The sequence below is a fragment of the Bryocella sp. genome (assembly GCF_058498515.1).
On the sequence record NZ_JBMHYI010000063.1, the window covers coordinates 110,037 to 163,307 of the forward strand.

38 protein-coding genes and 1 tRNA gene (1 of these 39 cut by a window edge) are annotated in these 53,271 nt (G+C 63.4%); 15 read left to right on the forward strand and 24 right to left on the reverse strand.

All coding sequences use genetic code 11. From position 1 onward, the window contains the following. Both AC5E6W_RS18520 and AC5E6W_RS18525 read right to left on the reverse strand, forming a co-directional pair. Positions 1 to 1,466: the 5' portion of a L,D-transpeptidase family protein gene (locus AC5E6W_RS18520; protein ID WP_491753813.1), read on the reverse strand. The gene continues 376 nt to the left of window position 1, outside the view; the window shows 1,466 of its 1,842 coding nt (coding positions 1–1,466); it begins with the start codon at positions 1,464 to 1,466; its stop codon lies beyond the left edge, outside the window. A 101-nt stretch (positions 1,467 to 1,567) separates the two neighbouring features. Next, complete coding sequence (locus tag AC5E6W_RS18525; RefSeq protein ID WP_491753814.1) at positions 1,568 to 2,767, reverse strand: glycosyltransferase family protein; 1,200 nt, start codon at positions 2,765 to 2,767, stop codon at positions 1,568 to 1,570. Between the two features lie 107 nt (positions 2,768 to 2,874). Here AC5E6W_RS18525 and AC5E6W_RS18530 point away from each other — a divergent pair, with 107 nt between their 5' ends. Further along, on the forward strand, positions 2,875 to 3,324 hold the full coding sequence (locus AC5E6W_RS18530; protein WP_491753815.1) for a DUF2251 domain-containing protein: 450 nt from the start codon (positions 2,875 to 2,877) through the stop codon (positions 3,322 to 3,324). Between the two features lie 516 nt (positions 3,325 to 3,840). Here AC5E6W_RS18530 and AC5E6W_RS18535 read toward each other — a convergent pair. Beyond that, positions 3,841 to 4,242: a response regulator gene (locus AC5E6W_RS18535; protein WP_491753816.1), complete on the reverse strand. Its 402-nt coding sequence runs from the start codon at positions 4,240 to 4,242 to the stop codon at positions 3,841 to 3,843. A 127-nt stretch (positions 4,243 to 4,369) separates the two neighbouring features. Here AC5E6W_RS18535 and AC5E6W_RS18540 point away from each other — a divergent pair, with 127 nt between their 5' ends. After that, positions 4,370 to 5,182, forward strand: coding sequence for a LexA family transcriptional regulator (locus AC5E6W_RS18540; protein WP_491753817.1), 813 nt, complete (start codon positions 4,370 to 4,372; stop codon positions 5,180 to 5,182). 112 nt (positions 5,183 to 5,294) lie between these two features. Here AC5E6W_RS18540 and AC5E6W_RS18545 read toward each other — a convergent pair. Beyond that, positions 5,295 to 5,381 (reverse strand) — tRNA-Leu (locus tag AC5E6W_RS18545). Positions 5,382 to 5,580: 199 nt separating this feature from the next. Here AC5E6W_RS18545 and AC5E6W_RS18550 point away from each other — a divergent pair. Continuing rightward, complete coding sequence (locus AC5E6W_RS18550) at positions 5,581 to 5,832, forward strand: hypothetical protein (RefSeq protein WP_491753818.1); 252 nt, start codon at positions 5,581 to 5,583, stop codon at positions 5,830 to 5,832. An 81-nt stretch (positions 5,833 to 5,913) separates the two neighbouring features. On the opposite strand, the gene dacB is transcribed toward AC5E6W_RS18550, so the two are convergent. Continuing rightward, positions 5,914 to 7,686 (reverse strand): D-alanyl-D-alanine carboxypeptidase/D-alanyl-D-alanine endopeptidase, encoded by a 1,773-nt coding sequence (gene dacB, locus AC5E6W_RS18555; RefSeq protein WP_491753819.1) that lies wholly within the window; start codon positions 7,684 to 7,686, stop codon positions 5,914 to 5,916. Between the two features lie 182 nt (positions 7,687 to 7,868). Between dacB and folP the strand changes: the two genes are divergently transcribed. Then, positions 7,869 to 8,807 (forward strand): dihydropteroate synthase, encoded by a 939-nt coding sequence (folP, locus tag AC5E6W_RS18560; protein WP_491753820.1) that lies wholly within the window; start codon positions 7,869 to 7,871, stop codon positions 8,805 to 8,807. 124 nt (positions 8,808 to 8,931) lie between these two features. Here the strand turns inward: folP and frr are convergent, their stop codons facing one another. Continuing rightward, positions 8,932 to 9,516, reverse strand: a complete 585-nt coding sequence (gene frr / locus AC5E6W_RS18565) for a ribosome recycling factor (protein ID WP_491753821.1) — start codon at positions 9,514 to 9,516, stop codon at positions 8,932 to 8,934. Between the two features lie 775 nt (positions 9,517 to 10,291). Between frr and bamA the strand changes: the two genes are divergently transcribed. After that, positions 10,292 to 13,186, forward strand: a complete 2,895-nt coding sequence (gene bamA, locus AC5E6W_RS18570) for an outer membrane protein assembly factor BamA (protein ID WP_491753822.1) — start codon at positions 10,292 to 10,294, stop codon at positions 13,184 to 13,186. Between the two features lie 151 nt (positions 13,187 to 13,337). Here the strand turns inward: bamA and AC5E6W_RS18575 are convergent, their stop codons facing one another. Next, entirely contained in the window at positions 13,338 to 14,336 is a 999-nt protein-coding gene (locus tag AC5E6W_RS18575) for a hypothetical protein (protein ID WP_491753823.1), read from the reverse strand. A 153-nt stretch (positions 14,337 to 14,489) separates the two neighbouring features. Continuing rightward, complete coding sequence (locus AC5E6W_RS18580; protein WP_491753824.1) at positions 14,490 to 15,293, reverse strand: hypothetical protein; 804 nt, start codon at positions 15,291 to 15,293, stop codon at positions 14,490 to 14,492. A 277-nt stretch (positions 15,294 to 15,570) separates the two neighbouring features. Between AC5E6W_RS18580 and AC5E6W_RS18585 the strand changes: the two genes are divergently transcribed. Both AC5E6W_RS18585 and AC5E6W_RS18590 read left to right on the forward strand, forming a co-directional pair. Continuing rightward, positions 15,571 to 15,807 carry a hypothetical protein gene (locus tag AC5E6W_RS18585; RefSeq protein WP_491753825.1) on the forward strand — a complete coding sequence of 79 codons (237 nt, stop codon included), beginning with the start codon at positions 15,571 to 15,573 and terminating at the stop codon, positions 15,805 to 15,807. A gap of 100 nt (positions 15,808 to 15,907) precedes the next feature. After that, positions 15,908 to 16,681 carry a septal ring lytic transglycosylase RlpA family protein gene (locus AC5E6W_RS18590; RefSeq protein WP_491753826.1) on the forward strand — a complete coding sequence of 258 codons (774 nt, stop codon included), beginning with the start codon at positions 15,908 to 15,910 and terminating at the stop codon, positions 16,679 to 16,681. Between the two features lie 194 nt (positions 16,682 to 16,875). Here AC5E6W_RS18590 and AC5E6W_RS18595 read toward each other — a convergent pair whose 3' ends face one another. Both AC5E6W_RS18595 and AC5E6W_RS18600 read right to left on the reverse strand, forming a co-directional pair. Further along, complete coding sequence (locus AC5E6W_RS18595; protein ID WP_491753827.1) at positions 16,876 to 18,591, reverse strand: metallopeptidase TldD-related protein; 1,716 nt, start codon at positions 18,589 to 18,591, stop codon at positions 16,876 to 16,878. Continuing rightward, positions 18,592 to 20,571, reverse strand: coding sequence for a TldD/PmbA family protein (locus AC5E6W_RS18600; protein WP_491753828.1), 1,980 nt, complete (start codon positions 20,569 to 20,571; stop codon positions 18,592 to 18,594). A 226-nt stretch (positions 20,572 to 20,797) separates the two neighbouring features. On the opposite strand from AC5E6W_RS18600, the gene AC5E6W_RS18605 reads away from it, so the two are divergent. Next, positions 20,798 to 22,135 (forward strand): M48 family metalloprotease, encoded by a 1,338-nt coding sequence (locus AC5E6W_RS18605; protein ID WP_491753829.1) that lies wholly within the window; start codon positions 20,798 to 20,800, stop codon positions 22,133 to 22,135. A 28-nt stretch (positions 22,136 to 22,163) separates the two neighbouring features. Here AC5E6W_RS18605 and AC5E6W_RS18610 read toward each other — a convergent pair whose 3' ends face one another. Continuing rightward, on the reverse strand, positions 22,164 to 23,597 hold the full coding sequence (locus AC5E6W_RS18610; RefSeq protein ID WP_491753830.1) for a methyl-accepting chemotaxis protein: 1,434 nt from the start codon (positions 23,595 to 23,597) through the stop codon (positions 22,164 to 22,166). A 205-nt stretch (positions 23,598 to 23,802) separates the two neighbouring features. Here AC5E6W_RS18610 and AC5E6W_RS18615 point away from each other — a divergent pair, with 205 nt between their 5' ends. The 3 genes from AC5E6W_RS18615 (at position 23,803) to AC5E6W_RS18625 (ending at position 27,895) form a co-directional block, all read left to right on the forward strand. Then, positions 23,803 to 24,141, forward strand: a complete 339-nt coding sequence (locus AC5E6W_RS18615) for a histidine triad nucleotide-binding protein (RefSeq protein WP_491753831.1) — start codon at positions 23,803 to 23,805, stop codon at positions 24,139 to 24,141. Positions 24,142 to 24,529: 388 nt separating this feature from the next. After that, positions 24,530 to 25,156, forward strand: coding sequence for a peptide-methionine (S)-S-oxide reductase MsrA (gene msrA / locus AC5E6W_RS18620; RefSeq protein WP_491753832.1), 627 nt, complete (start codon positions 24,530 to 24,532; stop codon positions 25,154 to 25,156). Between the two features lie 333 nt (positions 25,157 to 25,489). Further along, positions 25,490 to 27,895: a patatin-like phospholipase family protein gene (locus tag AC5E6W_RS18625; RefSeq protein ID WP_491753833.1), complete on the forward strand. Its 2,406-nt coding sequence runs from the start codon at positions 25,490 to 25,492 to the stop codon at positions 27,893 to 27,895. Positions 27,896 to 28,043: 148 nt separating this feature from the next. Here AC5E6W_RS18625 and AC5E6W_RS18630 read toward each other — a convergent pair whose 3' ends face one another. The 3 genes from AC5E6W_RS18630 to AC5E6W_RS18640 all read right to left on the reverse strand — a co-directional run bounded on the left by AC5E6W_RS18630 (position 28,044) and on the right by AC5E6W_RS18640 (position 31,576). Then, on the reverse strand, positions 28,044 to 28,793 hold the full coding sequence (locus AC5E6W_RS18630; protein ID WP_491753834.1) for a metallophosphoesterase family protein: 750 nt from the start codon (positions 28,791 to 28,793) through the stop codon (positions 28,044 to 28,046). A gap of 153 nt (positions 28,794 to 28,946) precedes the next feature. Beyond that, entirely contained in the window at positions 28,947 to 29,951 is a 1,005-nt protein-coding gene (locus tag AC5E6W_RS18635; RefSeq protein ID WP_491753835.1) for an ABC transporter ATP-binding protein, read from the reverse strand. Between the two features lie 26 nt (positions 29,952 to 29,977). Next, a complete protein-coding gene (locus tag AC5E6W_RS18640) occupies positions 29,978 to 31,576 on the reverse strand; it encodes a hypothetical protein (RefSeq protein ID WP_491753836.1) in 1,599 nt (532 codons plus the stop codon). A gap of 218 nt (positions 31,577 to 31,794) precedes the next feature. Here AC5E6W_RS18640 and AC5E6W_RS18645 point away from each other — a divergent pair, with 218 nt between their 5' ends. After that, positions 31,795 to 32,862: an LLM class flavin-dependent oxidoreductase gene (locus tag AC5E6W_RS18645; protein WP_491753837.1), complete on the forward strand. Its 1,068-nt coding sequence runs from the start codon at positions 31,795 to 31,797 to the stop codon at positions 32,860 to 32,862. Positions 32,863 to 32,963: 101 nt separating this feature from the next. Further along, on the forward strand, positions 32,964 to 34,226 hold the full coding sequence (locus tag AC5E6W_RS18650; RefSeq protein WP_491753838.1) for a geranylgeranyl reductase family protein: 1,263 nt from the start codon (positions 32,964 to 32,966) through the stop codon (positions 34,224 to 34,226). Between the two features lie 200 nt (positions 34,227 to 34,426). On the opposite strand, the gene AC5E6W_RS18655 is transcribed toward AC5E6W_RS18650, so the two are convergent. The 3 genes from AC5E6W_RS18655 to AC5E6W_RS18665 all read right to left on the reverse strand — a co-directional run bounded on the left by AC5E6W_RS18655 (position 34,427) and on the right by AC5E6W_RS18665 (position 42,772). Next, positions 34,427 to 35,410, reverse strand: a complete 984-nt coding sequence (locus AC5E6W_RS18655; RefSeq protein WP_491753839.1) for a rhodanese-like domain-containing protein — start codon at positions 35,408 to 35,410, stop codon at positions 34,427 to 34,429. A 161-nt stretch (positions 35,411 to 35,571) separates the two neighbouring features. Then, positions 35,572 to 39,036 carry a TonB-dependent receptor gene (locus AC5E6W_RS18660; RefSeq protein WP_491753853.1) on the reverse strand — a complete coding sequence of 1,155 codons (3,465 nt, stop codon included), beginning with the start codon at positions 39,034 to 39,036 and terminating at the stop codon, positions 35,572 to 35,574. Positions 39,037 to 39,268: 232 nt separating this feature from the next. Next, entirely contained in the window at positions 39,269 to 42,772 is a 3,504-nt protein-coding gene (locus AC5E6W_RS18665) for a TonB-dependent receptor (RefSeq protein WP_491753840.1), read from the reverse strand. A gap of 324 nt (positions 42,773 to 43,096) precedes the next feature. Here AC5E6W_RS18665 and obgE point away from each other — a divergent pair, with 324 nt between their 5' ends. Beyond that, positions 43,097 to 44,218 (forward strand): GTPase ObgE, encoded by a 1,122-nt coding sequence (gene obgE, locus AC5E6W_RS18670; RefSeq protein ID WP_491753841.1) that lies wholly within the window; start codon positions 43,097 to 43,099, stop codon positions 44,216 to 44,218. Between the two features lie 24 nt (positions 44,219 to 44,242). Here obgE and AC5E6W_RS18675 read toward each other — a convergent pair whose 3' ends face one another. Continuing rightward, positions 44,243 to 44,674 (reverse strand): MarR family winged helix-turn-helix transcriptional regulator, encoded by a 432-nt coding sequence (locus AC5E6W_RS18675; RefSeq protein ID WP_491753842.1) that lies wholly within the window; start codon positions 44,672 to 44,674, stop codon positions 44,243 to 44,245. Between the two features lie 55 nt (positions 44,675 to 44,729). On the opposite strand from AC5E6W_RS18675, the gene AC5E6W_RS18680 reads away from it, so the two are divergent. Continuing rightward, on the forward strand, positions 44,730 to 45,119 hold the full coding sequence (locus tag AC5E6W_RS18680; protein ID WP_491753843.1) for a VOC family protein: 390 nt from the start codon (positions 44,730 to 44,732) through the stop codon (positions 45,117 to 45,119). Here the strand turns inward: AC5E6W_RS18680 and AC5E6W_RS18685 are convergent. From AC5E6W_RS18685 to AC5E6W_RS18710, 6 genes are all read right to left on the reverse strand, one after another. Next, complete coding sequence (locus AC5E6W_RS18685) at positions 45,116 to 46,618, reverse strand: two-component system sensor histidine kinase NtrB (protein WP_491753844.1); 1,503 nt, start codon at positions 46,616 to 46,618, stop codon at positions 45,116 to 45,118. The genes AC5E6W_RS18680 and AC5E6W_RS18685 overlap by 4 nt on opposite strands. A 29-nt stretch (positions 46,619 to 46,647) precedes the next feature. Then, positions 46,648 to 47,076, reverse strand: a complete 429-nt coding sequence (locus AC5E6W_RS18690) for a response regulator (RefSeq protein WP_491753845.1) — start codon at positions 47,074 to 47,076, stop codon at positions 46,648 to 46,650. A gap of 14 nt (positions 47,077 to 47,090) precedes the next feature. Continuing rightward, positions 47,091 to 48,542, reverse strand: a complete 1,452-nt coding sequence (locus tag AC5E6W_RS18695) for a sensor histidine kinase (RefSeq protein WP_491753846.1) — start codon at positions 48,540 to 48,542, stop codon at positions 47,091 to 47,093. Positions 48,543 to 48,664: 122 nt separating this feature from the next. Next, a complete protein-coding gene (locus AC5E6W_RS18700) occupies positions 48,665 to 49,567 on the reverse strand; it encodes a response regulator (protein ID WP_491753847.1) in 903 nt (300 codons plus the stop codon). Between the two features lie 220 nt (positions 49,568 to 49,787). Then, entirely contained in the window at positions 49,788 to 51,212 is a 1,425-nt protein-coding gene (locus tag AC5E6W_RS18705; RefSeq protein ID WP_491753848.1) for a methyl-accepting chemotaxis protein, read from the reverse strand. 224 nt (positions 51,213 to 51,436) lie between these two features. Beyond that, positions 51,437 to 53,092 (reverse strand): ABC-F family ATP-binding cassette domain-containing protein, encoded by a 1,656-nt coding sequence (locus AC5E6W_RS18710; protein WP_491753849.1) that lies wholly within the window; start codon positions 53,090 to 53,092, stop codon positions 51,437 to 51,439. Positions 53,093 to 53,271: the final 179 nt, after the last annotated feature.

The following is a 53,271-nucleotide window of genomic DNA, read 5'->3' on the forward strand; positions in this document are numbered from 1 at the left end:
TGCATGTAGATGTCGTACTCGTTGGGGAAGAGAAACTTCACGAGGCCGAGAGAGTTCTTCGGGCCAGGCTTCTGCCGGACGGCATAGCGGCCATGCTCGATATCGTCCACGCTGGCGCTGGAGACGACCGCGCCGCCTTGAGTGGTCAGCTCGTACTCGTGCGAGGAGAGATAGCCCATGCCGCTCTTGCGTAGATGCCCGGCGATCTCTTTCTTCACGATCGAGTTGGGCAGGTTCCAATAGGGGCGGAAGACCACATAGCGCATGAGGCGGACGAAGACAGGCGTGTTGTGATTGCCCTGGGCTTCGCCATCGACGACCCGCATGGTGAAGGCCAGCGAGTGGTCTTCGCCATAGGCGCGGAGCAGGAACTCGGGAAGGTTTACGAGCACGCGCGGCTGCTGGTAGTTGTCGGGCAGCCAGCGCCAGCGCTCCAGCGAGTCCGAGAGCTGTTGCACGCGCGCCGTCATGGGCACGTTGAGCGCGGCGACGGTCGCATCGTTCAGCTTGCCCTCGGGCGTGATGCCGTGGCGCTGCTGATAGTGCTTCACCGCATCGGAGATCTCCTGGGTGTACGTGTTGCCATTGGCGGCCATGGCTCCGTCGCCCTCACGCTGCAGGCGCACGATGAGGCCAGCGACGCCGGGATAAGTTCCACCAACGCTGATGCCCTTCCCTGCCGCGGGCAGAGGCTCGAGCGGCGTCTGCTGCTCCTGCTTGGCGAGCTCGATGTAACGTGGGAGAGCCTGCTCCGTCGCGGTGTAGATCGGATTCTTCGGCTCGACTCCGGAGACGATACTGCTGACGTCGTCGGCATCGACGAGCTGGTCGATGAGCGTGGGCAGGTCGAACTCGGAACGCCTCTTCGGCACGTCGATATCGAAGTTGAGCGCCTGAGGATTGATGCGGCCCAGATGCAGGTCAGAGACGTAGCGCATCACGGAGATGGTCATCGCGGCGTCGAACTTCGCGACCGTATCCTGCGACGCGTCCGAGGTGTCCTTCTTCTTGAGGATCTGCGCGAGCTGACCGGTTCGCTGAGACCAGCGTGAGGCATCGTAGTCCTCGGGGTTGAGACCCTTCTTCTGCGCATCCCCAAAGAGCTGTATGAACTGCGTGGCCGCCGCAGTGGGCTTGCCGTCGCGTGTCCAGGCGAGCTCGTACTCGCGGTCGTCGTAGAACTGCTGGACCTCCGGCTGGTAGTCGGAGTAGTCCGCCCACTTGAGGCTCTCGAGATGGGGTGAGCTCACGGCCGTCTGCACGTTGTCGGCGTAGTCCGTGGTGTTGGGCTTGGACTTCGCTTTGCGGTGGTGGAAGAGGTTGCGCACGGAGCGCACGGTGCTCTTGCATCCCGTGAAGGGCAGCAGCAGGGCAGCCAGCAGGCAGGCAGCCGCGAGGCGGCGCGCCAGCATTGGCGAACGGAAAATAGTCACAGATTGGGCCTCGGTCAGGTCACGCAGTCGCATGGGTTCCTGCTGCTTGGATGCAAAGGAATGAATTCCAGTCATCCTAGCGCACACTTACGCCTAAAACCGTCAAAGGATCGAGGCCACGGTGAGCTGGCGGGCTACAGGCGTCCGGCCATGGTCGCCCAGCAAAGACCGGCCTGCGCGACGACCAGCATCACCGAAAGCGCGATGAACATCCTGCGGGCGCGGGTCTCGAGGGCGTCCGCAAAGACTCCTCCGATGAAGGTAAAGAGGAATGGCAGTGCCCAGAACCACGGCGCGGTGACGATCTGCGTGGTGTACAGGAAGACCAAGCCCAGCACCATCAGCAGTGGAGCGGTGTTGCCGAAGTAGCGGCTGCGCTTCGTAAAGATGTAAAGCACCAGCGCCACGCCTGTCGCGATGACGATTCCCGCGTTTCCTGGCGTGTGCGTGAACAGCCGCAGCGCCCCGTTGGTGAACCAGAATCGTCCCGCGCCGCCGGAGAAGATGTACTGGAAGGCCGAGAGGCGCAGGCTGAAGCTGAAGAGCAACATGACCAACGCACCGACCGCCGAGAAGAGCACGATCTGCATGACGTAGCCACGATTGCGCTCGCAGAGGAAGATACAGAAGATGGTTCCGGCGATGAGGCCGATACCTGCCGCCAGCAGATGTGCGCAGGCGGTAAGACCCAGCGCCACGGTGAGCAGGATGATGCGGAAACGCCACTTGCGGCGTGGGCCCTGCAGCGCGTGCGCCACGCCGATGAGGGTATACACCAGGCCGTAGAGTCCCCACATGGCCAGGACTTCGTTGTTGGGGTGCACGGCGAAGTGGATGACGGCAGGGCAGAAGACGTAGAGCGCGAGCGCGAGGGCTCCGCCGGGCGGCCCGAAGAGGCGCTTCGAGACCCACCACAAGCCACCGCCGAGCCAGATGGCGAAGAGGACAAACGGCAGACGCACCAGCCACGGAGCAAGATTGAACTCGCTGCGTGCCTCCCACAGGGTGCCGTTGAGGGAGCCGCCGGAGTAGACGCGGTTTTCGGGCTTGCGGAAGTGGTCGGTGGCCAGCAGGACGTCGCGCTGCAGGGTAAGCGGAAGCGCGGCGACCCGGTACGCGAAGGTGCCATCGCCGTTGAGATTGCCGCAGGTGGTGAAGTAGCCCTGGATCGCTCCGGGGCGCTCCCACATCTCGCGTCCGCAACGCACGTAGCGGTAGTCGTCCGCGGTCAGCGGGCTATGGGCGATCGTCCAGCAGCATTCGGCGAACAGCACCAGCAGCAACAGCGCTGCGACCCGTTGCGCGCGCCCAATGTAAAAACCCTTCCATCGCATAGTTCAGGTACGAGGATACCTGCTTGCAGCAGAACAGCGGTTAGCAGAACAGCAGAACAGTCCGATCGGCGATAGCTGTTCTGCTCCTCTGCTGTTAACTTGGTCCTATGGATTCTTTTACCTTCCGCCGGGGCAAGGCGTGGTTTTCTTCCGATTCTCCCAACCCTCCGTGGGCGCTGGTCTTCGAGGACGAAGGGCCGAACGGCTACGCGTATGCCTACGACCGCACGCGCGCCGATGAGAGCGCAATCCTCGACGCCATGCTGATCTACAACAATGGCACGGGTCAGGATCTGGAACGTGAGTACCTGGCCAGCGTGCAGTGGTCGCGCGATGGCCGGGAGTGCGTGCTGTATGTCGAGGGCTCGGCGCAGGCGTACTGCAACTTTGCAACGCGGACGAGCTTCTGCCGGAACAACTTTCCGAACTTCCTGGATGACTCGAGCCGTCCGGGCGGTTGGCGCACCAGCAGCCATGCGTGGGAAGACGGGACGATCGCGCGCTTCGAGTCGGAGCTATACGCGGAGCCGGGCGGCGAGGAATCCAGCGCCGGCTGAGCGGATGATGCCGAGGAAACGTCCTGTGGTGCAAAGCAAAAGGCAGCCGGTTAGGCTGCCCTTCTGCTTTGTGCCTCTGGCCGAGGCTGGCAACGTCGATCTTTGTGGAGCGTTGGGACTGTTTTTTCCCGCTTGCTACTCGTAAATCTTCTCTTCGATGTGGCTCGCGCTCCCGAGGCCGGTCCGAAATGCCACCAGGCACGGCGAAAGGATCATGAGAACGAAGGCACCGGCAACCATGGCGTCATGCATCGGACAAACCTCCTGCTGAACAAACTGTCCTAAGACAGGTTGTGTCGGAGGCAGCATCCGCACCATCCCCGGAGAAGGCGTGGCCTGCGAACGAAGGTTGCAGCCGGGAGGCTCGTACTGCGCCAACCGGAGCGAAGTGTTGCTTCCGCACCCACTTCATCGGCCTGGGAGATGGAGTGTTCAGCGCCTGGCGGGCAAAGTCCGACACCGCAGGCAGCGGCGTTCCTGTTCGGAACGGCTGCTTTCCGAGCCGGCAGCTAATAGCTAATGGACGACTTCGCTTGCCGAGGGCTGAGATCCGTCCGCCCATGCAAGAAGCTCCGCCGGATGGATGGGTTTGGCCACCACGTTGAACTCGTACCCCTGCGCATCGGCAGCGCGGAGAACGTCGGTGGTCGATGCGTGGCCGGAGAAGATCAGTAGACGGCACTCCGGAAACTCGGCCTTGAGGCGAACCGCAAGATCAATCCCGCTGATTCCCGGTAGCACCACGTCGAGGACGGCCAGGTCCGGCGACCAGTCCATCAGGACTTCAAGGGCTTCCTCAGCGGAGTATGCCGCCCGTGCTTCGTATCCTTTGGTCGAGAAGATGAGCACGAGGGTGTCCGTGATGACTCGTTCGTCATCCACGATCAGGACCCGCTGCGGTGAGTGCATTTGCGACATCAAAACCACCTCATGCAGGATGTATCCGGCAACGATAGACGCTGCTACTCTACGTCGTGTTGCTCGCAACTTATTGATTTCATTGTTGCAATTTCATTAGTGAAACACTGTGAACGGGTGGACCTCGATGCGGAAAGGTACAGAAGTCAGCGCGGAGTGGGTCGGACCGATTCGGCGTCTGTTGAGCCAGTTAGGTCTCTCACAAGCCCAGCTGGCTTCCCGGCTGGGGGTGTCGCGGGCTACCGTCACGCGGTGGATCAAAGGCACCCATGAGCCCACCAGCGCTTCGTACATGGCGATGGGGAACCTTCTTCCCCAGCCGGAGGGCGGTTATTTCTGGGAACGGGCGGGAGTCGACCGCTCAAACTTTCCCGACACCAATCTTCAGGCGACGCTCGCATCCTTGCGAGTGAACCTCCGCGACTTTACCCTCCTAGGAGGCAAAAAGATTACGCGAGGGATTGTGGCTAGCAAATCGAATGCGGTCATCCTTCCGCTTCTCAATGTTGTCGCCTATGGGGATCGAGTGCCTCCGGGACCGCACGTCACACTAGCGCAGGCTGAGGTTCTGGATGTGTTGATGGCGCCGCTGAGCTGGTGTGCTCATCCGGAAAACATGCTCTGCCTGAAACTCTCCGGTGATTCGATGTTGCCCGTGATCTCTCCCGAGTCGATCATCGCCGTGGACACGGGCATCACCGACCGAGAAGAACTGGACAAAAAGCTGGCGGTGTTTTCTCACCGCGATCTTGGCTTCAAGGTCGCCCGGCTGCAGAGGCTCCCGGCATCGGACATCCTCGTCTCAGCCAACCACACCTATCTGCCTGTCGATGTCACCGATCAGGCGAAGTGGAAGGTGGTCGGAGCGGTCGCGTGGTGGGTCTCCACCGACTCTCTGCCCCACGCGGCACAGAACAACAAGCCGCCTGCCGGCACATAGCGCGAACAGCAGAGTCTCCAGTGCCCAGGTTTGAGGTTCATTGCAAAGCAAAAAGGCTCACCAGAAAACGGTGAGCCTTTTGTGGACTTGAATCTTCAGGAAGCGAAAACTTTGGTGCCGAAGAAAGGACTCGAACCTTCACACCCTTGCGAGTACATGGACCTGAACCATGCGCGTCTGCCAATTCCGCCACTTCGGCTCACTCATCGCTCGCGCAAAACTGGCGCTACCCATCGAGTGCTCTACCAGTGTCCCAAACGGTACGCGGCCTGTCAATCTTACGAGCTAGAGTACACTTTCCCTCGAGATGCGACGACTCATGTGAGGAGTGCCGGCACCGCACGGCCGGGCCTCGCTCAACCTCAGACCCTCTAACCACTGGAGCCGCTCGCCGCATCATGACGACCCCGACCGGGAACCCGCCCGAACCGCACGCCATTCCCGAAGACCTCGCGCTGGAGATCCGCCGCCTCGCGCACGACCTCTCGAACGCGCTGGAGATTATCGTCCAGACGAGCTATCTGCTGTCGATGGCAGAGCTCAAAGAGCCCGCCGCCGACTGGCTGCGGATGATGGACTCCGGAGTGCAAAAGGCCCTGGAACTCAACCTCCAGTTGCGGCAGTACATCAAGAGCCACACGGCGAAGTGAGCAGAGTGGTTGTACGTGGGACGTTTTAGGTTCTACGTGTCTGTGCCGCTCTTACGTAGAACGGACAACATACAACCGCTCTTAAAACGTCTCCGCGATCGCCTTCACGATCGCGTCCATCGCCTTCGTGTCGGAACCGCCGTCGTTGGGTGCATGCGTGTCGACCATGACGGAGAAGATGATCGTCCTGCCGCTGGCCGCTTCCAGGTAGCCCGACAGTGCGCGGCTCTCGCCCAGCGTCCCGGTCTTGGCGAAGATGCGGCCCTTATAGGGTGCGTCCGGAAAGCGCGCGCGCAGAGTGCCATCGATGCCGGCGACAGGCAGCGCGTCCTTCCAGGTCGCGAACCATGGCTGATGGCTGGCGTAGAGCAGCAACTGCGCCGTGGCACGCGGGGTGACGAGATCCTTGGTGCTGAGGCCGGAGCCATCGAAGAACTCGAAGTCCTTGTCGTCCAGGCCGACCTTATGGGTGAGGAAGGCGCGTTCCCAGGCGAGCGCGGTGCGCAGAAAGAGCCCGCCCATGCAGTCGCGATCGACGCCGAGATTGCGCAGCATGATCTCCGCGTGCAGGTTCTGGGACTCCTTCATGGTGAGCTTCAAGTCCACGGCCAAGGGCACGGACTGCTTCTCTGCAAGGAGGTGTTCTTCAGGCGGCGGCGGTTGACTGGGGTCGGCTGCCACATCGGCGATGCAGCCGACCGCAGGGGGTGGCGAGAACGGATCGTGCCGATGCATCACATCATCAGCCTGCACCTCGGCCGGTAGCGTGTGGGCTACCTGAGAGCTGGAACCGACGAAGCCGGAGTCGTAGTGCCTGGCGCGGATACCACCCTTCATCACGATGCCGTGACGCTGCAGTGCCTGCTTGAGTGCAGCGGCGGCGAACTCCGCCGGCCGGTCGATCGCGAGCTCATCGGTGTAGGGACCGTACTTTGCGGCGACATCGCCCAGGATGTGGAAGTCGAGCTCGCCGGGGTCGCGTTCCTCGAGGATCTGATTGCGGCCGAAGTCATCGTTGTAGACGCGGGGAATGAAGCCGTCCAGCGGGGTGCGGTTCACTGTGTAGAGCGGGACGTCTGGATCGAGGGTGATGGTGTCCTGCAACTGCTTGCCTGCAGGCGCGGGAGTAATCGTGAGGTCGAGCTGGTTGTCATGTACGACCAGCGCGCTGACCGGAGCGCCGTAGCCCCAGAGCACGTCTTCCTGCGCCCAGCCCGCTGGATAAGGTTCGTATTCGAAGCGGGTGTCGTCGCCGACGACGTCGCCGTCGATCTCGCGAATTCCCTTGGCTGCAACCCGCGCGGCGAGGGCGTCAAAGTCCGCCAGGCCGGCGGGCTTTGCGTCCGCTGGACGTTGGGCTTTGGGTGTGTAGGGAAGGACGTAGCCGGAGGCGAAGTTAGCATCACCTCCACCCTTGAGGATGAGGTCGCCCTTGAGCACGCCGTCGCGGATCTCGCCGCGGCCGATGACCGTGGTGGTGAAGGTTCTGTCCAGGCCGAGCATCTGGGTCGCCGCGACCGAGGTGAACAGCTTGGCGTTGGAGGCGGGCCGGAAATACTGTCCCTCGTCGAGACCGTAAAGCGGCGTGCCGTCCATCGCCATGACCGCTACGCCCCAGTGCGCCCGGCTGACTTCGGGCTGCGATACCAGCGAGACGATCTGCATTCCCAGGGCGGTGGAAGATCCTGTGGGAAAGGTAAGCGAATGCGAAAGTTTTGCTGACGCATCCTGCGTCGACGGAGTAGCATGCTGCATCTGACCGAGTACGTGGGCGTTCGCGCCCAACGACATACCCAACAGGCACCACATCGCGGCCGGCCGCCGCACCCAACCTCTCGCTGTCGTCTTCCGCATGGGTGCGAGTCTACAACGGTCCGGCTGCTACCCTGCCTCCCGGCTGGCCTGGCATAACGACTTGTCTCCGGCTCCTTCGCCGGGACAAAGCCCACTCTCTGACGCGACCGCCGAGCCGCTCCTCCATGCCTGCAGGGGCGATCGGCATCTTCCTACTTCTCCAACCCTGACGAGCCCGCATCATGAGCCGCCTCACCCTTCCCGTCGCCCGCCCACTGTTCGAGTGGTGCCTGCGCTCCCGATCGCTGCTGGTGGGAGACCGCACACTGCTGATGGCGATCGTGAACCTTACGCCGGACAGCTTCTCCGGCGATGGTCATCTGAGCAACGGCACGTCGTCCAGGCTGGCCGTAACGGCGGCGCTCGCCGCGCTGGATGCCGGGGCAGACCTGCTGGATCTGGGTGCGGAGTCGACCCGGCCGGGGGCTCATCCGGTGTCTGCGGCAGAGGAGCAGCGGCGCCTGCTGCCCGTGTTGGAAGCTGTGCTCGCGGCACAGCCCGAGGCGATCATCTCCGTGGATACCTACCATGCGTCGACGGCTCGGGCCGCGCTGGCTGCGGGGGCGGAGATCATCAACGATGTGAGTGGCCTGACCTGGGATGAAGAGATGGCCGAGGTAGTGGCGTCCACCGGCGCGGGGCTGGTGCTGATGCACACGCGCGGCCGTCCGGGCGACTGGAGGTCGCAGCCGCCGCTGCCCGCCGCCGAGGTGCTGCCGCTGGTGTTCTCCGGCCTGATGGAGCGCATGGCGCTGGCCGAAGCGATGGGCGTGGAGCCGCGCCGGATGATGGTGGACCCGGGCTTCGGTTTCGGCAAGCGCGGCAGCGAAAACTTCACGCTGTTGGCTGGAGTCGGGCGGCTGCATGAGCTGGGCAGGCCCCTGCTCATCGGCCTCTCGCGAAAAGGCTTTCTCGGCGACGCGGTGCGTGAGGTGCTGCCGCAGAGCGCGGATCTCTCTCCCGCAGAGGCTCGCCGCCACGCCAGCACCGCCGCGCATGTGGCTGCCGTGCTGGCGGGAGCGCACATCCTGCGCGTGCATGAGGTGCAGCCCGCCCGCGAGGCCTGCGCGGTCGCGGATGCCCTGCTCATCGCCGGAGAGACGTTGATGTTTGAGGAGTGAGTGGGGCGTTGGTTGTGCGTTGTACGTTGTGCGTTCTACGCCTTCGATCTCAGGGTGGAGTCAACGACCAAGGCCCGCCAATATTGGCGGGCCTTGTCTGCTGCGTCCGAGACCTGGGCAGGCTTCAGATGGTCATGATGTCCTTTTCCTTGGCTTTGAACAAATCGTCGATGCGCTTGATCTCCACGTCGGTGAGCTGCTGAATCTCCTCGTTGGCGCGCTTTTCGTCGTCGGCGGAGACCAGCTTGTCCTTGGCCGCCTTCTTCACGCCGTCATTGCCGTCGCGGCGGATGTTGCGGATGGAGGTCTTGTGGTCCTCCAGGACGCCGGCGAGCTGCTTGACGGCATCGCGGCGGCGTTCCTCGTTCATCGGGGGGACGGGCACGCGAATCAGCTTGCCATCGTGCATGGGGTTGAAGCCCTTGCCGGAGAGCCGGATCGCCTTTTCGATGACCCCGACGAGCGGCTGCTCCCAGGGCTTGACCTCGATCATCTGGGCTTCCGGAGTGGTGATCTGCGCGACCTGCGAGATGGGCACTTCCGAGCCGTAGTAGTCGACCTTGATCCCGTCCAGCATGTGGACGGAGGCGCGGCCGGTGCGGACACTCATCAGGTGCGCGCGAAAATCCTCAACCGTCTTCTCCATCCGCTTGCGCAGCTGGTCATAGGTGGCTTTCAAAGCCGGGTTGCCTTCCATAAACGATGCCATGAGGGCGAAATCCTCCTCTATTCCATCGCCGATTGTACCTTTCCGGACCCGCTTCGGAGGATGCTCAATCATCGAAGCAGCGCCCTGGGTCTCTGTGGAGCGGCCGACGCTAAGACCTTCCCTGCGAGATCAACCGGTCGGCGCCATGGATTTTGGGTCCCCCTTCACCTCGGGCTCATGACCGCGGGGCCTCTGCGCCCGTGCTCTGGCTGGCGACATCGACGTCCCTCGCCGGTGATCGCACAGGCGATCGCGGAGTGGATGTCAGCGGCCATCAGCGACTTCCTGCGTCGGGCAGGCCTTGCGCAGCTTACAGAGCGCTACAGCTAACGCATTTTTCCCTTCGCGCGGATCCTTCCGGAGATGCCGCTCCATGGCGGGATATCGCCATCATGGGCGGGCTCCGCGAAGCCGCTGCCGCCGAAATGCTGGAGGTGGTTTCAAGAACCCGGCTTTCTTCCGGCTCGGCGGCGCGTCGATCCTCCAGGCATCCCCAGATATTGTTCTTCCACCCGCGATTGATTCGGGCGCAGGCGGTATCGGGAAGGATGCGGTTTCGGGCACCCGGATGACCAACCCGGTTCGGTCGCCCGCGGTTGCGCCCGTCGCCTATAATCAAAGCTCCGCCTTCGTTTCACACAGGGCAGCAGATCCAAGAAGCAGTGAGGGTGTGGTTATCTTTACCGGAACGCGAGTGAGCGCAAGCTCCGTGAACTCTACGACACAGGCTGTGCGCCCGCGCTCCAGCCGAATCGCCCCCCGCAGCAGCGTCCTTTTGGGCACATCCCTGCGTGCTCTTGCGATCTCGGCCGGCGCGCTTACGATGTTGCCCGCACTGCATGCGCAGATTGCGGCGACTCCCCAGTTTTCGGCCGCTTCGGCGACCCCGCAGATTCTTTGCGCAACTCAGGTCATCGGCAACCGCCGCATCCCGAAGGAATCGATCCTTGCGCGGCTGTACTCGCGGCAGGGCGATCCCTTCGATTCGACGATCCTGGAGCGCGACTTCAACTCGCTCTGGAACACGGGCTACTTCGATGACGTGCGCATCGAGCGGCTGGATACCCCCTCCTGCATCCAGCTCGAGATCTACATCCGCGAGAAGCCCACGATCCGCGAGATCAACTACAAGGGCCTGAACGCCGTCTCCGTCTCCGACGTGCTGGACCGGTTCAAGAAGGAAAAGGTCGGCCTCACCGTCGAGAGCCAGTACGACCCCACCAAGCTGAAGCGCGCCGAAGTGGTGCTGCAGCAGATGCTGGGCGAGCACGGACACCAGTTCGCCACCATCCGCGTCGAGGTAAAGACGATTCCTCCCGCCGCCGTTGCGCTGACCTTCAACGTGAAGGAAGGCCCGACCGTGAAGGTGGGCAAGATCAAGTTCGAGGGCAATCAGAACCTCAGCCCGCGCATTCTGATCGAGTCGATGAAGAACCTGAAGCCCATCGGCATCCCTCATTCGCTGATCCTCGAAAACATCTTCCCTCGCACCTTCGACGCCTCCAAGCTGGATGAGGATGCCGAGCGCGTGCGCCAGGCGTACCGCGAGCGTGGCTACTTCAAGGCCACCACCGGCGAGCCGCAGACCAACGTCCGCAACGCGGGCGGCGTCAACCCCTTCACGCTGCGGCCCTCCACCGGCAAGCGCGCCGACATCCTGATCCCGATCGAAGAGGGTGACCGCTACAAGCTCGCCGGCATCACGTTCTCCGGCAACAAAGCCCTGAACAACAACAAGGCTTTGCGTGCCCAGTTCGCGAACAAGGATGGCGAGATCTTCAACGCCAGCATCTTTGCCAAGGGCCTCGAGCAGCTTCGCAAGTCCTATGGCGAGTACGGCTACATCCAGTTCATCGGAACGCCGACCCCGACCTTCGACGAAGCGAAGAAGACGATCTCTCTGAACATCGACATCGACGAAGGCAAGCAGTTCTATGTCTCGCGCATCGAGTTCACGGGCAACACTATTACCCGCGACAAGGTCATCCGCCGCGAGATGCTGATCGAAGAGGGCCAGGTCTACAACTCGCGCCTGCTCGATCTCTCGCTGCTGCGCCTCAACCAGCTCAGCTACTTCGAGGCGCTGAAGAGCGACCAGGACGTGGAGACGCACCAGAACGTGGACGTCGGCACGGTGGATCTGCTGGTGAAGCTGCGCGAGAAGGGCAAGAACTCGATCGGCCTGAACGGCGGCATCTCGGGTCAGCAGGGATCGTTCCTCGGCGTGCAGTACGAGACCAACAACTTCCTCGGCCTGGGCGAGACGCTCTCGGTCAACGGCAACCTCGGCGATCTTTCGCGGCGCGTCAGCATCGGCTTCAACGAGCCCTACCTGAAGAACAAGCCGATCTCGCTGGGTATCCAGCTGTTCGCCACCAAGTTCGACTACAACCCGGCAAAGAGCTACGCGATCGCGAACGGCCAGAGCGCCAACCTGACCAACGCGCAGCAGTCGCTGCTGACGAACTACAACCAGTCCTCGACCGGCATCACGGTCTCGAGCTCGTCGGCGCTGCGCGGCCTCTTCCGCCGCTCGGGCGTAGCTCGCATCGGCATCAGCTACCAGCTATCGCGGTCGGGCATCACGACGTTCAACACGAACACCCGTGACGTCTTCGAGACGCTGGCCTTCCGCTCCGGCATCGCCGGCACGAGCCAGCTCTCGGGCATCATCTCGTCGGTGGTCACGCCAAGCTTCAGCTTCTCCACGCTGGATCGAGGCGTTGGCGCGCACAACGGCAAGGACCTGAACGTCGCCTTCCAGCTGGCCGGTGTGGGTGGCAACACGAAGTACTACGCTCCGACCGTGGCCTGGCGTCAGTTCTTCCCGATGAAGGGCCTCAAGGTCAACCGCGAGGGCCATAACGTTCTTGCATACCGTGTGCTGTTCTCGACCGTCGGTGGCTTCGGCGGCGAGGTGGCGCCGCCCATGGCGCGTATCTATGGCGGTGGCGAGAACGATGTCCGCGGCTTCGACATCCGTTCGTCTTCGCCGTACACATTCATTCCGACCAAGGTGAACTTCAACCTCACCAACGCCGACGGCAACCTGACCCCGCGCGATCCTTCCAACCCACAGCTCGGCAATGTGTCGATCCCGATCCCGGTCTATCGCCTCGCTTCCATCGGCGGCGACACCTCGATCACGTCGAACCTCGAGTACCGCTTCCCGATCGTGAGCCAGGTGACATTCGCCTTCTTCTCGGACTTCGGCCTGGTGGGCAATCTCCAGACCGGACAGCTCCGCCAGTCCGAACTTGGCCTCTCGACGATCAACAGCCCGCTCTATGGCTGCCCGCAGATCATCAACGGCGATTGCTTCGGCGGCCAGAAGGTCAACTTCCCTCTGTACCTGAAGACAGTGCCGGGAACGAACTTCGTTCCGCGCATGTCGACGGGCGGCTATCTGCAGGTCATGCTGCCGATCGTCAACGCCCCGTTCCTCATCTACTACGCCTACAACCCGCTCCGCCTGTACAAGGACCTGCCGCAGAACCTGGCTGTCCCCAACGCCTGCGCCCCCGGACAGACGCTCTGCATGCAGAACTTCTTCCCAAACACCGGCGCCGGCCTGTACAGCTATCAGCAGGTCATCCAGCTGTATGGAGCGGACTACATCCTCCGCGAACCGCGTAAGACCTTCCGGTTCACGGTGGCGACCACGTTCTAAGGGCAGCAGAACAGCTAAATAGCAGAACAGCAGAATAGGAAAAGCGAAACGGACCAGCCTCGGCTGGTCCGTTTTGCGTCGCACCCTGGCGGCGAACGATCGTTCTTTTATTCCGCTACTTACTATTCCGCTATTCAGCTTCCCTGCTGTTCTACTGCATCACCGACGGCGCGCCGTTCGCGACTTGGTTGAGGATCTGCTGCATGAACACCACCCGCACGTGGATGCGCTTGGCGAAGTCGGGCAGGAACTCGGCGATGATACCGCCGATAGGATCTGTTGCCAGTCCAATGGCGACGCGGCGTCCGGTCGACTTTATGTCGGTCTGGACGCCGGGCACGTACAGGTTCGAGAGCTCGGCGCTGGCCGGATAGGTCAGCAGCGTCTCGTAGTTCAGCATGGGCGATCCATTGTCGTGCTGGGTCCAGACGGTGTGGATGAGCGCGTGGCCGATGCGGCGCTTGATGGAGGCCTCCGGCATCCGATGATAGCGGGGGTCCTCGTGAGTGAGCGACGAGATCATGTACGTGCCGATGAACTCGCCCTGCGCCTCTTCGACGAAGCTGTAGCCCGTAAGCTTGCCCCAGCCCTCGAATCCTGGGCCATACGCCGAATGCGGATTCGCTGCGATAGAAAAGCCCGCGCCGGCGGTGATCACGAGGATGTTGAATGGGTCCGCCAGGTCCTTGGCCGCAAGGATGCCCTTCTCGTGCGAGGAGAGTGGGCGCGACTTTTCGGTGACTATGAGCTGCACCGGGTTCTCGCAGCTCTGCACCGTCACCAACTTGTCCGGGCCGGGTGCGGGGACGGAGGCCTGGGCAGGTTGCGAAGCGGCATCCTTCCCAACGGAGAGACATGGCCGGGGTGCCGGCAGCGTGGGCGCCGGGCGCTCCATCCCCTGGAGCTGGGTGGCCCCACTCTGGCCGTTGGAGCGTGCTGCGGCGAGAGGATCGTCATCCTCGTCACTTGAAGAGGAAACGGCGGCGGGCTGAGGCGCATTCTCCGCGTGCACCAGCAGGAAGCTGGGAGCGTTGGGCAGCCCCTGGGCAGGGCAGCGTGGGACCAGGAAGAGAAGGCCGAACGAAGCGCACGTGACGACGCACGCGATTCGTCCAACGGTCTCATTCGCCTCCCAGCGGACCTGCGTCATCTCCCTGTAGACCCGTTCCCGGCCACGCCGATGCGTCCGCAGCCCTGCAAAGATATTCGTGGCGAACCTTCCCGCCACCCTACCCTACAACGACCTTCCCCGTATGGCTTTTCAGACGAGTAAAGGGCAATCGCTTTATCGCCGGCCGGAAAACTACTCCGGGCGGCGCAGATGAACCGCGACCAGAACCTGGTCGGCGTACTCGCTAACCAGAAAACCCAGCGCGGCGCCACCGATGGAGGCGCCAAAGGTTCTCGCCGTATCGGTCGCGTTGCGGTTGCCGGCAGGGTAATACGCATTGGTGAGGACAGCGGCGGCGCCGTAGCCCAGCATGAGCGAGGAGTTGAAGGTATTCCGGCCATCGTCCGTGCGCCTGACGAAGGGGCGGGTCAAGGCATAGAAGCCGCGATGCACGGTGCCGTACTGCGGCCCAAGAACGAAGTAGCGCGGGTCCTGGTGCAGGAGCGGCGCAAAGACCGAGTCGGTAAGGAACCCCTGCGAGGTCTCGCGGAGGGCTGCCGCGCCGAGGCGCTCGCCGTACGCTCCGCGATCCGTGCCGTAGTTGGGCTGGCCGTTGGTGAGATGGGAGAACCCGGAGGCGGCAAACATGGCCTCGAAGTTACCTATGGTGTAGAGGTCGCGAACGCCCAGCACTACCTTGTCCCGTGAAGTCAATGTTTGGGCCTGCCAACCAGCGGGTATCTCCTTCTCGTAGAGCGGAGCGATGTGGGCGGAACTGCGCGTTTCTACCGGGGCAGCTGCGGGTTCGGGAGCGTCCGGCAGCGAGCTGGATTCGGCAGGTGAAAGCGAAGGAGCAAACGGCGAAGTTGCCGTCGCCAGCTGCTGCAATGCTGGCGAGGTCTGGGCAGGGGCCGGGGTGGCGGTCCATGGAAGCAGAGCACAAGCGGCAAACACAGAGGAGTAGTACAAATTGCGGTTCAAGGGCAGCACGTTCATCAGGGGCCTTTCGTTCGAACCCGTGCCAACGGACCGCAGCGATGAAGCGACGGACGCGTACCCGGGTTCTTCAGACGGACGCACAGCGCACGTTGGGGGTTGTACTTTCGAAGGGTTGCCCGCGTGCGAGCAAGTATTTCCAGGGTTTCCCGCTGCATAGGTAACCAGATCGGCACTGCGACTTGCGGTGCATTGACGCGCTGCCCTCGGCGTACGGATCATGAGAGCGTGCACGGCTGCGGGATCTTCTGAGCCGCAGCACCATGAGGTCATTCCTATGCCAGTTGAGCCGAATCAGCCCCCGCGTCGCCCCTGGGAAGAGAAGCTCCACGAGGCCACGTCGAAATTCGAAGACGAAGTGCGCCGTGCCGTGCGCTACTTCGACGACGAGGTGATCCCGGACGTGCGCAGTTCCAGTTCGGTAGCGCTGCGCGCAGCCGCCGAGAGACTTACTCAACTCGCGCAACAGCTGGACGATAAAGCTCGTGCGGACGCTACCAAGGGCCAGAAGTAATATGGCGGCCGCAGGGCCCAGGCATCACCTCACGCACCGGTTCCTTGAACCGGTGCGTGGACGTTTTTCCCCTGAATTCATGTGCAGTCTCGTTCGGGCCTTGCCCGTTAGTTCTTTGCTGCTATGCCTGCTGGCGACCGGCTGTCATCACAAGCAGAAGGCGGCCTATCAGCCTCCGCCGCCACCCCCGTCGCACAATGCCCGGACGACGGCTGCGCCTCATAGGATCGAGCCCCGTAAGACCGAGCCCGTAGAAGATGCGAGCAGCATCGAAGCCGAAATCTCCAGCGCCCCGCCGGGATACTTCGACGACATCTCCGTGGCTCCCATCTCTATTGAGGAAGGGCTCTCCAGCTGGTATGTGACCAACTATCACGGCCGCGCGATGGCGGACGGCACCATGGGCTCGCAGGGAGCCATGACCGCGGCGCACCGCACGCTGCCCATGGGCTCGACTGCGCGCATCACCAACCTCACAACCGGCCAGCAGGTGCTGGTCCGCATCACCGATCGCGGGCCGTTTATCGCGGGCCGCGTGCTCGATCTCTCCGAAGGCGCCGCCAAGGCGATCGGGCTGTATCGCATGGGAGTCGCGAACGTGCGCATCGAGGCCTTCCCACATCGCACCACCTACGCCGAAGGCCATTGGTGCGTGCAGACAGGCGTATTCAAGACCGAGCGGGACGCGCTGGACCTGAAGGAGGCGCTGCAGCGCCGATATCACGGAGCGCAGGTGAGTGAGTTCGCCGGGCCCGATGGCTACTGGGTGCGCATCGATCCCGCTGGCCGCGACAAAACGAGCGCAGTCGCCATCGAGCGCTGGATTGGCTCACCGGACAAGTTCTCGCAGGCATTTCTGGTGAGGACGGACTAAGGAGCTGTGCGACCTCGAGATTTTTGCAGAGCCGTTCTTAGTTCTTAGTTGTAAGTTCTGAGGCGCGTGCGTAGCGCTCAAAGGCGGCCCCGGGGATTTGCGATTCGCGGATAACCACACCTGGAACTGCACGGAGCAGCGGCCCCTCCGACCCGACACCTAACAACTAAGATCTAACAACCAACAACTCTTTCCTACTCCTTCGGCGGATCGTAGTACGGCAGCTTGGCCTGCTCCTGCGTGGCGCGCTTGACGGCGATGTCCGCGAAGAGCAGCTCGGGAACGATGGTCGTCTCGGGCACCGGGGTGATGGTCTGAGCGACGTAGGGCTTGCCGCCGGCCGCGACAACCTCGGAGCGCAGCGCGCGCTGATCGAGCTCGTCGAAGACCGCTCCGCGCACCAGCGTGCGCTTGCCGCTGGGCGAGACGCGATAGAGCATCCGCGGCACCAGATCGCCCACCAGCGTCTCGACCTCGTACACATCACGCTGCTGGTCCTTGGCGAGCGCGAGCAGCTTGGCATGCATCTGCTCCGCGGTGAGTGGCTGTGCACTCTTCACCACGATGACGCCAGCTTTGGAGTGTGCGGACTGCCCCAGCGCCGCGCGGCCGTGGCCGTTGGACGCGGGAAAGTCCTTCACCGGCTCGCGGCCCACGAGGTAGTTCATCAGCTTGCCGCGATCGACGACATCGACAGGAGCGACCGGCTCACCTTCATCGTCGACCTCATAGCTGCCCAGCAATGACTTGCCTTCGTAGCTCTTGATCGTAGGGTCATCGACCACGCTGAGAAAGCTGGGCAGCACAGGGCTGTGCCAGCTGGATTGATACGCTCCCTGCGTGCGCGCGGTGGTGCCCATGTCAGGACGGTCGGCCTCAACATTCGGTATGAAGAGGTGGTTGAAGACATCCGCCGCGGCATCGCCAAGGAAGAGCACAGGACCGTGATAGTCCTCGGAGTCGACGACCGGCGCCAGACGAAGATCGTTGAAGCTCTTGAGATTGTCGAGCGTGCGCTTGTGCAGTGAGGCCGCGCTCTCGAGGCCGCCCGCGGTAGCAGCCGTCGAGCCATTGGCGCGGCCCAGTTCCATGCCATCGGGAGCCTGACCCCCGACCGCGATCTGGTCGGAGTAGCTCGAGTAGCCGGTGCGCATCGCTGCACCGTCGGTATCCACCGTGTAGCGGTTCACGACGATCGCATGCACGTTGGCGTTGGAGTACTGCACTTGATCCGAGAATGACCTCACCTCCGGTGAGGTCGCAAAGAGCCCACTGGCCTCGACGATGCGCTTCTTCCACTCGGCGCGATCCAGCGAGAGCGTGTGCAGCGGCTCGATGTGCGTGACGGGCTTGGCGGGCGTGAAGTCGTTGGCCGTGGGCGGCGTCTGGAAGTTCTTCAGCGCGGCCTGCTTGGCGGCATAGGCGCGCAGCGCAGCCTTGTAGGCATCGTCGGTCGCAGTCCACAGAGCGAAGCGCAACGCGGCGGCGTCATCGTCGCCGGGAGCGAGCTCCAGCGTGCCATCGCCGCGCGCCGAGCTGGAGTCGGTGACGTAATCGCCGATGCGGACTTCCACGCGCACGATGCGCTGCCGGCGCTCGTTCTCGCCGGTCAGCGCACCATAGCTGGCGTTGGCGTCGTAGCTCTGGATGTCTTCCAACCGATACGAAATGAAGTAAGGCCGCTGCATGCCGGGAAGCACGAGCTCGGCCTTCTCGCGCTCCAGCTCATCCTGCATCGCCGCGAGGAGCGGATCGCTGTCAGGCTTCGCCAAATGCTTGGTTGGGATATCCGCTCCAGGCTTTGAAGACGCGACCATGACCGGCGCGGTAGGGCCTGCGTTCGGGACCTGCGCCGATGCGGCGAATATGCCGGCGAGGAGTGCGGAGGGAGCGACAAGCCAACGATTCATCTACTGACCACCCTTCGTCGCGCTGTCGGTCGTCGCTGGAAGCTCCGCCTTCTGCAGTGGCGGCGGGCCAACGATGGGCGGCCGCGAGGTTCCCTGCGACTGGCGCTGGGTTTCGATCTCGCTCACGAGCATCGCAGGAGCGACGGCGCTGACAGGCACCGTGCCGCTTTCGGCGCCGCACTCGCCGTTGAAGATGTCCTGATGGTCGCCCGTCGCGACGATGCGGTTGAGCGCGGCTTGCGGTGTGCCCACGATGCTGACACCGCGCACCAGCTCATCGGGACGGCCATCGACATACACGCGATAGACCACCAGCGGCATGACCTGGAAGGCCTGCGGCGAACGACGCGTGGTCACCGCAAAGCCCGAGCTGATGTCCTCGAAGAACAGCCCGTACGCCTTGCCCTGCTTCTTGGCTTCGGCCTTCAGCATCTCGCGCAGCTCCGCATCGCTGACGGTCTTGGTCGAGGTGACGATGAGGTTGCCCTGGCGACCCGTCGGCATCTTGCCGGTCTCGGCGCGGCCGTGGCCGTTGGACTCGGAGAAACTCGCGACCGGAAGGCGCGACATCAGGAAGGTCTTCAGCACGCCATCCTTGATGAGGTCGACCTTCTGTGCGGGCTGGCCTTCATCGTCGAAGATGTAGTGGCCGCTGAGCGGATGGCCATCGAAGGCGCTGATGGTGGGGTCATCTGTGACGGAGAGGAACGTGGGCAGGATGGGCTTGTTGAGCAGCTTGGTGAAGGTCTGGCCTTCTTCGTCGCCGCGTTGGCGCTGGCCCTCAAGCCGGTGGCCAAGGACCTCGTGGAAGAAGACCGCGGCGGCACGACCAGAGAGGATCGCCGGGCCGTTGTAGGGCTCGGTGATAGGAGCGATGCGTAGCTCGTCGAGGTTCTTCGCCAGCGCTTCGGTCTTGGCGAGCACTTCGGTCTGCGTGGGCAGGTGGCCGTCGGTGTCGGCCTCGAAGGTCTCGACGCGGAAGAGGTCCATGCCATCGGCAGCGCGGGTGCGAGCGACGACGACGAGCCGCGCGACCGTGCTGGGCGCGGCCACGCGCGTGCCTTCGCTGGAGACGAAGTAGTCGGTCTCATGCGCCGCGCTGAGGATGGCGGTGTCGTAGTAGATGTTCGGATAGCGGCGGAAGACAGCAGTGATCTCGCGCAGACGGCCTTCCCACGCGGCCTGGTCGATGCTGAGCTTGGACGCGGGTTGGAGCAACTCGGCCTCGGGCTGCTGCTTGGAGAAGTCAGCCGAAGCGTCTTCTTCCTTGGCGCGGACCTGCTGCTCGGTCTTCACCTTCTCGAAGGCGTCGAGCGCCTTGCCGTAGCCGCGATTGGTGGCGAACCACAGCGTGCGCTCGATGGCTGACTGGTCGTCGGTCAGCGGGAGCTGCATGGTGGTCAGCGCGCTGGTGCGGTGGTCGCCGTGGGTGTTGTCCATGGCGGGAGCGCCGAGGCGGACCTGCACATCCGCGACGCGCGCGTGGCTATCGTTGGAGCCGGTGATCGCGCCATAGGCCGAGGTGATGTTGACACGCTCGAAGTCCGCGACGGAATAGCTGAGGAAGTAGGGCTTGGGCTGCTCGACGGGAGGCTTGCCGGCTGCCGTGGGAGTGAGCTTCGGCGTGGGCTGCGCGGTGACGCCAAGCTCGGTCTGGGCGCGGTGCAGCTCGGCTTCCATGGCCTGCATCAGCATGGGATCGCCCGCGACGGGGCCGGCGAAGGGCGTGGAGGGCAGCGCCGCGGCGGCTTCGGGCGAGACGCTGGTGAGCGGGGTCTTGGCGATGGAGGCCGAGGAGACAGCGGCGACGGAGGCGTTCTGGGCGCTGGCCGCGCTCGGCAGTCCCACAGCAAGGGCGGCGGCCAGGAACATCGCGGCTCCGGCTCCCTTGCGGGCCGCGCGGGCGCGCTGACGCTGGCGCAGGCGGCGGAGACGGCGATTCTCGGCGATCGGGTTTTCAGCGATCGGGGGATGACTCAAGGCAGGCCCGCTTTCAGGGGAAGATTGGTTCCCAGTGTACTCGGAGACGAGAGCCGCGCCAGGATGGGTGCAGCTCGCGCAGGACTCCAATGGAATAGACCCCGGAGCGGGCCATTTCGTTTCGCTGCTTCGCCTGGCGGCCGGGCGGATTACCGAACTATTGCCATTCTGGGGACACTGCGGCACACTCATCCAACCCCCGTTTCTGTTCCGACCAGGAGATGCCATGGTCCGCCGCCTAGTTCTAGCCCTCTGCCTCAGCGTTGTTGCCCTAGCCGCGCAACCTGCCCACGCCGGCGAGACCGCCGCCGAGAAGGCGGCAGATACCTACGCAAGGCAGGAGATCGCCGCCGCTCCTGCGCTGGGCAATCTGCCGGATTATTCCCTGCCGCCGGACAAGCTGGCGATCTCGCAGGAGAAGTACAGGAAGCTCTCGCGGGTCGAGCTCCTCAGCGAAGCCTGGAGCGTGGTGAGCCTGCTGCTGCTGCTGGGGCTGGGCGTGGTGGGCTGGATGAACCGCACCGCTCTGCGCTTCCGCAACCGGTGGGCGCAGGGCTACACGTTTCTGTTCCTGTGGCTGCTGGTGGGGAGTCTGCTCAGCCTTCCAATCGATGTCTACTCGCAGAGTCTGCAGCTTCATTACGGGCTTTCGGTCCAAAGCTGGGGCAGCTGGCTGGCCGATCAGGGCAAGGGGTTCGCGCTGGGATGGGTCTTCGGCGGGCTCGTCCTGATGCTTCTGTTCTGGGTGATCCGCAAGCTACCGCGGATGTGGTGGTTCGCGTTCTGGGTCTGCACCTGGCCGATCGTGTTTGCCGTGATCTTCGCTGGACCCTACGTGAACTACCTGTTCAATCACTATGAGCCGCTGCAGAAGTCCAACCCCGCGCTGGTTGCGAGGCTGGAAGAGGTTTGCTCCAAGGGGCACATGGATATTCCGCCCGACCGCATGTACCTGCAGAAGGCCAGCGAGAAGGTGACCACGCTGAACGCGGACGTGGAAGGCTACGGAGCCAGCAAGCGCGTGGTGGTGTGGGACAACACGATCTCCAAGGCCACGCCGGACGAGATCCTGATGATCTTCGGCCACGAGAGCGGGCACTATGTGCTGAAGCACATCGAGACCACGATTCCGTTCGTCGAGGCCCTGCTGCTGGTGAACCTTCTGATCGGCTACTGGTTTGTGAACTTCGCGATCCGCAAGTGGGGACCGAAGTGGGGCATCGCCGACCAACAGAGCTGGGGAGCCTTTGCGGTGCTGATGCTGACCTTCACGGTGCTCAGCTTCGTCTCGCAGCCGAGCACCAACTCCTTTTCGCGGGCGCATGAGCACGCGGCCGACATCTACGGGCAGGAGGTCATCCATGGCCTCGTGCCGGACCCGCAGGCGACGACGAAGAACGCCTTCGACCTGCTGGGGACGCTGGGCTACTCCGAGCCGAATCCCTCGCCGTTCTACATCTGGTGGACCTACGACCACCCTGCCACCGGCTACCGGGCAGCATTTGGGAAGGCCTACGATCCGTGGGCTCCGGGGATGGAGCCAAAGTACTTCAGGAAGCCGTGACCCGCGAGACTGCCGGCAGCGGACAGGTTCAGGCTGCCAGGGCGGCTCCATCCACCATGATCCTCAGGTCCTGTACGACGACTCTCATCGTCTCGGCCTGGGCGCTGAGTTGTTCTGCAGTAGCGGCGCTCTCTTCGGCGTGGGCTGCGGCGCTCTGCGTGGTCTGCTCCATCTGGGTGATCGAGTGGGTGATCTGGTCAATCCCGCGAACCTGTTCCTTACTTCCCTGATTGACCTCGTCCACCAGATCCTTGATCTTCGAGGTCTCGGCGGTAATGGACCGAATCGCCGTCGCGACGCGATCCACACTCACTTTGCCTTCATTCGATTTATGCACGGAATCCTCGATGAGGCCGGCGGTATCCTTGGCGGCCGTAGCGCAGCGTTGCGCCAGGTTCCGAACTTCCTCGGCGACGACGGCGAAGCCCAGGCCGGCTTCTCCGGCGCGGGCAGCTTCCACCGCGGCGTTGAGCGCGAGGATATTGGTCTGGAAAGAGATCTCGTCGATGACCTTGATGATCTTGGAGATCTTATGGCTGGAGATATTGATCTCTTCCATCGCTCCCACCATGCTGGTGAGCGACTGATCGGTCTCTATGAAACTCTTCTGAGAGTTGGTCACGATCTCGGCTGTTGTCGTGGAGCTGTCCATAGCGCGGCGCGCCATGGCGCTGATCTCGGCACTGGCAGCGGAGGTTTCCTCAATGGTGGCAGCCTGTTGGGAGGATCCCTGGGCCATCGACTGGCTCGTTTCCGCTACGTGATTGGCAGCGGTGGCAATCTGTTGTGAAGCTTCCGACAGCTCGGACACACTGCGGCGCAGGACCGCGTTGATCTGGCGGACGACAAAGATCAAGGCAATGCTGAAAAGGATGGCAAGCGCGCACATCCCGGCCGTGATCCAGCTATTGGTTGCGATCGCGACGTTGGTCCCGTCCTCGTCTTTCGCGAGTCGCTCGCCTTGCCGTTTGTCCAAGGCGACCGCAAGATCCTTTGTATGGATTCGCGAGGGCTTGATGACATGCTCGAGAATGTCCGCCACGGAGGCGATATCACCCGCAACCGCCGCAGCACGGAGCTTCGTCGCGCCCTCCCGCGAGATGCTGATCTCCTTCTGTATCGCCTGGCCCGACTCTTTGCCCTCCGGAGTCAGAAGCATGGGTACAAGAGCGTCCATCGCGGTCTGCTCCTCTTTGATGTTGGCGTCGACCTGCCCGGCGTAATTCCCGATATTCGCCTTGTCCTTCGCCTCTGTATAGATGTAGAGGCCACGTGCGTTGGACATCACCTGTCCCGACTGCACATTGACGATGGTGGTGAATCCTCGCTCGCGCACAGTACGGTCGATGGACGGGACATGGTCTCCAATGCTGGCCATGCCGAGATACGCGGTGAGGCCAAGCGCAAATGTAAGGGTCGCGAGTGCGCCAACCCCCAGAAATAACTTCTTACCAATCGTCACAGCAACCCCCGGGTCGGCGGAGCGGCACCTGCCCGCGCCCTGCATGCGATATCGGCAGATACCACCCGACGTTCAGGAGGTGTCCCGATCTGGACCGGAGCGGAAACCGTTTCGGAGCCGATACCGCAGGCGGACGCTGACCGGCTCCTGTCCTTTCGCCTCCGAGATCTCGCGTCTTGGGTCCTACACCCCGTATCCTGAGTCCATGGACTGTCTCTTCTGCAAGATTGCCGCGGGCGAGATTCCCGTGACGCGGCTGTATGAGAACGAGCACATACTCGCGTTCCCGGACATTAACCCACAGGCGCCGACGCACATTCTTGTCATCCCCAAGAGGCACATCGCCTCGCTCGCGCACGCGACGCCCGGGGACACTCCCCTGATCGGCGAGCTGCTGGCGGCGGCGGGCGAGGTGGCGAAGCTGAAGGAGCTCGACAACGGCTACCGGCTGGTGATCAACACCGGCCCAGACGGCGGGCAGACGGTCGGGCACCTGCATGTGCACCTGCTGGGTGGGCGTGCGATGCACTGGCCTCCCGGCTAGGATTCCTTCTCGAGGCCCGGCGATTCCTTCCCGAGGCACGGCGGTTTACCAGTTCGTAACACTTCAAGTAGCACTCGAGCCGGGGTTAACCCAGTTGGTTCAGCGTAAGAGGCTGGCCCGCGTCGAGTTAGCGCGATTCGCGCGGTCGCGGCTGCGCCGTTGGCCGCGGCGCGGTTCGTGGTGGCCTGCACCGGCAATGGTGCAGAGCTGGTGGGACGCGCTGACGCCGTCGAAACGCAGGGCCCCTGCGGGGATGACAAAGGAGAAGGGCAAACGAATTCGCTACCGTGCAAAACACGCCAACGGCGAAGCCGCCGCCGTCCGTAGGACGCTACCCCCAGCGCTGCCTCTCGCATCCTCCCTGCCCCCTCCGGCGTCCAATAGACCTATGGCAATCGCAACCCGTAAGGAACCCATTCCCGCTCCGCTGCGGGACATCGTCGCCCCTGAGTCCGGCTGGGACGCCGGGCAGACCGAGACCGCGGTCTTCGCGGGAGGCTGCTTCTGGGGCGTGCAGTCGGTCTTTCAGCGCGTCAAGGGCGTGCAGCACACCACGGTCGGCTACACCGGCGGGACGGCCGAGACCGCCAACTACCGCGCCGTGTGCACCCACGACACCGGCCACGCCGAGGCCATCGAGGTGATCTACGACCCCGCGCTGGTGAGCTACGGCACGCTGCTGCGGATCTTCTTCAGCGTGGTGCACGATCCCACGCAGCTGAACCGGCAGGGCGCGGACATTGGTCCCAGCTACCGCTCGGCGATCTTCTTCACCAACGAGGAGCAGCGGCAGGTGGCGTTGGATTACATCCGCCAGCTCGACGCGGCGCACCTCTTTGGCAAGCCGATCGTGACCCAGGTCGCGCCGCTGGAGGTCTTCTACGCCGGCGAGGATTACCACCAGAACTATGCGCTGAAGAACCCGCACAACCCATACATCCAGGTGTGCGACATCCCAAAGATCGCCGAGCTGGAGCGCCAGTTCCCCGAGCTGTTCCAGGACTTCCGGCTGTAAGCAGGGAGTAGCTCCTAGCTCTTAGCTCTTAGCTCTTAGCTCTTAGCTCTTAGCTGATTGACGCTTCTGCCCAAGTCGGTACCCCGGATCCGAATGCGGATTCGGGGTTTCGTTTTGGGAGCGAGCGCCCTTGGATTGCGCGGTACAAAAGCAGGTCCTTCGCTACGCTCAGGGTGACAAAGGGGGCTCAGGAGGACAACCGGCAGGCGCAAGCCTGACGCGAAGCGCTGCTTCGGGAATGCAAAGCAGTGGTCCAACCATCCACCCCCAGCCACATGGCGTCTAACAAGCAAAGCGCTCATTGACCGGAACTTGCCGCGCCCCTGGACGACCATGAACGATCTTCGACGTACGGCCCCTCTCGCTTGCCTTTTTGCTGCTGCCTTTCTAGCGTCCCCAAACCTCACAGCTCAGACCTCGTCCAGCGCCGCCCAGCAGGCCGGCCAGGCTTCGGGAGTCGGTCAGGCCACCGGCTCCATGGGCGAAAAAGGCGCTCCGGCGGGCAGCAAGCCCGGCCAGGACACCAACTCCGCGTCCAAGCCGGCGACGGCCACGGAGGAAGCGGCGTCGACGACGAAGCTCTCCCAGGGGCCGCTCGACCCGAACAGCGCACCCACGGATCTGCCCGTCGGGCGACCAGTGATCGGCCTGGCGCTGGGCGGCGGAGGCGCGGAGGCGATGACCGAGATCGGCGTGCTGCAGTGGTTCGACGAGCACCACATCCCGGTGGACGTGATCGCGGGCACCAGCATGGGGTCGATCGTCGCGGCACTCTACTCCACCGGCAAGTCTCCCAAGGAGATGCGGGCCGTGATGACGGACGAATCCGTGGAGCGGATCTTCCGGATCGAGCCGGCCTACTCCAAGCGCAACTTCCGCCGCCGCGAGGACACGCGCGAGACTCCCAATGCGCTGGCTGTCGGGCTGCGCCATGGGGTGAGCTTTCGCAACTCGCTGCTGACGGATACCGGCCTGAACGAGCTGCTGGACAAAGAGTTCCTGAACTACAACGACCAGCTCAACTTCAACAACCTGCCGATTCCCTTCCGCTGCCAGGCGACCGACCTGACCGCGGCGAAGACGGTCACCTTCTCGCGCGGCTCGCTGCAGGATGCCGTGCGTGCGTCAGCGTCGATCCCCGGCGTCTTCCGGCCGTTCCAGATGGGCGATCACCAGTTCGTGGATGGCGCGATCCTCGCGAATCTTCCTACCGAGGACGTGAGGGCGATGAAGGCCGACGTGGTCCTTGCCGTCAGCCTGCCACTGCAGCCCATCGGCAAGACCGACCTGGACTCCATCGTCGGCGTGCTGCAGCGTGCGTTTGCGGTGGGCATCGAGGCCAACGAAGACCGCGAGCGCAAGCTGGCCAACGTGGTCATCACGCCGGACGTGACCGGATACACCGGGGCCGACTACCTGAAGATCAACGACCTGGCCGACCGCGGCTACCAGGCTGCGGAAGCGCACAGGGCCGACCTGCTGAAGTACGCGCTGAGCGATGACGAGTGGAGCCAGTACATGGCTAAGCGGCGCTCCAAGCAGCGCGATCCCGCGGGCAATATCCTGCGCGTGAAGATCAACGCTCCCGACGCCGGTGTGGCCGAGGCCGTGCAGCGCAAGTTCGCGCCGGTGGTGGGCAAGCCGGTGAACACCGACCAGATCGAATCGCTGCTGGCCGAGATACGTTCCGATGGCGCCTATGATGCGGACTACACGGTGGGCTACGACTCCAGCAACTCCACGCAGCCGATCATCCTGGTGAGCGTGAACCGCAAGAAGAATGGGCCGCCGTTCCTGGCGGTGGGTCTGAACCTTGCGGCGCAGACGGCAGGCGTGACGCGCGCGACCGTGGATACGCGCTTCCTCTGGCAGGATGTGGGAGGCTATGGCAGCGAGTTCCGTGCGCGCGTGGACTTCGGCTTCCTGACCCATGCGGACGCGGAGTACTACCGGCTGGTCGGGATCAACGGCCTCTTCGTCGCGCCGCGCATCGAGTTCGACCGCACGCCGTACTACATCTACCAGAACGACTACCGTCTCTCGGAGCGGCAGTCGCAGTGGACCGGTCTGGGCGCCGATGTGGGCTGGACCGATCATGCCCAGCAGGAGCTGCGGGTGGGCTGGCAGTTCCACAACGTGCAGTGGTCGGAGACGACCGGCACGGACTCGCTGCCGGACTACAGCGGCAACTCGCAGAAGGCGCGGCTGCATTATGTCTTCGACAACCAGGATCGCGGGCTGATCCCACGCCGCGGCATACGCTTCACCTCGGATATGGGCTACCTGTACGCCACGGACGGCAGCGCGAACGCCCCGCAGTTGTTGAACCAGATCGAGGCGTCGCACATGTTCGGCAAGAAAAACCTGTTCCTGGTGAATGCCGAGGGAGGCACGATGCTGAACCGCAACGTGCCGCAGCCGTTCCGATACACGCTGGGCGGCCCGCTGCGGCTCTCCGGCAGCGCGATCGATCAGTACCGCGGCACGGACTACTTCCTGGTCACGCCTGGATACCTGCGCCGCATCGCCAACCTGCCAGCCCCACTTGGCCAATCGATCTACGTAGGAGCCACGTATGAGGCGGGCCAGATGCGTGCACCCGACCAGCCAAACATCTTCCGGCAGGATGTGTACTTCGGCATTGTGGCGGAGACACCATTGGGCGTGGTGACCATCGCCCCGGCGATCGGGGACCACGGCGAACGTAAGTTCACGTTCACGCTGGGAAGGTTCTTCTAGAAAAGCTAGCTGCTAGCCACTAGCTTCTAGCTTCTAGCTTGTGATTGCCCTCTTGGAACGTCGCATCCATGATTCAGCGGCGGGAAGACAAGGTGATTCCGTTCTGGAGGGCTAGAGGCGAGGAGCTAGCAGCTAGAAGCTGCCGTTCCTACTTGCCGCCGCTGAGGCGCGCTGCGAGCCGCTCCGGCAGGCCGGCCTTGCGGATTTCAGCCTGAGCGGCGGCGATGTCGTACGGCACGCGCCAGAAGGTGACCGTGGCCGCAACATCGTCGTAGATGGCGAAGGACGCGCGGGGGTCGCTATCGCGCGGCTGGCCGACGGAGCCGGGGTTGATGAGGTGCCGCGTGCCTGCTGGGACCTCCATCGCGAAGCTCTCCAGACCGCCGGTGTACTGGTAGACCGGGCGATCCTCTTCCCACTCCTGCTGCTGCTGGGAGAAGCCGCCCTGCACGTGGGTGTGGCCGAAGAAGGTGATGTCGGATTCCATGCGCTGCAGCGGCGCCCAGGCATCGCGCATGGAGAGGATGTAGTGGTCCTCATGCAGCGGGGAGCCGTGGGCAAGCAGCACCGTCTCGCTGGCGCGCACCGGGCCCTGCGGCATCTCGCGCAGCCAGGTGAGGTTTTCTTCGGTGAGGGTACGGTGCGTCCACATTGCGGCCTCGGCGGCTACGGGATTGAACCCGGCAGCGCTCGAGAGCCCGCAGCAGACGCGATCGTGATTGCCGCGCACGTTCAGCGTGGCGCGCTCTCGCAACAGGGCGACGACCTCGTTCGGCGTTCCGCCATAGCCCACCACATCGCCCAGATTCCAGAGCTGGTCAACACCCGCGGCCGCACGAAGGACAGCTTCGAGTGCGTGAACGTTGCCATGGATGTCAGAGACGATGAGAGCGCGCATGGGCCAAAGAATCAGTCTATCGTGAGCGGGCCGGGGGCGTTCTCGGTTGTCCGTTCTCAGTTCTCAGTTCAGCGCAGATGCACGACCCACGGGACTCGCAGGTCAGAACCCACAACTCGCCACGGACAACGGAAAACGGAGGACGAGGAACGCCTACGCCCGTACCTTGCCCAGCGGGCTGTCGCGATCGGTCGTCATCGTGGGTACGGCGGCGAGCAGCGACTTCGTGTAGGCGTGCTGCGGGCTGGTCAGCACGTCGTGCGAGCTGCCCATCTCCACGATCTCGCCGCGGCGCATCACGGCGATGCGGTCGGCGATCTGGCCGACGACGGCGAGGTCGTGCGAGATGAAGAGCATCGAGAGCCCATGCTCGTCCCGCAGGCGGCGCAGTAGCGCGAGGATCTGCGCCTGCACGGTGACGTCGAGCGCGGTGGTGGGCTCGTCGGCGATCAGCAGCTTCGGCTTATTCACCAGGGCCATCGCGATGACCACGCGCTGGCGTTGCCCGCCGGAGAACTGGTGCGGGTAGTCGTCGATACGGCGCTCAGGCTCGGGCAGCGCGACCTCGCGCATGGCGGCGAGAACACGCTCACGCACCTCGCGACGCGGGGTCTTCGGCGCATGCGCCAGCACGCATTCGGCAATCTGCCGCCCGACGGTCATCACGGGGTTGAGCGCGGTCATGGGCTCCTGGAAGATCATCGCGAGGGCGCGCCCACGCATCTGCTGCATCCCGCCGTCCTTCATCAGCAGAAGGTCCTGGAAAATCGAGGAGATATGGACGCAACCCGGGCGATCCACAGCCGGCGTGGCATCCTCCCACTCCAGTGCGCCAACATTGACCAGCCCTGCCTCAGTGCGCACGAGATGGGGCGTCGCACCGGTGCGGCGGCGGCCCAGCGACGCGTAAACGCTGTCGCGGTCGATCTGCGAGTAGAGCTTCACGCTCCCACTCACCCGCGCCGAGTCCGGCAGCAGCCGCATCAAGGCCAGCGAAGTCGCGCTCTTTCCGGAGCCCGATTCTCCCACCAGACCCAGCGTCTCGCCGGAGTTGAGCGAGAACGAGATGCCGCGCACCGCTTCGCTGGAGCCGAAGGCCACGCGGAGGTCGGTGACCTCGAGCAGCGGGTTCGGCGGCGGGGCAGCGGTGGAACTCACACAGATGAGGATAGCGGAGATGCCTGTCAGTGCTCGACAACCACGAATGTGCGCCACTCCGAAAGACCCACCCTACCGCCGTCCCCGAGACTCCAGACGCGCCAACGGTACTTCCCGGGGACGCTGGCGAAGGCTGCAACCGCCCGGGTCCGGGCTCGCGGGTCCCGGTCCAGAACGAAGTACAGGTGCGGGTGCTTCCAGACCTTCGAGGATTCACGCTGCCACTCGACCGCCTGCATGCCTGCGCCACCGAGGTTGTCCCACCACAGCTCCGGTTGCGGTGCACGCGAATCGCCGTCCGGAGGCGAAGCGAGCCGCACGCCGAGTGGACCGGAAGTCCGCTCTTCAGAACTGCGCGGCATGCCATTCAGAACCGAAGTCTCCTCGAAGGCAGCATGATCCCAGCGGAGGTTCAGCGCGAGATGCAGTACGCGCCACTCGGCATCGACTGCGGCTCGACGCAGGACCACATAAGGATGCGTGATCGCGAAGGCATCGGGCGAGCCGACCACGAAGCGCAGGCTGACCACCGCCAGCAGCCCCACCTCCGCAACGTGGACGACCTCGATGTGGCCGCCGCCAGGCTGACGAGCTTCCAACTCGCCCTCCATCGGCAGCCTGCCAGAAGGGAGCACCAGACCCGTGGCGAGGGGGTCGTCGTACAGCGCGGCGTCAGGATCGGCGATGGCGCCCAACGAGCTGCCGTTCTCGGCAAGCGCGACGGCATGAATGGCGGTATCTGTCAGCTGCTTCCAGGAAGGCAACGGCGGTCTGTGGTCCTGCTCACGTTCGACGCAGCCGAAACAGGGCTCCGTGAACGCCACGGCCAGCGCACGCGCGCTGCGGGGATGGGGAGCGCCGCGCAACAGGTAGTACTCGACAGTTGGGTCCGGCTGGGTTGGTGGCGGCAAGCCGTCGGGCAGGGCTTCGGGGGGTGGTTCGCGAAAGAGAAAGTAGTAGGCGTTCAGGCCAGCGTTCCAGTCACGAGGCAGCGGGCCAAGCAGAAGGTCTGGGAATTCGGGTTTTCCAGCCACGGCAGCCAAAGCTTCCGCGAGGTGGTTGCACGGAACCGCCTGAATGAACGGGTGAAACGACACATGACTCGGCTGCGCAAGGTCCATCCGTTCCAGCGTCGTCTCAACCCTCACCTGGACGTCCCGCAATCTGGCTGCGGCCAGATCATTCGCTGGAGTCGCCGTGCCTCCACGTGGAGTCTGGCCTCTGAAGCTGCCTGCCGCCTGGCCGTAGTCGCCCGCATTCTTGCCGACGGTGCTCGCCGCCTGTCCAAAGTTACCGGCGCTGCGCTCCGTGTAGCCCGTACCGGAAGGAGGAGCGGCGATGTCCGGACTGGTGGTGGATTTTCCAACGTTTGACGCAGCTGTACCGAAGTCACTGGCGCTCCGCCCAAAGCTGCTGGCAGTGCGTTCGGTATAGGTGTCGGGTACACCACGCGAGGACGGTTCGTCAGGGTAGGGGTCGGAGCCGTCGGCGTTGCAGACCGGCATCCATGCGGCGACCCCGCCATCGCTGGCGAGGCTCCACTCGCTCCGTTCGACGTCCGGGAAGGGCCGAGCGTGGCGTCGTGCCGCCTGCTGCTGAGCCGTCAGCCAAGTGCACGACAGCATGGCGGCGAATGAAGCGATCCATACTGCTCTGCGACTCGCGACCATCCAAAGGCCTCCATCCGACGTGCTGCGACGAAGTGTATCCGCTTGGACGCACCAGCTTTCGCCAGGTTTTGCGTAACGCCACCTTAATCCTGCTTGTCTTTCGGCTACCGCTCCCAGCCAGAGTCCAACGGCCCTCCGCTGAATCCAATCCCCCTGTGAGCGCTTCCTCCAATTTGGCCCCTCTGTTTCGTCTCTCTGTCCTGGACCAGTCGCCCGTGCCTGAGGGCTTTACGCCTTCGGACGCGCTGAACAACTCGCTGGAGCTGGCGAAGCATGTGGACAAGCTGGGCTACACGCGGGTCTGGTACTCCGAGCACCACGCGATGGGCCTGCTGGCCTGCACGGCGCCGGAGATCCTCGTTGGGCGCGCCGCCGCGGCCACGGAGCGCATCCGCGTGGGGTCGGGCGGCATCATGTTGCCGCACTACGCTCCGCTGAAGGTAGCGGAGGTCTTTCGCACGCTGCATGCGATGTTCCCGGGGCGCATCGACCTGGGCATCGGTCGCGCTCCGGGCGGAGGCCAGCTCGAGGCCCACGCGCTACGCCGCGTCCGCCAGGGGCCGCCGCCGGATGACTTTCCACAGCAGCTCACTGAGTTGCTGGCGTTCCTGCATCCCGAGCGTTTCCCCAAGGACCATCCCTTCGCCGGCATTCAAGTGATGCCCGAAGCCGAAGGCGCACCTGAGCTATGGCTGCTGGGTTCGTCGATGTGGTCGTCGATCACGGCGGCGTCCGAGGGTCTGCCATACGCTTACGCCCACTTCTTCTCCAGCTCGCAGACGCGCCATGCGATCGAGCACTACCGCAGCCGGTTCACGCCCAATCCCATGCGTTCCGGCCCGGACGGCGACACACCACGAGCCAGCATTGCCATCGGCGTGGTGTGCGCGCCCACGCAGGAAGAAGCCGAGTGGCACGCGTCGTCCGTGCGCCTGCTGCAGCGGCGCATCCGGATGAACGATCGCCGGCCCGTAGCCAGGCCCGAGGAAGCGATGCGCGAGCTGGCGCAGATTGCCATGACGCCGCCCGACCCTCGGCTGCCGTTCCTCAACGGCTCGCTGGACGAGCCCGAGAGCGAGTTCCCGCGCTACATCGTCGGCACGCCGGGGAAGGTGCGCGACGAGTTGCTGAAGATCGGCCGCGAGCTGGAGCTCGACGAGCTGATCGTGAACACGGTGATCCACTCGCACGAGGCGCGGCTGAGGAGCTACTCGCTGCTGGCGGAGGCGTTCGGGCTGTAGGTCGAGATCTCTCTGCGCCGTCGGCAATCTGGCGGGACTCTGCCGCTATGTGAGGCGTGGCGTGGCTACGGCTACACTGAAGGGCGAGCGTGCCCCCCATCGTGTCCTCCCTGTCCTACGAAACTCCTGTCCTGATCGTTGGCGCCGGGCCGGCTGGCTGTGCTGCGGCGTATGACCTGGCCGAAGCCGGCGCGCGTGTGCTGCTGCTCGATCGCCGCACCTTTCCGCGACCTAAGGCCTGCGCCTGCGGTCTCACGCGCAAGACGCTGAAGGCGCTGCGCTATTCGGTCGATCCCATCGTCGAGTACACCTGCGACGAGATTGTGTTGGAAGCTCCGGCGCCATTCTCCAAGCTGCGCCTCAAAGACAAGCAGCCCATCGCGGCCATGGCCGTGCGCGAGCGCTTCGACGCCTTCTGCCTGGAGCAGACACTGAAGGCGGGCAAGCACGAGGGCGGCGTCACGCTGCGCCGCATCGACGGCATCACCGCGTTGCGCGAGACTGGCGATGGCGTCGAGCTGGACATCGTGACCAGCGAAGGGAATGAAACGTTGCGTGCGGATGTGCTGATTGGCGCGGATGGCTCCAACGGCCAGACGCGGCGGCTCGCAGCGCAGCTGGCGGCGGGAGAGAACGAGGCACTGGCCCTGCGGGCATCCGAGGCCGAATGGTATACGCGGGGCTTCGCGCTCGAGGCCACGGTGCCCTACGCTGTGTTGCCCGCGTCGCTGCCCGAAGGCGATGGCCCGAAGGATCTGCTGTTCGACTTCAGCCCGCTGCCGGGAGGTTATGGCTGGCTCTTTCCCAAAGGCGATCACATCAACATCGGCGTGGGTGCGTTCGCTCCGACGCAGGGCGCGGTGGATGAAGCCCAGGAGGCAGACCTGAAGCAGGTGACGCGGACGCTGCTGGGCGAGTACGTGCTGCGCAAGCTGAGCGTCGACATCGCGGCGATTGAGGCGCAGGTGACGGGGCAATACCTCGGCATGGGAGGCCATGCGTATACGCCGCGCGGGCGGGTGTTGCTGACCGGCGATGCCGCCGGGCTGGTCGACCCGTTGACTGGTGAGGGCATCCATTCGGCCGTGATCAGCGGGCAGGCTGCGGCTGCAGCAATGCTCGCATGTAAGGCGCATGGGCTTGGATTCGAGACAGTGGGACAGGAGTATGCCCGGCGGCTCGATTCGCTGCAACAGACGCTGGCCTTCAGCGACCGCGCCGCGCGCAGCTTCTACCACGACCCGGAACGCGGCTTCAAGGTGATGCAGACGCCGCTGATTGGCTCGCTGGTGCTGAAGAGCTACACGGATGGGCTGCCGATGAGGTTCCTGCGTCCTCTGGTGCGGTGGGCGGCGCGGCGGTAGGCTGTATCGACAACTTCGGCGAACTATGCGTGGGGAAAGATCCCTGCAAGATGTGTCATCCCGAGCGAAGCGTAGCGAAGCCGAGGGACCTGCTGTCTGCCTATGCGGGAAGCAGGTTTCTCCACTACGCGGGACGATGACACTGTCCCGCTACGGTCGAGATGACACATCTTGGGCGGTGCGGGATATGCCGCTACGCACTAATCGAAGCGCGGCAGGTGCTCCACATCGCCCAGCGGAACAGGCTCGAGCGGACCGCCGGCCTTGATCCATGCCTTGAGCCCACCCTGGATCACCTTGGTGTGGCAGGACTCGCGTTCGAGCATCTTGGCTACGCGGACGCTGGTGGCCTCATGCGCGCAGGAGCAGTAGAGGTAGATCTCGCACTCGGGCTGCATGAACTCGCGCAACGCCACCAGCTCATCGCGGAGGCGCGTCGGCTCGACGCGAATGGAGTTCTTGATGCGCTGCATGCCGGGATCGTAATACCCATGGGAGCGGACGTCGGCGATGACAACAAGGCGGTCGTGGCTGGGAGCATTGAGCTTATCGAAGAGCTCGTGCGCCGCAACACGCTGCACGGTGGTGAACTTCGTATCGCGCAGGTAGCCGATCGTAAGCCAGACTGCGTAGATGGTGAAGATGAAGCCCAGAGTGCCGGCCGTGGCCTGCCCCAGCCGCTCGACGAAGGCGATGATCCGGTGCAGCACGCCCGCGAAGACGTAGCCGAGGCTCGACCAGACCGTAACGTAGAGCAGAACGCCGATGGAGTCGTTGCGCAGGAACCGCCACAGCCGCATGTTCAGGCTGCCCGCCAGCGGAGCGGCGATGGTCGCCAGCCCAGGGACGAACTTCGAGAACAGCAGCGTCTTCGCTCCGCGCCGGTAGAAGTTCTTGGCCGAACCGTGAATGCAGGCCTCAGGGTTGATGGAGAAGCGGCAGATTCCCGCCAGCAGCCACCAGCCCGTGGTGCGGCCGCCGAAGAACATCATCGTGTCGCCGACCAGCCCGGCGCCGGCTCCGCAGAGGATGATGAACGGGAACGAGAGCACCCCGCCGTGCGCCGCGGCGCCCGCCGCCAAAAGGACCACGGAGAGCGGCATCGGCAGTCCGCAGGAGGACAGCAGCAGCACAATCACAATCGCGGCATAACCATGGTGCTGCACTGTCGCAGTGAGGTTCATCGTCGTGCTAAGGCCCCCAGCTCGGTCCCTGTTCCTACAGGCTTCTGATGCGCAGGAGGGGCGAGTTGTCGCTCTCACGTGCTCTTGTATCTTTCGACCGGTAACAATGAGACGCACAGGGTTGGCAGCCGGATTGGAATCCTTCGACGATTCGACCGGAATTAGAACTGCAGGCGCAGGCCGAGCTCTATCTGGCGTTCGCGGCTCAGCCCGGTGGTGGAGGAGAGTGGCGTGCCGAAGGCCGGCGTTTGCACACCTTCCGATGCAACTACGGCTGCGTTCTGGAAGATCAGTGGCGTCGGCGCACCGGTGGTTGCCGGGATGCCGACCAGGAATGCCCTGGTCTCGACACGCGAGAAACTGACCGAGTTGGCCAGGTTGAAGGCCTGCGCGAAGACCTCCATCCTCAGACGGCGAGGGAGGGTAAACTCGCGGGTCAGACGGAGGTCCACCCGGCTGCGGGCGGGGAGGCGCAACGTGTTGCGACCTACCGTGGGCAGATAGACTGCGCCGCCGGAGCCGTTGATCGAGTCACCTCCGCCAGTAAGGTACGTTCCACCGTAGATCGCATAGCTGTAGGGAGCGCCGGAGCCAGCGACCGCGACTGCACCCAGGGTCCATCCGTTGACCAGCGCGCGCTGCGGCCCGTGGCCCCATTCACGCCCGGTGCGATACTCCAGTGCGACGGAGAATCGTTCCGGGAAATTGAGGCTGGAAAGGCCCTTGTCGTAGCCGATGCGGAAGGGATCGAGCTGCGCGTTGAGCCGCGGTGAGGCGCCCTGCTGCGGGTTGTAGTCGATGGCCCGCGAGAAGGTGAAGCTGCCATGCGCCGTGATCCCGTGCCACGCGCGGACGCCAGCCTCCAGCGTGCCTGCGTGGAAACTGGCATTCGCATGCGACTGCAGCAACGAAATGGCGCCGTACTGCGTGATGGGCCGCACCGTATAGACCGGCAACAGAAAGACCTCCCCATCCCGCACGCCCACGCGGCCGTCGCCACCTTGCAGGACGAAGGTCTTCATCGCGGTTGAGGGCGCAATGTTCAAGTCCGAGGTCGTCGCAAGCTGCGTGGCGCTGGCCATGGCGTATCCCGCGCGCAGCCAGGCATGCGAGCCGAACGCATGCTCCAGGCTCAGCGAGCCGCGCTGGATGGCCGGCTCGCGAAAGTGGCTGGAGAAGACCAGCGCGGAGGTGGTTTGCGTGACCGCGGCGGGCGGCGTAGTGGTGTAGTCGCAGGGATAGCCAAAGCCCTGGCTCACGCCCGTGACCTGTGGGCATTGCGTGATGGTGGTGGGGCGAATGCGCACCCGCTCGACGGAGCCTGGTAATGCGGTGTCGGTCAGCGCCGCAGCGACGGTCGCTCCGGGCGTGCGGCCATAGAAGACGCCGTAGCCGAGACGCGCTGTGAACCAGGCTTTGCGCGATCTGGCGACGCCTGGCGACCATGCCGCGCTGAGGCGCGGGCCAACGTTGTTGCGGTCTTCGGGGATCGATGCGGTTGCGCCCGTGTTGGCTCGGGCGAGCGTACTAATCGCTGCGTCCAGCGCGAAGTTGGGAGCCAGCGGCAGCGGCAGCAGCGTGTACTCATAGCGCGCGCCGAAGCTGAGCACCAGATCGTCGCGCACGCGCCAGGAGTCCTGCGCGAAGCCTGCAACCTGGTGCACCACGAACTGTAGCATCTGCGCTCCAAAGCTCTGCGTAAAGGTGTGGAAGCAGAAGTAGTGCAGCGCCGCGTAGACGCTGGGGCAGCCGCCGTTGGGGTACGCATGCACGTTGTAGGTGAAGTCGGTAATCCAGTCGGCAAGGCCGCCGTCATAGCCTCCGGTGGTGTTGCTGTTATAGCTGAAGGTGCCGTCCGCATTGGTGATGGAGTCGGTGCGATCGTCGATGCGGCTCCATGCCGCGCCGAAGCGCAGCAGGTGTGAACGCAGTTTCCACTCGAAGGCATCCTGCGCCTCGATGCGCGTCTCTTCGGGGTAGGCGCTGCGGCCGAGGTTCGGCGGCGTGCCATAAGCAAAGCCATTCGGCGCGATGCTGACCTGCGGGGCGTAACCGCCTGGCCCGATCGCGGGTTCCTGCGCGAGCGGCGAGTGAGGTTGCTCTTCGTTCAGCTCGTGCGTTGCCTGCACGCTGGCCTCATTGTCGATCGCGCCGGTAAAGCGATGCAGCCAGTGTGCGGCCGCCGCATCGACGCTGACCGTGCGGTCACCGACGCTGCCCATGCCGCGAGCCACCACAGCGTCGGAACTCTGCCCGAAGGCTGCCCCAGCAGGAGCGTTGAGGCGATGGGCAGCGTAGCTCAGCGCGACAAGATCGTGCGCGCTCACGTTGATATCCGCGCGGCCAAAGCCATTCACCCGCAACGCCGAACGATGCTGGACACCGGTGAGGCTGTCGAGGTAGTTCAACGCCTGCTGCAGCTGCGTGCTGGTCACTCCACGCACGGCGAGCAGCGTGCTCTGCGTCGAGGTGAGCTGGTAGAAGCTTGCGAGCTGAGGTGTGGATGTGAGCTGGTCGTGCCGCACCTGCGCTTCTACCGAACCGAAGAGCCACACGCGAGGAGCGGCCTGCTGCGTTGCAGTACGGCGACGGCTCAAGCGCAAGGGCCCGCCAGCCGATCCACCGAAGATCCAGGTCGAGCCGCCCGGCCGCGCGAGGCTGTTGCTCACCACACCATTGTGATAGTGCGTGACGAGGGAGAAGGGGTTGGTCGCGGCCCACGCGCCATCACGCACCACCACAAAGCTGCTGCCATGGAGCGCCGGCCCACCGCGTCGCGTGCTGATGGTGATCGACAGGCCGCCGGCGCCGCTCGAGTCCGCCGAATAACTGCGCGCCACCGCATTGAACCTCCGCACCGCTCCCTGCGCGAAGCTCGTCTCGGAGGCTGCTCCGCCTGCCGCGCTGCCCCGCGGGCCGGCGCGGAAGTACTGCATTGCAGTCAGGCCATCCATGCTTTGCGAGCTCTGCGTCACGGCAAGCCCGGCCTCGCTGAGGCCAGAGGCGGCGCGGCCTTCATCGCTGGTTGCACGATCATCGCCTGCCTGCGGCGCATCGGCCTCAGGATCGCTTGCACCGCTGCTATCGGGCGCTGCCGGAGCCGCATCGTTGACGAGAGGAGCAAGCTCGCTGAGATCCTGAAAGTCGCGCGAGGCCACAGGCAGAAGCGACAGCTCGCCGGCGGGCGTCATGGCTTCGGCCAGAACCGTGTGGCTGGGCGATGGTGAGACTGTAGTCTGCGGGGCTGCGACTCCCGATGCGCTCCCGCGTCGCAGCACCAACGTGACCTCCGCGATCTCGCCCGGCTCGAGCACCACGGCGATCGAGCCGGCTGTGCCAGCATCATCGCCTGCGCCGACGAGTGTGTAGTCCCCTGGCTGGAGACGAAGGACGAAGAACCTGCCGTCGCGCGCGGCCTGGAAGCGCTTCACCTCGAGGCCATCGGAAGATCGCAATGTGAGTGCTGCAGGGAAGCCTACGCCATCAACCGCACTGACTCGCCCGCGCAGGGCAGCATCCATGGGGCCCTGCGCCCGCGAACTCGCCGGACTCGTCGAACTCACGATGACCGCGAGCCCCAGAACGCACAGCACCGCCCTGCGGCATCGCCGCGCGATGAGCCACATCTTCTGCAATCGCGAAACCCCGCTCCGGGGACAAGGGCCGGAGCTCCCGCTACTCAGCTGGAGGATCGAAAGTCACACGGCTGCGCACCTGCAAGCAAGCCACGGAGAGAGAAAAAAGCGTAGCCGCAGCCTAGACGAGATTGCCGCCGATGGAAAGAGATTTTTTCTGTGCTCTGCAAAAAAAAGAACGCGGTGGCCGAAGCCACCGCGTCCCTAGGTGCTGCTGTTGGAGTTAGAACGCGAACCGGGCCGAGATCTGAATCTCGCGCGGCGTGTAGAGGAAGCCGCTCGAGTTGATGCTCGTGTTCTGGCCGAACGTCGGCGACTGGTAGGTTGCCGTTCCGGTCAGCGGGCTGGTGGACCCTCCGTTCGAGAACAGGTACGCGGTGGTGTTCACGGAGGTCACGTTCTGGTGGTTGGCCACGTTGAAGACATCTGCGCGGAGTTCCAGGTTGTAACGCTCCGTGATAGCGAAGTTCTTCGCCACCCGCATGTCGTCGGTGATGGCGCGCTTCACTTTGAGGGTGTTGCGACCCAGCGCCGGGACATACGCAATACCGCCCGAACCATTCCAGCCCGAAGAGGCAGCGAAGTACGAGTTGCTGCCGCTGGTTCCGTAAGAGTAAGGCAGACCGCTCTGACCCTGGAAGCTATCGTTAACGCTCCATCCGTTGGTTACCCACTTCACGAAGTTCTCGGTGTGAAGCTTCGGCAGTGTGTACAGCGCGTAGCCCGTGATGCGGTTCGGAACGTTGAACTGCGAGTTGCCATAGTTGACGCGAGCATTGCCGTAGGGGTCGTACCAACCTTCCGTGCTCGCGGAGGTAGCGGCGTTCTGGTTGTAGTCCAGCGCGTGCGAGAAGGTGTAGTTGAAGTCCGTCTCCAGGCCGTGCCACGACTTGGTCTTGATCTCGCCGACCAGCGCGTGGTAGCTGGAGTTGATGTTGCTGACCAGCTGTGTCACGCCGACGAAGTTGGGGTTGTTGAACGCCGAGTAGAACGCCGTGTTCGCCGGTGTAGCCTTCACGTAGGTCGGCACGACAATCTTCGTGTTGCAGGCGATCGGGCCGCAGCTTCCACCCGTGCTGTACGGAAGGACGGTGACCGCAACGTTCTGTACTGTCGCCGGGTTCAGGTTCATGTTGAGGTAGTTCGGCAACTCGCGACCCAGACCACCCAGGTAGCTTACGGCGATCACCGCCTTCGAACCGACCTCCTGCTGGAGGATCAGGTCGAACTCATGCACCATCGGGTTCTGGAAGTTCTTGGCGAAGTAGTAGCTGCTGGGAGTTGAGAAGGACCCCTTAGCCTGCGTCACGACGCCACCCGAGCTGGTGACATTCGGGAGGATGTTGGCCAGCGTGGGGCCGCCCTGGGTGTTGGTGAGTGAGGTCGTGTACTGACCGAGCGCGCTGCCGGTGTTCAGGTAAGCGTTCAGGATCATCGCGTTGATCACGCGGCCGTAGTACATGCCGTAGCCGCCGCGGAGGACGGTCTTGCCCTGACCATAGACGTCATAGGCGAAACCGATACGCGGTCCGATGTTGTTCTTATCGCTGGGACGGTTGGTGAGGCCGGCATACGGCGTGAAGTTATAGAGAGACGTTCCGGCGGTATTGACGACGTTCAGCGGTGCGGTCAGCGAGGTGCTTGCGTTGGGCAGGGACTCGTAGTCATACCGCACACCGAGTTCCAGCGTCAGGCGAGGAGTCGCCTTCCAGTTGTCCTGGGCGAAGAAGCCGTAGTCAGTAGTGGCGATCGCGTACTGCGGCGTCAGACCGAAGCCTTCGACAAACGACGAGTAGCAGGGATAGGCACCCCCAGCCGGGGTGATCACATACTTGTTCGTGGTCGTGTTGAGCGCGATGGTCGCTCCAGAAGACGCCGATGAATTACAGCTGGATGCAGAGGCATTGTTGCGCGCAGTCAGATCAGCAAAGTAGTTGCCGATGTACGAGTAGGTGTACACACCGTTGGATTCGTACAGATTGTTGACGAGGTCGTGATTGTGCAGAATGTCCACGCCGAACTTGACGTTGTGATTACCGTGCGACCAGTACGCCGTATCAAAGATCTGCCACTTGCGCTCGTCCGGGTAGGAGAAACGGTAGGAGTAGTAGGGAGAACCGAGGTACACACCGCTGGTTGACTCGGCCAGGTTGATCTCCGGAACGTTGCCCGCCGAACTGCCCGTGCCCGTCAGGTTGGTGTTGGTATATGCGGTGTAGGGCTGCTGCGTCTCATCCTCGAGCTCGCGGCCATACTGATAGCCGAGCTCGTTAGAGATGGAGTTCGTGATCTGGCTCTCCAGCTTCGCGACGCCGTAGTCCAGCTTCACGAAATCGTTGCCGAACGTGTCTTCCGCATAGGGAACCGTGGCCTGTGTCTGCACGCCGCCGGGAGAATCCCAGCGAAGGCGATGATAGAGGAAGCTCACGCGCTCCTTCGAGGTGATCTGATAGTCGAGTTTCGGGGTATTGATCTCCTGGTACCCCACGCGAGGCGTCTTGCCAATGTCAGGAAGCAGGGCTGCGAGGTCGCTGGTGTAGAGTGAGGCGGCAGCAGAGTAGCTGATGCCGAGGCGAGTGGCGAGACCGCAGGTCTGCTGGTCGATCGTGCTGCCCGCAGCGGCGGTCGCTGCGGCGATGCTGGTGCCGGCATACAACAAGCCGGTGGACGCGTCGCAGGTATCACCGGTAGGCACCGCGGAATCAGGCAGAGTGAAGAACGTCGCAGGGCTCTGCGGCTTACCGAAGCCCGGGAAGATGTGCGAGTGCTGATCGTAGGTGTAGTGCCAGAAGATCCTGTCCTTCAGCAGCGCGCCACCGGCCGAGAAGCCATAGATCTTGCGCAGATCCTTGGGCTTGAGGGGAGCGGTGTTGAAGGTATAGCCGCCGGACCCATTGGGCGTCGCCGTTGTATTCGTCACGAGCGGCGTGTAAGCCGCCCAGTTGCTTTCGCGATCGAAGAAGTACGCTTCGCCGTGGATCTGGTTGGTGCCGCTCTTGGTTACCGAGTTGATGACCGCGCCGGCGGCGCGGCCATATTCCGCCGAATACACACCGGTGTTGACGGCGAATTCACGGACCGCATCTTCGGAGGTCGAGTACGCTTCACGAGTACGCCCGCGCTCTTCCGACCAGTAGGCCACGTTGTCGTCCGCGCCGTCGATCTCGATGTTGTTCAGCAGCGTGCTGATGCCGCGAACGCTGACCAGGCCGAAGCCGTTGGAGTCCGAGACCACGCCGGGGGTGAGCATCGCAAGCGACGACCAGCGGCGGTTATTCTCAGGGATGTTGACGATCGCCGTCTGATCGAGAACCGTGGACATGTCCGGGCTCTCGAAGTTCAGCACCGGGACCTCGGCGGTCACTTCGACGGTGGTTGCGCTGCCGCCGGTGCCAAGCTTTGGCGAGACGTTCGTGGTCTGGCCGACCTGCACGACGACGTGCTGGATGGTATCGGCAAATCCAGTGGCCTTCACGGTCACGGTATAGGTGCCGGGCTCCAGCAGGGGAGCCGAATAGAAGCCGCTGCCGTCCGCAGTGAGCTTCTTTTCGGCATTGGTGCCATCGTTATGGATGGTGACGGACGCCTGGGGAACGACGGCCCCGGTGGGGTCCTCGATCGTTCCAGAGATGGCGCCTTCGGTCGTCGACTGCGCAAAGGCAGCCGGCACGGCCAGGATCGCTGCAAGCCCTAAGGGCAGGCAGCGGAGCAGAAATCGGTTCTTCATCGGCACTCCTTAAAAGAAAACAGCAGAAAGATAGCTGCAATGGCTATACGGGTTCGGCGCGTTCGTCGGCGATAGGCTTCCTATCACGACAAAAAGCTCTACGACCCCTTCGAGCGGGGTTCGCAGGCAGCACCTGGGTCGGCGCCGCGTCAAAGCTTCCATGAAAGACTCAATAGTGCGATTCTAGACTGTGGGCTGCAAGCGAAAAATGACAGCCTTCGAGTATTCACGAGGCCTTAACGACGATAATCGACTGTCCCAGTCGAAGACCGGCCACGAAAACTCCGTCGAATCGAAGAGTCTCAGAGATATCAGAGGAACACGATGTTTATTGATGAAGCGCGCATTCGCGTGAAGGCCGGAGACGGCGGCAATGGCTGCATGGCCTTCCGGCGCGAGAAGTTTGTGCCTAAGGGTGGGCCCTCCGGCGGCGATGGCGGCCATGGCGGCGATATCGTCATGCGCTCGTCGCTCTCACACAACACCCTGATCCATTTCCGCTTCAACCCGGAGCACAAGTCGCAGCGCGGCGAGCACGGGATGGGCTCGAACATGTCCGGAGCCTCCGGCGAGCACACCGTGCTGAAGGTGCCGGTCGGCACACTGCTCTATGACGACGAGACGGGCGAGCTGATCCACGACTTCACCCACGCCAACGATGAGATCGTCATCGTCAAGGGTGGACGCGGTGGACGCGGCAACCAGCACTTCGCCACCTCGGTCCACCAGGCGCCGCGCGAGCATGAGCTCGGCCGCCCGGGCGAGGAACGCAACTTCCGTCTGGAGCTGAAGCTGCTGGCCGATGCCGGTCTGGTCGGCTACCCCAACGTGGGCAAGTCGACGCTGATCTCGCGCATCTCCGCGGCCAAGCCGAAGATTGCCAACTATCCCTTCACGACGCTGGAGCCGAACCTCGGCGTGGTGCAGGTGGGCGACTATCCGCACACGCTCTCGTTCACCGTCGCGGATCTTCCGGGGCTGATCGAAGGAGCGCACGAGGGCCACGGCCTGGGCGTGCAGTTCCTCAAGCACATCGAGCGCACCAGCGTGCTGGTCCACCTGATCGATATCTCCGATGGCAGCGGCCGGCCCGATCCTACCGAGGACTACAAGGTGATCACCGAGGAGCTGAAGAGCTTCGATCCAGCGCTGCCGAAGAAGCCGACGATCCTGGTGGCGACCAAGGCCGACGTGGCGAACCCCGACAAGCTGAAGAAGCTCACCGCCTTTGCCAAGCGCAAGAAGCTTCCGCTGTATCTCATCAGCGCGGTGACCGGTGAGGGCATCGAGCCGCTGAAGTACACCATCGCCGAAGCCGTTGCGAAGCATCGCACCGTGAACCTGACGCATCCGGACAAACCGGAGCCCGGGATCGAAAAGACGCCCAGGCGCAAGCCGAACTATCCGCCTCCGGCGCCCAACTCCAGCGGAAGCAAGACGAAGTAGCACAACGATGTTGCAGCAGCTCGCTTAGAGGAGCTGCTGCAGGATCGGCAGCGCCTCGGCGATCTTTCTTCGATCGGCGGCGCTGAGCTCTTCCACCGCGGCGCGCAGCAGGCGCACGCGATGCGCGCGGCCTTGCACCAGCAATCGCCTTCCCTTCGTCGTCGCCGTGATGCGAATGACCCTGGCGTCGTTTGGGTCGGCCGAGCGGACGACCAGCCCCTGTTCTTCCAGCGCGGTGACGATGCGGGTCATCGTCGGCGGCCGCACTTGCTCGGCCCGGGCAAGGTCGCCGAGAGTGACGGGCCCCTGAAAGATCACGACTGAAAGCGCAGACAAACGCGACGCCGTGGCGCCGCTGAGTTCGTCGGCCTTGCGCACGGAGCGCAACAGGCGAATGACGGTCGAGTGCAGCTGCTCGGCCAGCCTTGCAGCATCGGTTGGGATGGGCATTGACATCGCTCTCTGTCCTCATCATAATTCATTAGCATTGCTAACGAATTGGAGAATGCAGATGACACACACCACATCGGAGCCCATGCTGCAGGAGCTGGGCCAGGTCGCGATCACCGTGATGGACCTCGCCAGGGCGAAGGAGTTTTATCAGGAGCGCCTGGGCCTGGCCTTCCTGTTCGACGCGGGCACGATGGCCTTCTTCCAGTGTGGCAGCGTGCGCCTCCTAATTGGAGAGGCGGCCGAGATGGTTCCATCGAAAGGAACGATCCTCTACTTCCGCGTGTCGAACCTGGAGACGACGTCAAAGGAGCTCGAGAGCCGCGGAGTGGAGTTCGAGCAGCCGCCCCACCTGGTTGCCCGGATGAAGAGCCACGACCTCTGGCTGGCCTTTGTGAAGGATCCTTCAGGAAACGTCCTGGGCCTGATGAGCGAAGTCGCGAGAGCCTAGTTCACCAGCACGGCGGGCTCGCGCACACCCACAGCCGGCAGCGTGATGCGTATGGTGGTGCCGCGATATTTTCCGTGGGTCGCCGAGCGCAACTGCAGCGTTCCGCCCTGCTCTTCGACGATGCCCCGCGTAACCCACAGCCCGAGGCCCGTGCCGCGCTCTCCCTTGGTGGTGAAGAACGGCTCGAAGACCGTCTGCAGGTTTGCCCTGTCGATGCCGTGTCCGGTGTCGGACACAGTGACGACCGAGTGGCCATCGCGCAGGCGGGCGCGAATGCGGATGTGCCCACCGCTTGACTCCATGGCCTCCAGCGCATTGCCCACCAGGTTCGCGAAGACCTGCCGCAGTGCGGGGTCGTAGGTGGTCTGTTCGATCCCCGGGCCATACTGGCTTTCCATCTGGATATGGTGCTGGGTAGCGCGCGAATGGAAGAGCTGTACTACCTCCGCGAGCAGGGTCTGCAGGTCCAGCGTGCGCCCCGGAATCTTACGGTAGAAGCTCAGGGTGGAGCGCGTGATGTGTCCGACGCGATCGAGCTCGCGCGCGGCGATGGCGATGAGCTCCTGCCCTTGCGTGGTCAGCGAGTGCTTGTCCAGCAGGTAGAAGATGTTGGTCAGCGCCTCGAGGGGATTGTTGATCTCATGAGCCAGCGTATTGGCCATGCGGCCGGCGGCGGCCAGGCGCTCACTGTTGATCAGCCGCTGCATCAGCTCGGCGGTCTCGCGTTCGGCGGCCTTGCGGGCGGAGATGTCCTCGACGACCCAAAGGACGCTGGAGTCGGTGGCTTCCTGCTCGACGCTGCCATGCAGCAGCAGCGAGACCGTGAACTGCGCGGGAAAGACGGAGCCATCACTGCGCAGCAGGCTGCGCTCGGAGCGATAGCCGGTACGCCTTCCCGCCATCAGCTCCGCGAAGAGTTCCTTATCGGCCTCGCGGTCGCTGGGCAGGATGAAGTCCTTGAGGTTGAGCGCCAGCATGCGCTCGACGGGCACACCCAGCAGCTCGCTCAATCGCTGGTTGACCAGGACGAAACGGCCGTCGGTGGTGGTGTGAGCCATGCCCACCGCGGCCTGGTTGAAGGTCGCGGAGAAGCGCTGCTGCAGCAGCTGCAGCTCCTGCTCGGTGCGGAGGCGCTCCCGGCGCTTTTCGGCGTCGTGGAGCTCGCGCTCGATGGCCGGAATGAGCCGCTCGAGGTGGCCCTTGAGTACATAGTCGTGTGCTCCGGCGCGCATGGCGTTTACCGCCGAGACCTCATCGATGGTGCCCGACACGATGATGAAGGGAACATCCATGCCACGGCCCTGGATCAGTTCCAGCGCCTCACGCGCACCGAATCCCGGCAGCGTGTAGTCGGCGATGATGAGGTCCCAGCCGCGCACGTCCTCGAGCGCCTGCTCGAGCGCTTCGGCGGTTTCAATCCGCAGCGCGTCCACGCGAAATCCGCTGCGCGCCAGGTGTCGCTGGAGCAGCAGCGCGTCTTCTTCGTAGTCCTCAATCATGAGGACCCGAAGAGGGCGGGGCGCCGGATTTATACCGTCGGTGGGCATTGATTGAGCAGCAACCAGTAGAGGCCGAGCTGACGGGTCGCCTCGGCGAAGTCCGTGAAGTTGACCGGCTTGCGGATGTAGCTGTTGACGCCCAGGCGATAGCTGGCGACGATGTCGCGCTCCTCGTCGCTGGAAGTAAGCACCACGACCGGAAGGATCGAGGTGCGGTCCAGCGCGCGGATGAACCGCAATACTTCCAGGCCATCGACCTTGGGAAGCTTGAGGTCCAGCAGCACGAGCTGCGGGAGGGGCTCGTTAGCTCCGAGCCCCTTCAGGAACTCGATGGCTTCGGCGCCATCGCGCGCCACCTGGATCTCATTTGCGACGTTGGCCTTGCGCAGCGCGCGAATGGCCAGCGCCTCGTGGTCGGGATCGTCTTCGACAAGCAGAATGACTGGGGTCGTTGCCATCGGTATCTTTCCGGTCAAGCCCGTGCGGGATTCTCCGCGCCGGGGTCTCCAAGGGTGAAGTAGAAGGTAGCGCCCCGGCCGATCTGGCCTTCAGCCCAGATCGATCCATGATGGCGGCGGATGATGCGTGAGACGGTGGCCAGGCCGATGCCCGAACCCTTGAACTCGCGGTCGCCATGCAACCGCTGGAACGCTGTGAACAGGCGATCGACGTATTGCATATCGAAGCCTGCTCCATTATCCCGCACAAAGTATACGGTGGTTCCGTGGTACTCGCCCGTGCCGGGCTGGCTGCCGAACTGGATGAGAGCCCCTGGAGTCTTCGAGGTGAACTTCCAGGCATTGCCAATCAGATTCTCGAGCGTAATGCGCAACAGCCGCGAGTCGCCGACCACCAGCACGCCCGGCTGCGCCACAAATTCGACGCTGCGTGTGGGTTCCAGCGCTTCCAGCTCGCCGAAGACAAGCGTGGCAACCTGGGAGAGATCCACGCGCTCGCTCTGCAGGTCGGAGCGGGTGACACGGCTCAGCTGCAGCAGCGAGTCGATCAGCGTACCCATGCGCTGCACACCGCCGCGGACGCGCGTGATGTAGTCGCGGCCCGCCTCGTCGAGCTTGTCGGCATAATCCTCTGACAGCGCCAGCGAGAAGCCGTCGATGGTTCGCAGCGGGGCGCGGAGATCATGCGACACCGAGTAGCTGAAGGCCTCCAGCTCCTGGTTGGTGTTGGCCAGCTCGCGAGTTCGCTGTTCCACGCGTTCCTCCAGCGAGGTGTTGGTGAGGCGCAGCTGCTCGTTGAGTACCCGGATCTCGGCCTCGCTATGGACCAGCGACTGGCGGTCGCGGACCGCGCGGATGGCGAGCTCGGCGGTCGCTCCCAGCAGCAGCACCGCCAGCAGCGAGGCCGCCACAAAGGTCCAGACCACCACCGACCGCGCCTTCGACGATTCGGCGGTCCGGTCGGCCAGCAACCGGTTCTCTTCGTTCTCCATCTGCTGCAAGCAGTAGGAGACGGTGGGACCATGGTCCGGGGAGTCCGCGAGAACATTCATCAGTGGCTCTGGTGACAGCATCTCGCCAGTCGCATCGCGCATGGCCATGCCGGTTTGCAGAGCGCTCAGCCGCACCAGCACTCGCTGACGCGTGTACGCCAGGCGCCGCTCCTGACTGGCATTGTCGACGGTGAGGTGCTGCAACACACTGAGTTCGCTCTCAACCGCGTCGGAAGAGGTCTTGTAGCGGTCCTTGTACTTCGGATCGCCGGTGACGATATACGCTCGGACGGCGGCCGTAGACTTGCTGACCTCGCTGTCCACGGTCTTGGTGTGCAGCAATACTTCAAAGGTGTGGGCGCGCCAGTTCTGCACGTCGAAGAAGACATGAAGCGCGCGAATCGCCAGCCAGGCGTTAAATGCGACGATCAACATCGCTCCCGCCATGGCCAGGCGGTACTTACCAGTTCTCATTTCTTCGAAAGCTCCACTGACGTAAGAAGGCAGTGGAGCGATTGGAGTTGTATGGATTTCGCGACGGCGCGACGGATCATCGTCCGCTTCCGCCGCACACTGGTGGAAGCTTCCGGGAGCGCCTACGCTGCAGCTACGGGCCGCTTGGCTTCGATGGGTCCCCCGTCCACCTTTTCCTCCTCGACATAGGCGGCCATCGCCTGGGCCAGCTGCGAGTCCACCTCATCCGCGATCGCCATCACCCCCACCAGCAGCAGGCTGAAATTGACCCGGTGCAGGTTGTTCTGCAGGGTCTGGAAGATGCTGACCTGCAGCATCCTCGATTCCTCGACCATCATGGCGGCGGTATAGCCCTGTTTCCTTCGCGATAGTCCATGCTCGACGGCTGCGGGCGAGACGAGCGCGCGGCTGCCCAAGGGCAGCGGCTCTCTCAAGCGATGAACCAGATCGGCAAAGAGCTGCGTCAGATGGGCGCAGCGCGGGCCGTCCTCCATCGCAATCGAAAGGACCAGGCGATCGTTATCGACCCGCACCAGCCAATCGCTGATGGTCGCCAGCGTCTCTTCTTCGAGGATCGTCGCAAGGCTCGCGGTGACACGGGCGACAACAGGTCCGGTCTTCATCTTGTCTCGAATCAGGGCAACCAACGCGCCTGCCGTTGTCGGCTTGATCAGGATCTCGTCCGTCTGGGACACGATGGCTGCAGCCGCCGCGTTCATCTCAGGATGAGCGCTGAGAATGATCGTGATTGCCCGTGGATTGGCATGGCGCAGCGCACTCACGACGGTGAGTCCGTCCCCTTTGCCAGGCATATGCAGATCGCTGACCAGAATGTCGAAGCGTTCCGAGGCGATCAGCTTCAGCGCTTCATTCACACTCCTCGCCGTGCGGACCTCGAAGCCGCCCCTCTTGAGTATGGCGCTGACTGCCTCCCGTAGATCGTCATCATCATCGACAAGAAGAAGCTGTGTCGTACTCGTTTCGGACATGACATGGGCCCCCGCGCTGCGGCGTAGATAACCCATGCTGCAGTCCGCGGGCAGATGAGATCTGTCTCCTTTTGAACACTTCCTGGGCTGTTTCCCAATTCGGCTTGCATGGCCCGCGAAGCCTGAACCAGTTCTGATCGACTCGCCAGCAACTGGTTTCTAGCCCGCTCCTTAAGGCCAGCGCCCCAACCGACCGCGCCTAAATTTGATTTCTCGAGCGGCGGTTCGACTCCGGACGCCTCGACTTCTTTGCGTCCTAGACCCCCACCATCTTGCCAAGTCCAGAGGCTACCTCGCGCAACTGCTCCGACTGAGCGGTGAGTTGTTCGGCAGCCGCTGCACCCTCTTCGGCGTTCGCCGCACTCTTCTGCGTGCCTTGCTCCATCTTCTGGATTGCCTGACCTATCTGGTCGATGCCGTTGCCTTGCTCCTCGCTGCCCAGACTGATCTCCTCCACCAGCACCTTCATGCTGAGGAAGACCTCATTGATCCTGGCACCCGATTCCACCAGTGTCCCAATTGTGGCGCGGCCCACGTCCGAGTTACGCTGTGACTGCTCGATCATCACGGAGATTTCCTCCGACGCGGTCGCGGAGCGCTGGGCCAGATTTCGTACCTCTTCGGCCACTACCGCGAAGCCCGACCCAGCCTCGCCAGCCCGAGCCGCTTCCACCGCAGCATTCAACGCCAGAATGTTGGTCTGGAACGCAATCTTGTCGATCACCTGCAGCGTCTTCGCAATCTTGTTGCTCGACTCCCCAATGGCATCCATCGCCTGGACGCAATCCGTCACCGCCCGGTTTGTCTGCTCGGTACTCTTGACTGCCTCGACCGCCAGAGATGTCGCCTTCCTAGCGCTCTCCGTATTACGCCTCGCCATCGAGTTGATCTCTTCTGCAGAGGCCGAAGTCTCTTCGATCATCGCCGCCTGCTCCGAAGTTTCCCTGGCGAGGGACTGGCTCGATGAGGCGACCTGGCTGGCCGCGCTGGAGACCTGATTCGAACCGTCCGTGAGATCCAGGACGCTTCGCCTCAGCGTGGTGTTGATGCCTCTGATGCTATAGACGACAAACGCCCCGGCCGCGAGCGCAAGAACAATCATGAACAGGCTGAGATAGCGGGCCGGAGCCACCGCACCCACGGCCTGCTCGGCGTATTTCGTCGTGGCTTCATTTTCCAGGTCGGAAAGATGTTGTCCAGAGACTCCAATGCCTGCCACGACGGGCATCAGCTTCTCCCAGTAAAGGGTATCTGCGCCAGTCAGATCGCCCTTCTCCACCAGGCCGAACATGGTGGTCGTCCCCTCCCCGACAAATTGCAGCTTCTCGAGGATCTCCTTCTGGGCGATGTCCTTCAATTCTGGCTTCGCGGTGAGCTGGATGAACTCAGTCACGTTCTTGGTCATAGCTGCCACATCTTCGGCATAGTGAACGTTGGCGCGGCGTGCCGCTTCCAGATTATTCGTATGGGCGCTGAGCAGCAGGCCGTTCGTGGTGGCCAGGCCGTCCGCGCCGATCGTGTTCATGACGCCGGTCAGATAGACAGCGCGCGCATAGTGATGGCCCAGCTTGTCGACGTCCCCACCCAGGCTCCCAACGTTCCAGATTCCAACGCCGCCCAGCAGCAACGCAATGGCCAGGATGGCCCCAACACTTGTAAACAGCTTCTTTCCGATAGTCATCGAAACTCCCTGCCTGTTCCTGAATGGATCCGGTCGCAGGGCTTTTGCGCTCAAGGGGCTCGACTAAACCGGTGGATCGTGGCGCGTCTTTCTCAGGAAGCTATCGGCAAACAGCGGGAACTTTCTAACGGAATCTATGTCGCTATTAGAGCATTCTGAATCGACGCCTACAAGAAAGCGGCGCGGCCATATGGCCGCGCCGCATAACTTCTACCGCGCGAAGGTTACTTCGCCGCGGCTGCCATCTTCTGCTCGTACTCCTCGTACGGGCCCTTGTGGTCCGTAATGTGGAAGTCGTCCGGGCCGCCTTCGAAGTGCCAGATGCGCGTGCCCGACTCCTCGATCAGGTCCTGATCGTGCGTGACGAGGAAAACAGTTCCTTCGTACTTCTGGATCGCCTGGTTGAGCGCGTTGATGCTCTCGAGGTCGAGATGGTTCGTCGGCTCATCGAGCACCAGCACGTTGGGCTTCATCAGCATGATCTTGCAGAAGAGCAGACGCGCGGACTCGCCGCCGGAGAGGGCTTCGGTCTTCTTGTTGCCCTCTTCGCCCTTGAAGAGCATCTGCCCGAGCAGGCCGCGGATGTCTTCCTTCGCCACCTTGGGATCGAAGGTGTGCAGCCACTCCGCCGCCGTGGTGCCGTGTGGGATGGAGCCGGTGTGGTCCTGCGCGAAGTAGCCGATGGAGATCTCGTGACCCCACTTCACGGTGCCGGAGTCGATATCCTCTGGCCTCGCTTCTTCGAGGCGCGGCGCCTGCCAGCCGGGCGCGTTCGCGAGCAGCGCCTTGAGCAGCGTGGTCTTGCCCTGGCCGTTGCGGCCTACGAGGATGATCTTCTCTCCGCGCATGATCGACGCGCTGAAGCCCTTGATCACATGCTCGGTCTTGCCCTCGGGCTGCGGGTAGCTCTTGTTCACGCCCTCGAACTCCAGCACATGCTTGCCGCCGGGCTTTTCGATCTTGAACGCGATGAACGGGCGCTGGATGTTCGACCGCGCCAGCTCCGTGGTCGCCAGGCGCTCGACTTCCTTCTTGCGCGAGTTCACCTGCGACGATCGTGTGCCCGCGGAGAAGCGCGCGATGAACTCGTTCAGCTGGGCGATCTTCTTCTCGCGCTGTTCGTTCTGGCCTTCGATGCGCGAGCGCACCGAGGTCTTCTGCAGCACCATATCGTCGTAGCCACCGGTGTACGTGATGATCGTCTCGTAGTCGATGTCGGCGATGTGGGTGCAGACGTTGTTGAGGAAGTGGCGGTCATGCGAGATGGTGATGACGGTGCCATCATAACGCAGCAAAAAATCCTCAAGCCAATGAATAGATTCGAGATCGAGATAGTTCGTGGGCTCATCGAGCAGCAGCGCCTGGGGGTTGCCGAAGAGCGCCTGCGCGAGCAGCACGCGGACCTTCTGGCCGCCCTGGAGCTCGGACATCTTGCGCTCATGGAGCTCGTCCGGGATGTCGAGGCCCTGGAGCAGGATGGCGGCATTGGCTTCAGCTTCATAGCCGTCTTCATCGCCGACGATGCCTTCGAGCTCACCGAGGCGGGAGCCGTCTTCATCGGTCATCTCGGGCTTGTTGTAGATGATCTCGCGCTCTTCCATGGCGGCCCACAGGCCCTTGTTGCCCATAATGACGGTATCGACGACGCGGTAGGCGTCGAACTCGTACTGGTTCTGCTTGAGCACGCCAAGTTTCTTGGGGCGCACGACGGTGCCCTTCTGGGCGTCGATCTCGCCGGTGAGCACCTTCATGAACGTAGACTTGCCGGCGCCGTTGGGCCCGGTGAGGCCGTAGCGACGGCCGGACGTGAACGTCACGGAGACGTCTTCGAAGAGCAACTTCGCGCCGTAGCGCATGGTGACATTGGACACAGAGATCATCTCTACCATTTTCGCATGTTCGTGCGGTATTTGGCGGATGGCCCTGCGATGCGGAAAACAGCGGCGTTCCTGGTCCATGGAGGGGCCGGGGTGTGCAAGCCAAACAAAGATCTGGCGAGGTGTGGGCTGGTGCGCAGTTGGGTATGTTTCGAACTGTGCTCACATTTCAGAATCGATAT

What these genes read in the sequence shown, in the direction of transcription:
- AC5E6W_RS18525 (WP_491753814.1), bottom strand. Translation starts at nt 2,767, where the DNA reads ATGCGATGGAAGGGTTTTTACATTGGGCGCGCGCAACGGGTCGCAGCG.
- AC5E6W_RS18530 (WP_491753815.1), top strand. Translation starts at nt 2,875, where the DNA reads ATGGATTCTTTTACCTTCCGCCGGGGCAAGGCGTGGTTTTCTTCCGAT.
- AC5E6W_RS18535 (WP_491753816.1), bottom strand. Translation starts at nt 4,242, where the DNA reads ATGTCGCAAATGCACTCACCGCAGCGGGTCCTGATCGTGGATGACGAA.
- AC5E6W_RS18540 (WP_491753817.1), top strand. Translation starts at nt 4,370, where the DNA reads ATGCGGAAAGGTACAGAAGTCAGCGCGGAGTGGGTCGGACCGATTCGG.
- AC5E6W_RS18550 (WP_491753818.1), top strand. Translation starts at nt 5,581, where the DNA reads ATGACGACCCCGACCGGGAACCCGCCCGAACCGCACGCCATTCCCGAA.
- dacB (WP_491753819.1), bottom strand. Translation starts at nt 7,686, where the DNA reads ATGCGGAAGACGACAGCGAGAGGTTGGGTGCGGCGGCCGGCCGCGATG.
- folP (WP_491753820.1), top strand. Translation starts at nt 7,869, where the DNA reads ATGAGCCGCCTCACCCTTCCCGTCGCCCGCCCACTGTTCGAGTGGTGC.
- frr (WP_491753821.1), bottom strand. Translation starts at nt 9,516, where the DNA reads ATGGCATCGTTTATGGAAGGCAACCCGGCTTTGAAAGCCACCTATGAC.
- AC5E6W_RS18575 (WP_491753823.1), bottom strand. Translation starts at nt 14,336, where the DNA reads ATGACGCAGGTCCGCTGGGAGGCGAATGAGACCGTTGGACGAATCGCG.
- AC5E6W_RS18580 (WP_491753824.1), bottom strand. Translation starts at nt 15,293, where the DNA reads ATGAACGTGCTGCCCTTGAACCGCAATTTGTACTACTCCTCTGTGTTT.
- AC5E6W_RS18585 (WP_491753825.1), top strand. Translation starts at nt 15,571, where the DNA reads ATGCCAGTTGAGCCGAATCAGCCCCCGCGTCGCCCCTGGGAAGAGAAG.
- AC5E6W_RS18595 (WP_491753827.1), bottom strand. Translation starts at nt 18,591, where the DNA reads ATGAATCGTTGGCTTGTCGCTCCCTCCGCACTCCTCGCCGGCATATTC.
- AC5E6W_RS18605 (WP_491753829.1), top strand. Translation starts at nt 20,798, where the DNA reads ATGGTCCGCCGCCTAGTTCTAGCCCTCTGCCTCAGCGTTGTTGCCCTA.
- AC5E6W_RS18615 (WP_491753831.1), top strand. Translation starts at nt 23,803, where the DNA reads ATGGACTGTCTCTTCTGCAAGATTGCCGCGGGCGAGATTCCCGTGACG.
- msrA (WP_491753832.1), top strand. Translation starts at nt 24,530, where the DNA reads ATGGCAATCGCAACCCGTAAGGAACCCATTCCCGCTCCGCTGCGGGAC.
- AC5E6W_RS18625 (WP_491753833.1), top strand. Translation starts at nt 25,490, where the DNA reads ATGAACGATCTTCGACGTACGGCCCCTCTCGCTTGCCTTTTTGCTGCT.
- AC5E6W_RS18630 (WP_491753834.1), bottom strand. Translation starts at nt 28,793, where the DNA reads ATGCGCGCTCTCATCGTCTCTGACATCCATGGCAACGTTCACGCACTC.
- AC5E6W_RS18640 (WP_491753836.1), bottom strand. Translation starts at nt 31,576, where the DNA reads ATGCTGTCGTGCACTTGGCTGACGGCTCAGCAGCAGGCGGCACGACGC.
- AC5E6W_RS18655 (WP_491753839.1), bottom strand. Translation starts at nt 35,410, where the DNA reads ATGAACCTCACTGCGACAGTGCAGCACCATGGTTATGCCGCGATTGTG.
- AC5E6W_RS18660 (WP_491753853.1), bottom strand. Translation starts at nt 39,036, where the DNA reads ATGTGGCTCATCGCGCGGCGATGCCGCAGGGCGGTGCTGTGCGTTCTG.
- AC5E6W_RS18665 (WP_491753840.1), bottom strand. Translation starts at nt 42,772, where the DNA reads ATGAAGAACCGATTTCTGCTCCGCTGCCTGCCCTTAGGGCTTGCAGCG.
- obgE (WP_491753841.1), top strand. Translation starts at nt 43,097, where the DNA reads ATGTTTATTGATGAAGCGCGCATTCGCGTGAAGGCCGGAGACGGCGGC.
- AC5E6W_RS18675 (WP_491753842.1), bottom strand. Translation starts at nt 44,674, where the DNA reads ATGTCAATGCCCATCCCAACCGATGCTGCAAGGCTGGCCGAGCAGCTG.
- AC5E6W_RS18680 (WP_491753843.1), top strand. Translation starts at nt 44,730, where the DNA reads ATGACACACACCACATCGGAGCCCATGCTGCAGGAGCTGGGCCAGGTC.
- AC5E6W_RS18685 (WP_491753844.1), bottom strand. Translation starts at nt 46,618, where the DNA reads ATGATTGAGGACTACGAAGAAGACGCGCTGCTGCTCCAGCGACACCTG.
- AC5E6W_RS18690 (WP_491753845.1), bottom strand. Translation starts at nt 47,076, where the DNA reads ATGGCAACGACCCCAGTCATTCTGCTTGTCGAAGACGATCCCGACCAC.
- AC5E6W_RS18695 (WP_491753846.1), bottom strand. Translation starts at nt 48,542, where the DNA reads ATGAGAACTGGTAAGTACCGCCTGGCCATGGCGGGAGCGATGTTGATC.
- AC5E6W_RS18700 (WP_491753847.1), bottom strand. Translation starts at nt 49,567, where the DNA reads ATGGGTTATCTACGCCGCAGCGCGGGGGCCCATGTCATGTCCGAAACG.
- AC5E6W_RS18705 (WP_491753848.1), bottom strand. Translation starts at nt 51,212, where the DNA reads ATGACTATCGGAAAGAAGCTGTTTACAAGTGTTGGGGCCATCCTGGCC.
- AC5E6W_RS18710 (WP_491753849.1), bottom strand. Translation starts at nt 53,092, where the DNA reads ATGATCTCTGTGTCCAATGTCACCATGCGCTACGGCGCGAAGTTGCTC.